The sequence below is a fragment of the Marivita sp. genome (genome assembly GCF_048006345.1).
Taxonomy (GTDB): domain Bacteria; phylum Pseudomonadota; class Alphaproteobacteria; order Rhodobacterales; family Rhodobacteraceae; genus Marivita.
Genome location: NZ_CP180351.1, coordinates 2,933,153 through 2,988,887, shown reverse-complemented (window position 1 = coordinate 2,988,887; position 55,735 = coordinate 2,933,153). Strand labels below are relative to the sequence as shown.

Genomic DNA, 55,735 nt, shown 5'->3' with positions numbered 1-55,735 from the left:
CCGGTGCGTGTCTTCCAGCCGATCCAGCCGCGCTTCAAGCCGGTCCATCGCGATACCGCGCAGGTCCACGATATTGCCGCCCATGGCACGTTCATTCGCGGCGATCAGAGCCCGCATCAGGTCCTGATCTTCGAGAATCACGTCAGGGCGCGACATGATGGTTTCGCGCAAGTCGTCGTCGATACGGGGGCTGCTCATACCAACCTCTTGGTGGTGTATTTTGCGGGACACTATCAGCCACACCAAAAAGATGCCCGCATTTTTTCAATCAAATGCGGGCAACTCGGAAAAACTGTGGCAGATGCGCAGGAACGCTTTGCTCAGAGGATCTTGATATTGGCCGCTGCCGCGTCCTTGACGAACTGGTCCAGACCCTTGTCGGTCAGCACATGGTTCGCCATCGCCTTGATCACGGCGGGCGGTGCGGTGGCCACATCGGCGCCGATCTTGGCGCATTCGCTCATGTGGTTTGCGGTGCGGATCGACGCGGCAAGAATGTTGGTCTCAAATCCGTAATTGTCGTAGATCTCGCGGATATCCGCGATCAGGTCCAAACCGTCCATGTTCAGATCGTCCAGACGCCCGATGAACGGCGAGATGAACGTCGCCCCGGCCTTGGCCGCCAGAAGCGCCTGATTGGCCGAGAAACACAGCGTCACGTTGACCATCTTGCCTTCGTCGGTCAGCACCTTGCACGCCTTCAGACCGTCCCAGGTCAGCGGCACCTTTACCGCGATGTTCTCGGCAATCTCGGCCAGCTTGCGGCCTTCCGCGATCATGTCCTCGGCCTTGAGCGCCACCACTTCGGCGGACACCGGACCCGAGACCAGATCGCAGATTTCCTTGGTCACTTCGAGGATATCGCGCCCGGATTTCTTGATCAGGGAAGGGTTGGTGGTCACGCCATCGACCATCCCCAGATCGTTGAGTTCCGCGATCGCGTCTATTTCGGCTGTGTCGACAAAGAATTTCATGGCTGTCGCTCCTGTGATGGGTTGGCCTTTCCTACAGTGGGCTTTACCCCATGACAATGACGACGGAAACCCTGAACTGATGGCGCTAACATCCAGCTATTTCGATGAGGGCGCGCTGATCGGCGTGTTGACCACCCAGCCATTGGACCGGGTGCTGGATTACCGCGCGCCGGAAGGGGGCTGCCATCTGGGCGCTTTCGTCGAGGTGCCGCTTGGCCCACGCAAGGTTCTGGGGGTTGTCTGGGGACCGGGGCAGGGGGATTACGACATCTCCAAGGTGCGGTCGGTGATCCGGGTGCTCGATGCCGCGCCGATGCGCGAAGAACTGATGTCGTTCCTCACCCGCGCAGGCGACTACACGCTCACCCCGATGCCCGCGATGCTTCGGCTGGCCACCCGTGCGCCGGGACTGGGTGACCCGCCGTCGATGCGCAAGATCTACCGTCTGGGCGACTGCGCTCCAGACCGCATGACCGACGCCCGCACCCGCGTACTCGACGTACTGCGCGAGATGGGAGGCCTGTCTCTGACGCTCAAGGAAGTGGCCGAAGCGGCGGGCGTGACCACCTCTGTCGTCAAAGGTCTGGTGAAACAGGGTGCGGTCCGCGAGGAAGACAGCCCGCGCGATATGCCCTTCCCAACGCTCGATCCGACCTACGCAGGCAAGGACTTGACCGCAGATCAGTCCACTGCGTCTGCCACTCTACGCGCCGCCGTCGCCACGCGCAGCTATGGCACAACCCTGCTGAAAGGCGTCACAGGATCAGGCAAGACCGAGGTCTATCTCGAAGCGGTCGCCGAATGTCTGTCCCAAGGCCGTCAGGCTCTGGTTCTCTTGCCCGAAATCGCTCTGACCGCCGAATTCCTCACTCGCGTCGACGCGCGCTTTGGTGCCAAACCAGCCGAATGGCATTCCGGTGTGACGATCACCGAACGCCGCCGCGTCTGGAAGATGACGGCACAGGGCGGTGCGCAACTCGTCGTTGGAGCGCGATCCGCGCTGTTCCTCCCGTTCCGCGATCTGGGCCTGATCGTCGTCGATGAAGAACACGACACGTCCTACAAGCAGGAAGACGGCGTGCTCTATAACGCCCGCGACATGGCTGTGCTGCGCGCGTCGATCTGCGGCGCACAGGTGATCCTCGCCTCCGCCACGCCAAGTCTTGAGAGCTGGGCCAATGCCGACGCAGGCAAGTACACCAAGCTTGAATTGACCTCCCGTTTCGGCGCCGCTGTCATGCCCGACATGCGCGCCATCGACATGCGCAACGAACAACTCCCCAGCTCAAGCTGGATCTCTCCAACCTTGCAACGGGCCGTGCAACAGCGGCTCGACAATGGCGAACAGGCGCTTCTCTTCATCAACCGGCGCGGCTACGCCCCGGTCACCATTTGCCGCGCCTGCGGGCACCAGATCGGCTGCGACCACTGCGATGCCCGCATGGTGGAACACCGCTTCCTCAAACGCCTTGTCTGCCACCAATGTGGCGAGACAAAACCGATGCCCAACACCTGCCCTTCCTGCGAAGCCGAAGACAAACTTGCCGCTGTCGGTCCCGGTGTCGAACGCCTTGCGGAAGAGGCGCAGACGCTCTTCCCTGACGCCCGCCTCGCGGTGTTGTCCTCCGACATGTTCGGCTCCGCCCGTGCTCTCAAGGCCGAGATCGAGACCATCGCCAGCGGGGGCGCGGACCTGATCATCGGCACGCAGCTTGTCGCCAAGGGGCATAACTTCCCGCTGCTCACGCTGGTCGGTGTGATAGACGCCGATCTGGGTCTGCAAGGCTCGGACCTGCGCGCAGCGGAACGCACGTTCCAGCTGATGCGACAGGTGGCTGGACGGGCCGGGCGCGCTGACAAGCCGGGTCAGGCGCTGATGCAGACCTATCAGCCCGAACACCCTGTGATCCGCGCGATCCTGTCCGGGGACGAGCAGGACTTCTGGACTGCCGAAGCCGGCGAACGCCGTGCCGCGGGTGTGCCGCCCTATGGCCGTCTCGCCGGGATCATCCTGTCCTCGACCGACGTGCAAGAGGTGTTCGACCTCGGCAATGCACTGGCCCGAAACGACGGGCCTCTGCGCCGCGTCGGCGCACAGGTCTTTGGCCCAGCCCCAGCCCCCATCGCGCGGGTGCGTGGCCGCCACAGGGTACGACTTCTGGTCAAGGCTCCGAAGGGCACCGCGCTGCAACCCGCGCTGGCGGAATGGATCAAACCCTTCCGCCTCAAGGGAGAGCTGCGCATGGCCATCGACATCGACCCGCAGAGCTTCTACTGAGGTCAGCGCCTGTTTTCAGTCGACTGAAAACCCGGACGCGTCGACGCGTCCGCGCCGCTCAGTCCAGAACGCAGGCATGGATGAGGTTCACCCGCATCAACCTTTGGCCCAATGTCCCGCGTGGGACGGCGATCTGCTCCAGATATTCCGCCTTGCACACCGCATAGTCGCGCGCCGCCCCAACGGCCTCAGCCGCCGAGACTGCCGCAAAACGCACCCCGTCCCCAGACCGCAATTGCACCAAATGGTCGATGTCCGGCGCAATCACCGTCGCGATCTTTGGATACCCTCCGGTTGTCTGGTGATCTGCCAACAGAACCGTCGGCACACCATCCCCCGACACCTGCACGGAGCCGCGCACAATCGGTTCCGACGGGATCGACAAGGCCCCCGCAAGCGGCAATTCGGGTCCTCGCAACCGCATCCCCATCCGATCGTAGGCATCGGTCACCGCAAACTTCTCGGTCAGGAACCGCCGCAGCGCATCATCCGTGAAATGCTGATCCTGTGGCCCGGTCACCACCCGCACGGGTCCCGTTGGAACAAACTCGGGCCGCGCAATATCGCCTGTCCGCTCTTCGCGGACAGCCGCGCCGGTGATCCTCAAGGTTTGTCCAGCCTGCAACGGGCCACCGCCAAAGCCGGACACCGCGTGGGTCGCTGTGCTTTCCAGCCAATGCTCGGCGTTGAGTGTTCCCGCCAAGGCAACATACGCCCAGCTTCCGCTCTTTCCGCCACGAATGGTGATCCTGTCCCCCTTCTCGACGGTCACCACGCACCACGCGCTCTGCTTTCTCCCGCGATGTTCGACCACGAAATCGCCACCCGTGACTGCGAGGGAAACCGCGCCCGAGGTGCAGGTCAAGACCAGACCGCCCAAGGACACCTCGATCCCTGTCGCTCCGGGCGGATTGCCCAACGCCGCGTGCGCCGCATCAAAGGCAAGTCGGTCCATCGGGCCGGAGGCTGACACACCGTATCGCATATGTCCCGGCCGGCCCGCGTCCTGCACCGTAACCAAAGGCCCAGCGAAACTGACCGCGAAAGTCGCATCAGACATGGGCCACCTCCCTCTGCGCACGTTCAAATGTCGCAAGATCAATCCTCTGGAACACAACCCGGTCGCCCACATCAAAGAGGAACGGGCGCGCGAGGTCCCCGGTCAGGATCGGGGTCGGCGACCGCCCAATGATCGACCAGCCGGTCGGCATGGTCAGGGTGGTCACAAGGCATTGCGGCCCCGCGATGATGACGCTTCCCGCAGGCACATCGCGCACCGCCGCCGGTTTGCGCGGGATTTGGATGTCTTGCGGGATGCCAGACAGATAGGCGTAGCCGGGCGAAAACCCGTACATCAGCACGTCATAACATCCTGCCATATGCGCAGCGATCACCGAATCCGGGGTCAACCCGGTCGCCGCCGCAACCGCGTCAAGATCGGGCGCAAAGGGTGCCTCGTAACAGACCTGCACCTGCCGCACCTGCCCGACGCTCTTCTCTGTCATCAGATGTTTCAAGAGGTTGCGCACATGGGCTTCGACCGCGACATGGTCGGTGGCCGTCACATTGAACCGCACCAGCAGGTTCACAAGCGCCGGAACAGTTTCGATCATGCCAACAGGCGGGTTTGCGGCAATCGCCTTGTCGAGCGCCAAGACCCGCGTATGGGCGACCTCGTCATGGGTTTCCGAAAAGCAGACCAGCACAGCATGATCGGCAACAGGTTTGAACCAAGGCTCCATGGTGGACCTCTTTCAGACAGTCAAAAAGTAAGGTTTGCTGTTATTGCAGCGCGTTTGGCAGGAAGAGCGCGATGCTTGGAAACGCGATCAGCAGGAAGGCCATGGCCAGCATGGTCAGGCAATAGGGCAGCGCCCCCAGCATCACCTCGTTCAGACTTCCCGATTTCCGCGCGCCTTGAACCACGTAGAGGTTCAAACCCACGGGCGGTGTGATCAGCGCCATCTCGATCAGCACGATCATCAGGATGCCGAACCAGATCACATCATAGCCCTGCGCGATCACCAGCGGCACGATGATCGGGATCGTCACCACCATCAGAGACAGCGTTTCGATGAAGAACCCGAGCACGATATAAAGCACCACCACCACAAGGATTGTCTTGAGTGGTGTAAGACCCAATCCTGTCATGAACTCGGTCAGCTCGCGGCCCAAGCCCGCCGAAGCCAGCGTGAAGTTGAGGAAAGATGCGCCGATGACGATCAGCATGATCATCGAGGTGATCTTGACCGTTCCCATCAGGCTCTCGGTCAGCATCCCCCAGGACACGCCGCCAAACACCAGTGCAATGACCAGCGCCCCGGCGACACCCACGGCAGCCGCCTCGGTTGGGGTGGCCCAGCCGCGATAGATCGAGCCGACGATCAGGCCGAACAGGATCAGGATCGGGATCAGGTCGATCAACGCCCGCAGCATCTGCGGAAACGGAAAGGTGCGGCGCACACCGCCAAGGTTTGGACGGATCAGGCAGATCACCGCAGTGACCGCCATGAACGCCACCGCCAGAGCCAGACCGGGGATCAGCCCGGCCAGAAACAGTTGCGGGATCGAGGATTGGGTCAGGAACCCGTAGACGATCAGGTTGATCGACGGCGGGATCATGATGCCCAATGTCCCACCCGCTGCAATCGCGCCGGAAAAGAGCTTGGGATCGTAGCCGAGCTTTTCGGCCTGCGGCATCGCCACCGTGGCGACTGTTGCTGCCGTGGCCACTGACGACCCCGACGTGGCCGAAAACATGGTCGCCGTGGCAATATTGGCGTGCACCAGCCCACCCGGCAGCCACGACACCCAGCGATCCAGCGCCGCGTAAGTGCGTGTCGCGACACCGCTGCGGACAAGGATCTCGCCCAGCAGCACAAAGAACGGAATGGCGATCAGCGTGGCCGAGTTCGAGGCCGACCACACCATGTTCCCCAGACCCCGGGTCAGTGGAAAGCTGGAAAAGAACGTGTCGATCCCGAAGCCCAAAAGGAACAGCACGATCCCCACGGGTATGGACAGCGACAACAGGCCCAGAAGACCGACAGAGACATAAAAGATCATTGCAGGCTGTCCTGTTCCGCGAAGGCCCCGACAAAGCTCTCGGTCTCTTCATGGCGGCGTTTGATCAGCAGGCTGAGCGCCGCCAGCGTGACCAGCGTCGACATGAGCGCAAACCACACCCACCCGGCGAACCACGGGGCCTGCACCCAGGCCAAGGGTGTCTCAAGTGGCGTATTGGCGCGTGAACCGTTTACTAAAGACCGCTCCAGTACTGGCCATGACTTGATCGCGATGGTGATGATCACCCCCGACATGACGACCATCGAAAACACATCGAACAGCGCCCGCACAAACGACCCCGCGCGACTGCGCAGCAGGTCAATACGGACATGCCCCAGCTCCAAAAGCGTAAAGGACATGCCCCAAGAGGTCGCGAGCGCCATGGCGTAGCCCGCGATCTCTTCGGTGCCGCCAAGCGACGTGCCGATCTGGCGCATGATGATGTCAAGCAGGACAAACCCCGCACAGATCAGCAGCCCCAGACCCACCACAAGGGCAACGCCACGGTTGATCCGTCGCAATCTGTCGATCATCTCAAGTTCCATATCCGGCACGCCTCCTGACGGCTTCAACGCAAGATCAGTTGATCGTCACACCGACAACTTTGCCAACGCTGTCGTTCCAACGCGCGGCCCAGTCACCGCCAGCGCGTTCGGCCCATTCGGGCAGCACTTCGCTTGTCAGGATATCCCGCGCCCGCTCGAAATCGGCATCGCTGACTTCGAGCAGTGTCATCGACCGCGCGTCACCCGACGGGCAATCGCCATTGCCGGTCAGGCAGGCGATGTCGTTGACAAGCGCATCCTGCGCACTGGCCCATGCCGGGTCTTCGAAACCGGATTTGATCTCGCTTTCGATCAGCGCTTTCTGATCGTCGGACAGGCTGTTCCACTTGTCCATGTTGATCGCGGTCACAACCGAATCCCAGCCGCCCAGCGGGATCGGCAGCAGATGTGTGGACACTTCCCACCAGCCCGCGCTGTATCCCGACCCGGCACCGGTGACGGCACAATCAACCACGCCATTCTGCAACGCGCCCGGCACTTCCGCGAAGGACACGTTCACGCCCTCGGCCCCAAGCGCCTCAAGCAGCTTGGCGGTCATCCGGCCCGAGGCACGCACTTTCAGACCTTCCAGATCGGCAAGGTTGGAAATCTCGTGATTGCAGAACACGACCTGCGGCGGGTAGGGCGCAATTGCCAGCACATGGCTGTTGAAGCGCGCTTTGTAGATGTCTTCGACCATCGGGCGCGCCGCATCAACCATGGCACGGGCCTCGTCGGCGGTCAGCGCGATCAGCGGCACATCCAGCCCTTCCAGTTCGGGCGCGTCGGCCACCGCATAATCCGCCACGGTCATCGCCACGTCATAGACCCCCTGACCAAGAAGCGGGTAGATGTCGCCCAGTCCAAGGCTCATCTGGTTGTGCGTGGTCAACTCCACGGTCAGATCACCGCCAGACGCCGCAGGCAGCGTTTCGCTCCAGAACGGGGCTTCGTACTGGTTGTGCAGCGGCAGGCTGGACCAGCTTCCGACAACGGACAGGGTTTCGGCAAAGACGGGCGTGGCACACACGGTGCTTGCCATCAACAGAGCGAGCGATTTTTTCATTGGAAAGGTCTCCTTGTTGGATCGGTTTTATGTGTTTTTCAGGATCGGTGTTTCGGCGTCTTCGGCCACATCTGCGATCAACATGTGTCCCGGTGAATGCGTGATGCAGAGCGGCAGACCTGCCGCCAGTAGAACGTTTTGCGGGGTCACGCCGCAGGCCCAGTAGACCGGCACCTCGCCATCATGGATCTCGACCGCGTCCCCCCAATCGGGCTGCGACAGGTCGTCGATGCCGATATGCGCAGGATCGCCATTGGCAATCGGCGCGCCATGCGCCTGTGGATACCGAGCACAGATCGTGCGGGTCTGCTCGACCTGATGTTCGGGGATCGGACGCATCGTTACCACCATCTGGCCGCCAAACGGACCGGCGGGAACAAGGTTGATGCTGGTTCTGAACATCGGCACGTTGCGTCCGCTCTCAATGTGGCGCACCGGGATGTCATTGCGCATCAGCGCGTTCTCGAACGTAAACGAACAGCCAAGCGCGACGGTCACAAGGTCGTCGGCCCAAACATCGCTGATGTCGGTGACTTCCTCGCTGAAGGCTCCATCGCGGAACACCCTGTACTTGGACACATCGGTGCGGATGTCGATGTCATGGCCCAAGGTGCGCAGCATCGGATCACCGGTGTCGCCGACACCCACAACCGGGCAGGGCTTGGGATTGCGCTGGCAAAAGCGAAGGAAATCCAGCGCATAGCGTTCCGGCAATATGGCAAGGTTGCATTGCAGATAACCCGCGGCCAGACCTGCCGTGTGCCCGTCATATGACCCGCGTCGGATCGCGGTGCGCACCTCTGCTGGGGATGCACCGATCAGGCTGGAATGCGATACACGCTCTTTTGCCATCAGCGGCTCCTTCCTGTGAATGCCAAAGCATCACACGGTGCTTCGCTTCCGCGCAAATTATCATTTTATATCAATCGCGATAAAAATTCTTGATCTACTTGGGGTGGGTCTTGTCCCACGCCATCGCCACCTCGCGGGCAAATTCCGCACTTCTTTCAACAAGAAAGCTGCGCGGCTCCGACAGGTAAGACGCGGTAAAGGCCAAGGGCTGAGGGTGGAACCCTGGATCGAATTCGACGATCTGCCCGGACTTCAGAAAATCATCCGCAAGTGCCCGCGGGTAGGGACCAACAGCGATTCCCGCCGCAATCATCTTGAGACTCGCGGATAACGACGCCGAGGTGTAAATCCGCAGCTTCGGTCCAACGCGACGCGATAGCTCCGACATCAATTCCCGGTAAGGCCGTGTCTTGCTCGCATAGGAAATGACCGGGATCTTGCTCAGATCGGTCTGCGGGTTCGCCGTTGACCGATACCAATGCAGATCAAAGGTTGGGAGCGGCACATTCTCAACCGAGAACTCGGAGATCGGTCCCATCAGCAGCGCCAGATCAAGGCTCCGTTCCAGCAGCGCGGACCGCAGGTTCAACGAGATGTCGACGGTCAGATCGACGTTCACGCGGGGGTAATGCTCGCTGAAGGTCTTGAGGAATTCCGGCAACCACGCCTGCGCGATGGTCTCGGACGCCCCGACGCGGAACAGCCCTTCGGTCTCAGACGGATTGGCGACCCGCTGTTTGATCTCTTCCTCCACGAACAGCATCTGTTCTGCATAGGACAGCAACAGCGTGCCATGCTTGGTCAGGATCAGATCACCGGGGCCGCGTTCGAACAGCGGAACCTTGAGTTCCTGTTCGAGATTGGAGATGCGCGTCGATACGGCAGGCTGGGACAAATGCAACTTGTCGGCGGCTTTGCGAAAGCCGCCAAGTCGCGCCACCCAAAGGAAAGTTCGGATCTGATCGAAGGTCATGGTCTTTCATAGAATTTATCAGTCCGGCCACAAAACGATAAATTGATTGGTGGTTTCGGTTTGGGACTTGCCAGGAATCCGAAATCCGCAAATTCGTCAAAGGTTAACAAAGGGTTAATAGGGCCGTTCTGGCCCCAATGTTTCGCGCGCGAAACAATAGGTCATAAAGGATGTCGTTCTGCCCTGCGACCATCGCCCCACAGGGTGGCCATATTTCGTGCCATGCCTTGTATGCCCCTCACCTGCATTCTACATGGGCCGGTATGAAGCGCTTTATTCCATTTGTGAAATCCGACCCCACAGTCGCGGTTGTTCGGATGCAAGGTACGATTGCTGCGGGGTCACGTGGGACCCTGAGCGACGCAAGCCTTCGGACTCTTCTTGAAAAGGCATTCCGCAAGGGCAAGCCTGCTGCGGTCGCGATTGAAATCAATTCGCCCGGCGGATCGCCTGTGCAAAGCTCTCTGATCGGCGCGCGCATTCGCCGTCTGGCCGACGAAACCGAAACCCCGGTTTATGCCTTTGTCGAAGATGTCGCTGCCTCGGGCGGCTACTGGATCGCAAGTGCTGCAGATGAAATCTACGCCGATCCGGCCTCCATCCTTGGCTCCATCGGTGTCATCTCTGCCGGGTTCGGTGCGCATGTGTTCCTGCAACGGCAGGGTATTGAGCGCCGCGTTTATACGGCGGGCAAATCCAAATCCATGCTCGACCCGTTCCGCCCCGAAAGTGAAGAAGACGTTGCGCGCCTGAACAAGCTGCTGGGCCAGTTGCACGAAACCTTCATCAATCAGGTAAAGACCGGCCGGGGTGCGAAACTCGCGGACAACCCGGACCTATTCACGGGCGAGATTTGGGTCGGGCAGGGCGCTGTCGATGTCGGACTGGCGGATCACATCGGACATCTTGTTCCGGCGATGAAAGAGCGTTTCGGCGAAAAGGTGAAATTCCGTCGTTACGAACAACGCCGACCCTTCCTCAGCCGTTTCGGCGCGAAACTCACCGACGACGCGCTTAGCGTCATTGAAGAGCGCGCCGAGTTCGCGCGGTACGGGCTCTGACGTGATCAGCAAGATCGTTCTACTGTTCCTCGTTTTCATCGCCGTGCTGGCCATGTTCGGCAAGCTGCGCATCCCCGGCGCGAAACGTCTGGCCAGCGCCAAATGCCGCAAATGCGGACGTTATCGCATCGGCAAAGGTCCGTGCCCCTGTACCGGAAAGGCAAGCTGACATGGCGATGATCTGGGGGGGGGTCGTCATCGGTCTGGTGATCCTGCTGTTGGCAGGCGACGCGCTGGTCAAGGGTGCGGTCAACCTGTCATTGCGCATCGGTATCCCCGCGCTGATCGTCAGCCTGACCGTCGTTGCCTTTGGCACCTCCGCGCCCGAACTGCTCATCTCGATCAAGGCGGCAATGGAAAACGTGCCGGGTATCGCGCTGGGCAATGTGGTGGGCTCGAATACTGCCAACGTCCTGTTGGTTCTGGGTATCCCTGCCTTGCTGGCGGTGATGCACACCAGCGAATGCGACACGCGCAAAAGCTATGTGATCATGCTGGCCTCGTCCGTGCTGTTCATTGCTCTGGCGTTCCGCGGTGTATTCGACTGGATTGCCGGGATTGTCCTTCTGGTCGTCCTCGCGGTGATCCTGGGTGACTCCATGCGCGAGGCGCTGGCCCACAGACGCGCCGGTCAAAAAGCGGACGATGAAGAAGAACCCGAAGGCGCTGACCCGGACATGCCGTGGTGGAAGATCATCCTCTACTTGGCCCTTGGTCTCGTGGGGCTTCCCTTGGGCGCAGACCTGCTTGTCGACAGCGCGGTCGAGATCGCGACGATCTTTGGTGTCAGTGACACGGTGATTGGTCTGACCCTGGTCGCCTTGGGCACCTCGCTGCCAGAGTTGGCAACCACCGTCATGGCGGCGCTGCGGCGTCAGGCGGATGTGGCGCTGGGCAACGTGATCGGGTCGAACATGTTCAACCTTCTGGCCATCATCGGTGTCGCCTCCCTTATCGCCCCGATCCCGGTCGATCCCGAATTCCTGCGCTTCGACCTCTGGGTCATGCTGGGCGCGTCGGTCCTGATCTTCCCGCTGGTGTTCCTTGCCAAAGACCTGACGCGCCTCTGGGGTGTGGTCTTGTCGGCGCTCTATCTGGGCTACATTGCGCTTGTCATCATGTAAGCGCAAAGGGCAGACCTCATGAGCAAGGCATTGATCACAGGAGCAGGAAAACGGCTGGGGCGCGCGATGGCGCTCTACCTTGCGGATCGCGGCTTTGATGTTGCCGTGCACTACGCCAGCTCTGCCGATGAAGCTGAAGAGGTGGCAGAATTGATCCGCGCCAAGGGGCAGCAGGCCTGCACCGTACAAGCCGATCTGTTGAACGAGGACGAGACACAAGCTCTGACCGACGCCGCGATTGCGGGCATCGGCGGGCCGTTGACAGTTCTCATCAACAACGCTTCGATCTTCGAATATGACAATATCGAAACGGCAACCCGCGACAGCTGGGACCGGCATCTGGAAAGCAATCTGCGCGCACCCTTCGTGCTGACCCAGCATTTCGCAGCGCAACTGCCCACCCCCGAGATCGACGACATGAACGAACCGGTCGCACCCGGTCTGGTCATCAACATGATCGACCAGCGGGTGCGCAAGCTGACGCCAGAATTCATGACCTACACGATTGCCAAGATGGGGCTGTGGGCCTTCACCCAGACCGCTGCGCAGGCCCTCGCGCCCGCCTGCCGCGTCAATGCGATCGGTCCCGGCCCAACCTTGCGGGGCGGTCGCCAGAGCGAGGCGCATTTCGCCAAGCAGCGTGCCGCAACGGTGCTGCAACGTGGTTCGAATACGTCCGACATTACAGGCGCCTTGGGCTACTTTCTCGACGCGCCGGGGGTCACGGGACAGCTGTTGTGTGTCGACGGCGGACAGCATCTGGGATGGCAGACACCGGATGTGATCGGGGTCGAATGATGCCCGCGGAAAACAAGTTTTGCACCGTTCGCGTTGACGTTACGAAAGCGTTACGAAAGTGTTAATGTTTTCAGTAACTTGATCTAAAGATAATTAAAAATCTTTTAATTTCAATAACTTGAAAAATTGCCTAAAAATTGGGCATTTCAGGGAGGGTGCCGAAAAACAAGGGAAAATCCTTAACATTCAAATCTTCTCCGCAGACTTATCCACAGAAACCGTGGATGCCTTAAAGGTTGCATCGTGGGGTGCAATGGGGCAGCGAAACCTTAAGAATCGCGCGAACTGCGCAACCGTAAACTCGGGCTGACATGACCAAGGAAATCGAAGCTGACAAAGTGACCGGATATGCCTGTATTCAGAGCTATCTCAAGACGCTGGACTCCAGTCCGGGTGTCTACAGAATGCTCGATGCTCAGGCGCGTGTTCTCTATGTCGGCAAGGCGCGGAACCTGCGCGCGCGGGTCTCGAATTACTCGCGACCGTCACCGCAGCACTCGGGCCGCATCGCGCGGATGATTTCGGAAACCGCGTCGATGATGTTCCTGACGACGCGGACCGAGACCGAAGCGCTGTTGCTGGAACAGAACCTCATCAAGCAGCTCAAGCCGCGCTACAACGTACTTTTGCGGGACGACAAATCGTTTCCGAACATCCATGTCACGGATCATGCCTTTCCGATGATCCACAAGCATCGCGGCGCCAAGAAAGACAAAGGCGCCTATTACGGCCCCTTCGCCAGTGCGGGCGCGGTGAACCGGACATTGAACCAGTTGCAGCGCGTGTTCCTGCTGCGCAATTGCTCAGATGCCATGTTCGACAGCCGGACACGGCCCTGCCTGCAATATCAGATCAAGCGCTGCTCCGGGCCTTGCGTCGGAAAGATCTCGGAGGCCGACTACGCCGAAAGCGTCCGCGACGCCGAACGGTTCCTGTCGGGAAAGTCAACGCATGTGCAGGAAACGCTGGCCAAGCAAATGGCGCAGGCGTCGGAAGAGATGGAGTTCGAACGCGCCGCCGCGTTGCGGGATCGCATCCGGGCGTTGACGCAGGTTCAGACGGCGCAAGGGATCAACCCGCGCGGTGTGACCGAGGCGGATGTGATCGCGCTGCATCTGGAAAAGGGACAGGCTTGCGTTCAGGTCTTCTTCATCCGGGCGAACCAGAACTGGGGCAACCGGGATTTCTATCCGCGGGTCGGCCCGGACGTGGAAGAGGCCGAGGTGCTAGAGGCCTTCATCGGTCAATTCTACGACACCAAGGAACCTGCGCGGCTGTTGCTGCTGTCACATCCGATCGAAAACGAAGACCTGATGACCGAGGCTTTGACGGGCAAGCTGGGGCGCAAGGTCGAGATCGCGGTTCCACGTCGGGGCGAAAAGTCGGAACTGGTGGATGGCGCGCTGCGCAATGCAAAGGAATCGTTGGCCCGACGGATGGCGGAAACCGCGACGCAGACCAAGCTGCTGCGCGGTTTGGCCGAAGCCTTTGGACTTGAAGCGCCACCGCAGCGGATCGAAGTCTACGACAACAGCCATATTCAGGGAACCAATGCCGTTGGTGCCATGATCGTTGCAGGGCCGGACGGGTTCATCAAGAACCAGTACCGCAAGTTCAACATCAAGGGGGACGAACTGACCCCTGGTGACGATTTCGGCATGATGAAAGAGGTGCTGACCCGGCGGTTCAAACGGTTGCTCAAGGATGATCCCGAGCGTGACAAGGGGTTGTGGCCGGATCTGCTTTTGATCGACGGCGGCGCGGGGCAGGTGTCAGCCGTGCGCGAAATCATGACCGAATACGGTGTCGATGATGTGCCGATGGTCGGTGTGGCCAAAGGTGTGGACCGGGATGCGGGCAAGGAAGAGTTCCACCGCTCGGGCACACGCCCCTTTGCGCTGCGCCACAATGATCCTGTCTTGTACTTTGTCCAACGCCTGCGCGACGAGGCGCACCGCTTCGCCATCGGCACGCACCGGGCGAAACGGGCAAAGTCCCAGATGGCGAACCCGTTGGACGAGATTTCGGGTGTCGGAGGTGCACGTAAACGCGCGCTCTTGGCGCATTTCGGATCAGCCAAGGCAGTCAGCCGGGCGAACCTTGCGGATTTGAAAGCGGTGGAGGGCGTCAGCGAGGCGCTGGCGGAACGCATCTACGCGTTCTTTCACGAAAAAGGATAGGTGGCTTTATTGAGTGCGGCACACGCACGCAGGGTGCTTTGGCCTTGACGGGCCTGCGAGATGATTGCAGCGGAGGTATTATTGAAACAGAGAAGATCAGACGCTGAGTTGGCTTAGTGTCTGTCGCACCGCGTCGGAGAGTTGGGTAGGGCGCCCCTCATCTCCAACATGGACTTGCGTGAAGAAGCCTTCCGCCCCAGCGATGTCACTGTCATTGCCGAAGAGTGCGACCTCGTAACGGAAGGACGAGGTGCCGATATGGGCGATGCGGATGCCAGCGGTCAGGATATCGGGAAAGCCGAGTTCCGCGTGGTAGCGGCAGCCGCTTTCGACGACGAGGAATTTCGTGGCGTTCGGTCCCCGGATCTCGATCCCCTGTTCCATCTGCCAAAGGCTGACGGCAGTGTCGAACAGCGCGTAATAGGTGGCGTTGTTCAGGTGACCGTATTCGTCATTGTCCTGCCAGCGGGTGGGCAGGGTGCGGAAGGCGCGATACTCGGCGCGGGTTCCGGGCGGCGTTCTGGGCATCAGCCGGACCGCAACAGCCTGAACGCGGCGGACGCGCCCCACCCGGCGGCGATGGCAATGGCCAGCGACAACAGTCCGTATACCAGCGGCTGCTGGCGCGAGAGGTTGAACAGCCAGCGTTCCAGACCAACCTTGCGCACGTCGATGCTGGTTTCGTATTTCGACACCACCTTGCCACCTCGTGTAAGGAACACGCGGGTCTTGTATTCGCCTTCGGTCAGGTTCGCGGGCATGTGGATCGCCGCATTGAACAGGGTCGATTCCCGCAGGTCCACCGCGCCTTCGGCCAGAACATAGAGACCGTTGTCCATGCGGATGCGCACAAGCGCGTCGATGAATTCCTGCGGGTTGGCCACCTGCGACCAAGCCCCGATGGACCGGATTCGGCGCGGGATCGACACGTTATGGCGCAGATCGTCCGCTTCGTTCAGCACCTCGCCCCAGGGCGCGGAAGTGGCAATCGCGTAAAAGCTTGGCGCGGCGGACACATCCATGGCATCGGTGTTCACCCAAATGCCTGCAACGCGGTCTTTGCGACGGACCGTGATGGGTTCCTGCGGCCCGGCGATGGTGACGATCACCTGCAACGGCTGGTCCTGCGGGATCGGCGCTTCGCGCTTGATGCCGCCGTAGATGATGATTTCGGACCCGTCGAAATTGGTCGAGATCGATACTTCGTCCTGGCTGAGACCCAGCACCACTTCTTCGGCCCGCAAGGGTGCAGCGAGGAGCAGGAGGATCAGGAGCAGCCCGCGCATCAGTGACCTCCCGCCGTTCCGATCGAGAACAACTCGGACGGTTGGATCAGAAGATCGAGCGCCAGCTTGCCGCAGACGGCAAGGACCATGATGGCAAGCAGGATGCGCAATTGCTCCGCCTTGAGCTTGGCCCCGATCACTGTTCCGATCTGCGCGCCCACAACGCCGCCTATCAGCAGCAAGACGGCAAGCACAATGTCTACCGTGTAGTTGGTGGTGGCGTGCAGCAGCGTGGTAAAGCCGGTGACGAAAATGATCTGGAAAAGAGACGTGCCAACGACAACCTTGGTCGGCATGCCAAGCAGGTAGATCATGGCAGGCACCATGATGAAGCCGCCACCAACGCCCATGATCGCGGCAAGGATGCCAACAAGCACACCGACGATGATCGGAGGGATCACCGAGATATAAAGACCCGAGGTGCGAAACCGCATCTTGAAGGGCAGACCGTGAATCCAGTTATGCTTCTTGCGCTTGGGTGCCACGCCGGCGCGCGTCTTGCGGATCGCGTTCAGGCTTTCGACGAACATCAGCGAGCCGATGACGCCAAGGAACAAAACGTAACAGAGTTTGACCAGCAGATCGACCTGACCGAGGCTCTTGAGGTAGTTGAAGAGCCAGACACCCAAACCGGCACCGAGGAGACCGCCGACCAAAAGGACAGTCCCCATTTTCAGATCGACCGTCTTGCGCCTGAGATGTGCGAGAACACCCGAGAAAGACGACGCGACGATCTGGTTCGCCTCGGTCGCGACGGCGACAGCGGGTGGAATGCCGATGAAGAACAGAAGGGGCGTCATCAGAAAGCCACCACCGACGCCAAACATGCCAGACAGAACACCAACGATCCCGCCCAAGCCAAGCAATAGAAACGCATTGACCGAGATTTCGGCGATGGGGAGGTATATCTGCATAGTCTTCTGTAGCCTCATGGGCTTGGCGCTTTCAAGCGCCGAAGGAGAGCGCCATTGGTTGTAGCGCGGTCGTGTCTGATCCCGGGCACAGTACGCCCGATATGGCGCCGCACAGGCGATTGGAGCGGGACATCCCATGCTGCCGGACCAGTGGTTGATCATTTTACGATCACCTCCGTGACCGAGTAGATGTCAGCGGGTGGAATTGCGAGATCAATGGCCAGCTTGGCGCACACCAAAAGGACGAGACCGGCCAGCAGGATCCGCAATTGTTCGGCTTTCAGGCGCAATCCGATCATCGCGCCGAACTGCGCGCCCACAACGCCACCGATCAGAAGCAGGACCGCCAGCAGAATATCGACTGTGTAGTTCGTCGTGGCATGCAGCAAGGTGGTGAACGCGGTTACGAAGATGATCTGGTAAAGCGATGTGCCCACCACCACTTTTGTGGGCATGCTGAGTAGATAGATCATTGCGGGCACCATGATGAATCCGCCGCCCACGCCCATGATCGCCGAAAGCACGCCAACCAGCAGCCCGACCAGCAGTGGTGGAATGACAGAGATGTAGATGCCGGACACCCGGAACCGCATCTTGAGCGGCAGGCCATGCACCCAGTTGTGTTTGCGCCGTTTCGGCGCAACCCCTCGCTTGGCTCGGCGCAGCGCCTGCAGGCCTTCGACGAACATCAGGCTGCCCACTGCGCCGAGGAAGACGACGTAGCACAGGTTCACCATCAGGTCGACTTGGCCCAGCGTCTTGAGGAAATTGAAAACATAGACCCCAAGCGCAGAGCCCATGAGGCCCCCTGCCAGCAGGATGCTCCCCATTCGGAAGTCGACGTTGCGGCGTCGGATATGTGGCAAAAGCGCAGAGACCGAGGAGCCGACGATCTGGTTGGCCGACGTCGCCACAGCCACCGCTGGTGGGATACCCACGAAAAACAGCAGGGGCGTGATCAGAAAGCCGCCCCCGACGCCGAACATGCCCGACAGCAGGCCCACCAGTCCTCCCAATCCAAGAAGCAGGAAAGCGTTGACCGAGACTTCTGCGATGGGCAGGTAAATTTGCATGGTCGTCCTTAGTCGCAAGCGACGGCGCGTTTCAAGCGATGCGGTGCCGCAGGTGCAAAAAGGACTTATGATTGTAATTTAACTGGACTCAGGCGAAGCCGGGTGATGCGTCAACGCATCACCCGTTTCCGTTGACGGAAACGCTCGCTTAATCCGACTGTCAGCGTTCCTTGACGTAGGGCTCGCCACCGGCGCGCGGCGGGATCGCCTTGCCGACGAACCCGGCGAGGATCACCACGGTCAGGATATAGGGCAGGGCATCCATGAACTGCACTGGCACGATAAAGGCCCCAAGGTCGATGTTCTGATACCGCAGCGCTACGGCCTGAAGTAGTCCGAAGAGCAGGCAGGCATAAAGCGCATACCAGGGCCGCCACTTGGCAAAAATCAACGCGGCCAACGCGATGAATCCGCGCCCGGCGGTCATGTCCTTGACGAAACCAGCCTGCAACGCCGTGGCAAGGTAGGCGCCCGCAATGCCGCAGAGCACGCCGCAGATACCCACAGCGACATAGCGCAGGCCGACGACTGAGATGCCCGCAGTATCGACGGCCTCGGGCGCTTCACCCACGGCGCGCAGACGCAGGCCGAAGCGTGTCCTGTAAAGCAGCCACCATGTGAGGGGCACCATGGCGAAGGCGACATAGACAAGAATCGAGTGGCCTGAAATCAGCTCGGCATAGATCGGTCCAATAAGCGGAATCCCCGCGACCGCCTCCACTCCGGGAAGGGTGATTGCCTCGAACCGTCCCGCGCCGATCAGCGACGGGGTTCGGCCACCCTGGCTGAACCAGTCCTGTGCGATCAGGACCGTGAGACCCGCCGCGAGAAAGTTGATCGCAACGCCCGAGATCAGCTGGTTTCCCCGGAAGGTGATCGATGCCAGCCCGTGCAGGACCGACAGCGCCAGTGACGCAAGAATGCCTGCGCCAAGCCCCATCCACACGTCTCCGGTGATCGCGGCAATCGCGGCGGAGAAGAACGCGGCGGCGAGCATCTTGCCCTCTAGACCGATGTCAAAGATGCCGGCGCGTTCGCTGAAGAGGCCCGCAAGGCAGGCCAGCAGCAACGGTGTGGCCAGACGGACAGTGCTGTCGAGCACCTGAAGAAGTGTCACGAAATCCATCAGGCTTTCCTCCGGGAGGCGAGGAAGAGTTTTTCAAGCGGCATCCGCACCATGTTGTCGAGCGCGCCGGTAAAGAGGATCACCAGAGCCTGAATCACCACGATCAGTTCGCGTGGAATGTTGGTCCAGAGCGCCAGTTCTGCGCCTCCTTGGTAGAGAAAGCCGAACAGCAGCGCCGCCAACAGTACACCCAACGGATGCGAGCGGCCCATCAGCGCGACGGCGATACCGATGAACCCGGCACCTTCGGTCGCGTTCATGACAAGGCGTTCCGCCTCACCCATGGTGGTGTTGAGCGCCATCATGCCCGCCAGACCACCCGAGATCAGCATGGCCACCACGGTGATCTTGACCGGGCTGATGCCAGCGTATTTCGCCGCTGATTCCGACTGGCCAAAGGCGCGGATTTCGTAACCCAGCTTGGTGCGCCAGATCAGCAGCCAGACCACGAGGCACATCGCTATGGCCAGAAAGAAGGTCACGTTTGCCGGTGCGCCGCGGAACATGGCGGTTTCGGCGGTTGAGAACATGTCCTGGAAAGTGGGCAGTTTCGTCGCTTCGGGGAAGCGGGCGGTTGCCGGGTCCATTGCGCCTTGCGGACGCAGGATGTTGACAAGGACGTAATTCAGCAGGGCGGCGGCGATGAAGTTGAACATGATCGTGGTGATCACGATATGGCTGCCGCGCTTGGCTTGCAGATAGGCTGGGATCAGCGCCCAGAGTGCGCCGAAGATGGCGGCTGACACGGTTGCGCCCACAAGTGCCACGTACCAGTTCGGCCATGGGATATAGAGGCAGGCGAGCGCCACACCCAAACCGCCGATCATCGCCTGACCTTCGCCACCGATGTTGAACAGCCGCGCATGGAAGGCGACAGCGACGGCAAGGCCGGTGAAGATGAAGTTGGTCGCGTAGTAGAGCGTATATCCCCAGCCAGAAGACCGCATCAGTGCGCCGTCGACCATCAACTTGAACGCGGCAACCGGGTCTTCGCCGATGCCGATGATCACCAGAGCCGACAGGATTGCGGCAAGGATGAGCGAGATCAGGGGGACAAGGACCGCGTCGGCCCAGCCGGGCATCTTATCCATTTTTGTCGCTCTCCTCGGGGTCTTTCTTGGTGTCGGCAGTCTTGGGCCTTTCCGGCGTCGACTGGTGGATCGTCGCGCTGAAACCGCCAATGCTGATCGAGTCCGTTTTAGCGGGCGGCGTTTCGACATCGATTGGATCGGTGCTGACCGAAATCGACTCTTCTTCCTGTGCGGTGGGCGGAGGGCTGTCAGGGTCCGGCGCAGCAACGTTCTCGGTCACCATCGCATCCTCGCTGGCCTTGGACTCGGTGGTGAGTTCTGTCGCTGGCTCTTCGGCCGGAGCCTCGGACGTGACTGTCTCGGTTTCTACCGGCGCATCATCCTGCGCGTCTGTGTCCGCTTCGGGCGCATCTCCTTCTGCGGCCACTTGCACCTCTTCCTCGGTCATCGCCATCGGTGATGCAGGCATGGTGGCATGCGCCGTGTCGGTGATCCCGGCCATCAGGAGGCCCAGTTCCTGTTCGTTGGTCTCTGACGGGATGCGTTCGCCCATGATCTGGCCGTCGAACATCACCGCGATACGGTCGGAGAGCGAGAAGATCTCGTCGAGTTCGACCGACACCAACAGGATCGCCTTGCCCTCGTCGCGCAGGCGGATGATCTGTTGGTGGATGAATTCTATCGCGCCAATATCGACGCCGCGGGTCGGCTGGCCGACAAGCAGGATGTCCGGGTTGCGCTCAATCTCGCGCGCCAGAACGATTTTCTGCTGGTTGCCGCCCGAGAAATTGCGCGCCGCGAGTTTTGGGTTCGGCGGGCGCACGTCAAAGCGCTCCATCTTGGCGGCAGCTTCGGCCTTGATCGCGGCATTGTCCATCAGCGGGCCGCTTTGGATCTTTGGGTCACGGTGGTAGCCGAATACGGTGTTTTCCCACGCCGCGAAGGACATGATCAGCCCCTCACGGTGCCGGTCTTCGGGCACATGGGCGATGCCCCGCGCGCGGCGCGATTGGCCGTCGGAGTGTGCGCCGCTCAGGTCGATCTGTTGTCCGTTTACCCGGATCGTGCCGGTCGCGTTGGCATAGCCCCCCAACACCTCGAGCAGTTCGGACTGGCCGTTGCCCGCCACCCCGGCGATGCCAAGGATTTCGCCCGCCCGCACATTGAGCGAGATGCCCTTAAGCCGTTCGACGCCCTTGTCGTCGGTGAGGCGCAGGTTTTCGACTTCGAGGATCGGCTTGCCCGGTTCGGCGGGTTTCTTGTCGACCTGTAGCAGCACCTTGCGTCCGACCATCATCTCGGCGAGCCGTTCCGGGCTGGTTTCCGAGGTCTTGACCGTCGCCGTCATCTCGCCACGGCGCATCACCGACACGGTGTCCGTGGCTTCCATGATTTCGCGCAGCTTGTGGGTGATCAGGATGATCGTCTTGCCCTCTTTGCGCAGGTTGTCGAGAATGCGGAAAAGGTGGTCGGCCTCGGCGGGCGTCAGAACGCCGGTCGGTTCGTCGAGGATGAGGATGTCGGCCTGACGGTAGAGCGCCTTGAGGATCTCGACGCGCTGCTGGTGGCCGACACTGAGGTTCTCGATGATCGCGTCAGGGTCGACGTTCAGTTCGTATTCTTCGGCCAGTTGCTTCAACACGCCGCGCGCCTTGTTCAGCGAGGGGCGGAGCAAAGGGCCATCCTCGGCGCCGAGGATCACGTTCTCCAGAACTGTGAAATTCTGCACCAGCTTGAAGTGCTGGAACACCATGCCGATGCCCGCCTTGATCGCGGCCTGGCTGTCGGGAATCTGGGTTTCCTTGCCATTGATGAAAATCTGGCCGGAATCAGCTTTGTAAAAGCCGTAGAGGATCGACATCAGGGTCGATTTGCCAGCGCCGTTTTCACCGATGATACCGTAAATCGTGCCGGGTTTCACGCTGATCGAGATGTTCTTGTTGGCCTGAACCGGGCCGAATGCCTTGGAAATGCCCTTGAGCTGGATGGCAGGCGGGACCGACGCGAGCAGCGGGTCCGTTTCGGGGGCGGCAACAGCGGTATTCATGGACTATCCCTGCATCAGTCTTCGGGTCTGTCGCCCGATACATGGCGGAGCGGCCGTGACCGGCCGCTCCGTACATCTACGCGTGATCTGAACGGATCAGAAGCTCAGCGCGGGGCAGCTGTCGTCGGACATGTAGTCGTGCACAGCAAGCTCACCGCTGGCGATCTTGGCGGATGCTTCGTCAACAGCGGCCTTCATTTCGGCGCTGACGAGCGCTTCGTTGTGCTCGTCCAGAGCGTAACCGATGCCGCCATTGGCGATGCCCATGACGTTGATGCCGGTTTCCAGATCGGTGCCCGACTTCATCGCGTCATACACCGCATTGTCCACGCGCTTCATCATGGAGGTCAGGACCTGACCCGGGTGCAGGTAGTTCTGGTTGCTGTCCACACCGATCGACAGGATGTTTTCGTCAGCAGCGGTCTGGAGCACACCCACGCCTGTGCCGCCAGCAGCGGCATAGACCACGTCAGCGCCCTGGCTGATCTGCGCCTTGGTCAGTTCGGAGCCTTTCACCGGGTCGTTCCAGGCTGCGGGCGTGGTGCCGGTCATGTTGGCGACAACGGTGGCATCCGGGTTCACGGACTTGACACCTTGCGCATAGCCGCATGCGAACTTGCGGATCAGCGGAATGTCCATGCCGCCGATAAAGCCGACTGTGCCGGATTTCGATGCCATCGCGGCCATCATGCCGACAAGGTACGAGCCTTCATGTTCATTGAACACGACCGAGCGCACGTTGGGCTGATCGACAACCATGTCGATGATCGCGAACTTGGTGTCAGGGTAATCGGGGGCCACTTCGGAGAGCACGTTGCCGAAAGCAAAACCGGTCATGACGATCGGGTTGTTGCCGTTCTCGGCAAAGCGGCGCAGCGCCTGTTCGCGCTGGGCTTCGGACTGAAGCTCGATCTCGCGGAAGGTCTCGCCGGATTCCTCGGCCCAACGCACAGCGCCGTTGAAGGCGGCTTCGTTGAACGATTTGTCAAACTTGCCGCCCAGATCGAAGATCAGCGCAGGTTCAGCAACAGCCGCGCCAGCGGTCATAGCCAGTGCGGCGGCGGCACCGTAAAGTTTGGTCATAAGGGTCATTTGCAGCTCCCAGGTGTTGGACTTCGACGGCTTGATTGCGTCGATTGGTTAGATCGGGTGATCAGAGTCAATTAAGGCTGTACGCGAAAGATAGTTCAACCGCTTTTTGTGCCAGAGCCTTGTGACGTTGGCGCAGGATCGCCTTGACCTTGCGCAATGGCCAGCGAAAGCAGCGCAGCGTCATCTTTTGTTCCGTCACGCAGCGTATAATAGCCGCGCCTCGTGCCGACGGGTGCGAATCCCCTTGCGGCGTAAAACGCCTTCGCTGGGTGGTTTCGCTCTGCGACCTCCAGAAAGATGCGGGTGATCCCAAGTTGCGTTGCCTTAAGGATGAGATCTGAAAGGAGCGTCGATGCCACGCCTTGGCGCTGTCGCGCGGGATCTGTCGCAATCGCAAGGATTTCGGCTTCATCGGCAACCAGTTGCGCGATCAGAAAGCCGTGATCGTGCGCGAGTAGGTGGCTGTACGGGCTGTCGAGAGTCGTCGCGATGTCTTGCGCGGACCACGGCCGCATCTGGACATAGGCCCGGTCCATCAGCGCAGCCAAGTCGTCGGGTGTCACGACAGGATCACCGGGGCCGTATCGCGGGCAGGCGCTGCGTCGGCGGGTTTGATATAAAGTGGTTTCGGTCGATCCGCCGTCGCGGCATCGCGAAGCGCCGCAACTTCGGCCAGTGCGGCGATCAGCCGGTGTGGATCGTCAGACTGCACCGCATCGGGTGCGTCGCAGCTTGCGACAAGCGCCGCAGCTTTTCCGGGCTGCTGCGCATAGAGCGTGTCGCGCGGCGCTGCCACGGCGACTGTTTTGTCTGGGTGCAGGTGATGCAGCGCGTCCAGTGTCGAGACACCGATGGCTGGAATGCCGAGACCCAAGGCAAGGCCGCGGGCCGCGGCGACGGAAATGCGGATGCCGGTGAAATTGCCGGGGCCGATGCCGACGCCGATGCGGGTCAGGTCGGACCATCTCTTGCCCTTGCGAGCAAGGAAGTCTTCGAGCATCGGCATCAGGTGTTCGGCCTGACCACGGGCCATCTCGTCCACATGGGTCGCCACAACACGCCCGTCGCAAAACAAAGCGGCTGCGCAATGCGCAGCCGATGTGTCGAAGGCCAGAAGTGTCGTGTCAGACGGCAACCGGGCGCACCTCGGTCACTTCCGGAATGTAGTGGCGAAGCAGGTTCTCGATTCCCATCTTGAGCGTCAGGGTCGAAGACGGGCAACCAGCGCAGGCACCTTGCATGTGCAGGTAGACCACACCCCGGTCAAAGCCGTGGAACGTGATGTCGCCACCATCCTGTGCCACGGCGGGACGCACGCGGCTGTCCAGCAATTCCTTGATCTGGCCCACAATCTCGCCATCTTCGCCGGAATGCTCCGCATGGCCCGACGGCGCTTGCGCGTCACCTGCCATCACCGGATCGCCGGACTGGAAATGCTCCATGATCGCGCCCAGAAGCGCTGGCTTCAGGTGGTCCCAATCGGTGCCATCGTCCTTGGTGACGGTGACGAAGTCATGCCCGAAGAACACGCCTTTCACGCCAGAGACTGCGAACAGCCGCGTTGCCAGAGGCGAAACCGACGCGCCTTCGGCTGTCGGAAAATCGGCGGTGCCCATGTCGAGCACGGTCTGGCCGGGCAGGAACTTGAGCGTGGCGGGGTTCGGCGTGGATTCAGTCTGAATAAACATGGCGGCGCCTCCTGATGGGTGCGTCATATATGCGGTGCCGAAGGTTCATCGTCAAGGATTAGAACCGTTCTAAGTTTTGCCGAACTCAGGCTGTGAACTCTAGCGAATGGGAAGCAGGGTGACACTGAAGTCACCCGACACGGGCATCGGCGCGGAAAGGTCGATGGTCCGTCCGAAATCGCCACTTTGCCCCAGTGTTCCTGTGAACGTCCCGGTGACGCGCAGCAGGTCGCCGTCGAGGGAGCTGTCAGTCACCATGACCGTCAGACCACCGCTGTCGCCCCGCCCATACCAGCGTTCGAAATCTGTATCCCCGGTTCTGCGCAGCAACGACATTTCCGGCAGTTGCGCGCTATTCCGCAACAGGTCGAAAGCCAGTCTGAGGGATTGGAACCGCTCCCAGGTTTCCAGATCGGAGGGCCGCGAGAAAATGCTGACCCTTATGAAGCCTTGTGTACCAGTCCAATCGCTATGGCCCGCGCTCAGCGGCAGTTCCAGAGTTTGATCCGCCAGAGTGAGCGTGATCAGCCCGTCTTCCTTGGCGGTCGCTATGGATGCCGCAAACAGGCTGGAGCCAAAGCAGAGCGCAACCAAATTGCGTCGAAAGCAGAAACTCGAAAAAGCAGTCACTTTACCCTCCTACGTCTTGTCGCGGACACGGTGTTTGGCCATGTCACCACCTGACGCAAAGGGATGTGTCAGGTGATCGCTTCGAGCCGTTCCTTGGACAGTTCGCCCGGCACGATCGTAATCGGGATCGGCAGGCTGCCCGCGTTTTTGGTCAGCGCGGTCACCAGCGGGCCGGGGCCTTTTTTGCCGGTGTTGGCGCCCAGCACCAAAACGCCGATTTCCGGATCAGCCTGCACTTGGGCGATGATCTCGGTCACGGCTTCGCCTTCACGGATGACCAGTTCTGGGTCGACCCCTTGCTTGTCGCGCATCCATTTCGCGAAGACCTCGAAATGCGCGTGAATGCGCTCGCGCGCCTCTTCCCGCATCACTTCGCCCACACCGATCCAGTGATTGAACTCGTCCGCCGGGATGATCGACAGAATCTCGACCCCGCCACCCGTATTGGCCGCCCGCATCGCTGCAAAGCGCATCGCATTCAGGCATTCGCGGCTGTCATCCAGCACAACAAGAAACTTACGCATAGATGTTCTCCCGCAGGGGATCATGACGCAGGAGACCTGCCCGCGCAATAGATGTTGCTTTTGACGTTGCGGTTTACGCGGGTTGCGCAGAGTGCGCCCAGTCCCAATACATCTCGCGCACCCGGCGCGTGACGGGGCCAACCTGGTACGACGTGTCTTCGAAGCCGACCACAGGGGTAACCTTGTTCATATTGCCCGACAGGAACACTTCGTCCGCCGCCTCGAAATCGGCGAAGCTCAGGACGGTTTCGTGCACTTTCGTGCCATCCGCGCGCAGATTGGTCATGTGCCGCGACCGGGTGATCCCGGCAAGGAAGGTGCCGTTTGCGATAGGCGTGAACACCTCTCCGTCCTTTACCATGAACACGTTGGCGGTGGCGCTTTCGGCGACATTGCCCATGGCGTCCGTCACAAGCGCGTTCTGGAACCCGCGCGACCGCACCTCGGCCAGCATCCGCGCGTTATTGGGATAAAGACAGCCCGCCTTGGCGTTCACCACCGAGCTTTCCAAGACAGGGCGGCGGAATTGCGTTTTGCCCAGCGTGACACTGGCAGTTTCAGGCGCCATCGGGATTTCCTCGAGGCAGATGGCAAAGCCGGTCTTGCCCGGCTGCGGGACAATCGCGGTCATGTCGCCATCAATCGCCCAGTACATCGGGCGGATATAGACGGCCGTGTCCTTGGGATAGGCGCGCAGGCCGTCCCAAACGATCTGCACCATGTCTTCGGCGCTGACTGTCGGCGTCACCATCAGGGCCTCGGCCGAACGGTTGACGCGTTGGCAATGGGCCAGAAGATCGGGGGCGACACCATTCACGTAACGTGCGCCATCGAACACGCCGCTGCCCAGCCAAGCGCCATGGTCGGCGGCATTCATCACGGCAACATCGCCATTGTGCCAGGTGCCGTTGAAATAGGTGTGGATGTTCTTGCCGGTTGCCATGGCGACCTCCCTCTTTTGAAGCGCACGTTAGGTGCGCGGCAGAGGAAGGTCCAGACCGGGCGAGCAGCTCGGTGAGTCAGGCCACTTCGAGCAGCAGCGCCTCTAGGTCGAGCGGCGTATTGACCATGTCGAGTTGGCCGCTCGCATCCCGTGGCCACTCGCCCTCGGGCCGATCGCGGTAAATCTCGATCCCGTTGCCATCCGGGTCACTGAAATAGATCGCTTCGCTTACGCCATGATCGGCAGCACCTTCGATCTCGACGCCCGCATCCAGTACGGATTTGAACGCTTGTGCCAAGGCAGCCCGATCTGGATAGAGAAAGGCGACATGGAACAGACCCGCGCTGCGCCTTGGGGCGGGGGGACCGTTCTTGCTGAACCACGTGTTCAGCCCGATATGGTGATGGTAACCACCTGCTGACAGAAATGCCGCCTGATCGCCGTAGCTTTGGGTCACGTCGAGGCCCATTACGTCGCGATAGAAGGCGATGGAGCGGTTCAGATCTGTGACTTTGAGGTGAACATGCCCGATGGACATGCCGGGATGCGCTTTGGTCATGGTCTTTCCTTTCGACCCTTTAGACCAATTTACATCTGCGCGCCTCTGCAGGGAAGAGTGAAAGGCGCGCAAGATCTGTGCGTGAATGCAGGGACTAAGACACCATCCCGACGATGTCATAGGTTTTCTTAAGGATCGGTGCTGCAATCGCGCGTGCGCGGTCGGACCCCTTGCTCAGGATCGCGTCGATCTCATCAGGTTCCTGCATGAGCCGCGCCATCTCGGTCGAGATCGGGGACAGCTTTGCGACGGCCAGATCCGACAGCATCGGTTTGAACTCCGAGAACGGCTTGCCGCCCACATCGCGCAGCACGGCCTCGACCGACTGGTCCGCCAGCCCGGCGTAGATGTTGACGAGGTTGCGTGCTTCGGGACGGCCTTCCAGCCCTTCGACTTCGGAAGGCAGCGCATCGGGGTCTGTCTTGGCCTTGCGGATCTTCTGCGCGATCGCATCGGCATCGTCGGTCAGGTTGATCCGGCTCGCATCCGACGGGTCAGATTTGGACATCTTCTTGGACCCGTCGCGCAGGCTCATCACGCGCGTTGCCGCACCTTCGATCACGGGTTCGGTGACCGGAAAGAAGTCCACGCCGTAATCGTGGTTGAACTTGATCGCGATGTCGCGGGTCAGTTCCAGATGCTGTTTCTGGTCCTCGCCCACCGGCACATGGGTCGCGTGATAGACAAGGATGTCCGCGGCCATCAGCGCCGGATAGGCAAAGAGGCCGAGGGACGCATTTTGCGTGTTCTTGCCTGCCTTATCCTTCCACTGGGTCATCCGCTGCATCCAGCCCATGCGGGCGATGCAGTTGAAAATCCACGCCAATTGCGCATGCTCTGCGACCTGGCTCTGGTTGAAGAGGATGGATTTCGCCGGATCAAGGCCCGAGGCGATATAACCTGCCGTCAACTCGCGGGTCTGGCGGCGCAGCACGTCGGGTTCGAACAGGGTAGCCGTGATCGCATGTAGATCGACGATGCAATAAATCGTCTCGTAATCCTCGTCCTGCTTTTCGACGAAGCGCTTGATCGCGCCGAGATAATTGCCCAGCGTCAGCCCTCCTGAGGGCTGAATCCCCGAGAAAATGCGGGGTGTGAACGCGGGAGAGGTTTGGACCCCCTCGGACATGGCAAAACTCCATCTGGCAAAACTGGTGCTGGTGCCTTACCCATGACCCCAAGTGCCGTCAAGCAAGGGCCCACGCCGTGACCCATCCGCATAATGAACCGCCGTTGAACCCGTTGCCGCCCGTGGTGATCGCGCTGTTCCTTGTCATCGTGGGGCTTGAGGTGGTTTTCACTCTCGGTGCGCGGGGTCTGATCGGTGGGCCGGGGGCCGTGGGGTGGCGTCTTGGCACGTTGGAACGCTTTGCCTTTTCTGCCGAAATTTTTGACTGGATGCGCGAGTCGGGGCGCTGGCCGATTGAGCATGTGATGCGGTTCGTCTCGTATCCGTTTGTGCATGCCAGCTTTACCCATGCGCTGTTTGCCGGAGTGATGCTGCTGGCGCTTGGCAAGATGGTGGGCGAGGCAATGGGCAGCTTTGCCGTGGTGCTGATCTTCTTTGTTTCTGCCGCAGGCGGTGCGCTGGTCTATGCGCTTGCCGTGGGAAGCTCGATGCCGTTGATCGGCGCGTTTCCTGCCGTTTATGGCCTGATCGGCGGGTTCACCTATCTGCTTTGGCTGCGACTGGGTCAGTTGGGTGAAAAGCAAATCCGGGCCTTTACGTTGATCGGCTTCCTTTTGGCCATCCAATTGATTTTCGGACTGCTTTTCGGCGCGAATTACGAATGGGTCGCGGATTTGGCAGGCTTTGCCATCGGGTTCGCGCTGTCCACTATTCTGGTGCCCGGCGGATTGGCGAAACTGGTCGACCGGTTGCGTCAGCGCAGCTAGCGGCGGCGGAACGCGTCGCGGAATTCACGCAGAGAAAAGGCTCCGATGGCCTGTCCGATCAGCGCGTAGCTGACCATTCCAAGGCCGATCAGGATCGTCAGCGCAATGAACCGAATGCCCGCCATGGCAAGGAACGGGCCCAGCAAAACCGTACCGCCCCAGAGCACCGCGCCCATGGCTCCTGATGCAATGCAGACCCGCCAGATGCGTCGACGGAAGCGGTCATCGAAGCGGGCGACATCCCCCAACTTGCGACCACCTTGCGCCAGCATCCAGACCATCACCCACCCGGCAAGCGTGGTGGCAATGGCGGGCGCGATCCAACCAATGAGTGGCGCCAGTCCGATGGCGACGCCTGCGTTCACGATCATCGCCCACACCGCAAAGCGGAAAGGCGACTTGGTGTCTTCGCGCGCAAAGAACAGTGGCTGCAGAACTTTCTGCAAAACAAAGGCCGGAAGCCCCAAACCGTAGATCGCGACCGCGACCGCGATGGCGGCGGAATCGTCCGCGCCGGTGGCACCACGTTCGAACAGGACCGAGACCAGAGGCAAAGGGATCACAACGAGGGCCACCGCTGCCGGGATCGTGAGGGCCAGCGACAGCTCGCCAGCCCGCGAGAAGGCATGTTTGGCACCGCTGTCGTCCTGCGCGCCGAGCCGTCGGGAGAGGTCGGGCAGAAGCACGATCCCCACGGCAATCCCAACCACGCCGAGGGGCAATTGATACAGACGATCTGCGGCATAGAGCCAGCCAACCGCATTGTCGAAATGCGAGGCAACCTGTTGACCGACAAGCAGATTGATCTGCATCACCCCCCCGGCAAGGGCGGCGGGAATGGCGACGACGACCAGCCGCTTCATCTCGGGTGTCCAGCGGGGCCGGGTGGGGCGGAGGCGGATGCCCGCGCGATCGGTTGCGACCCAGACAAGGGCGAGTTGGGCGATGCCCGCAACTGGCACGGTCCAGACAAGCCAGCGGATCACTTCGCCCCCGGTGTAGGCGGCCCAAACCATTGATGCGCATACGAAAATATTCAGAAATACAGGCGCGGCGGCGGCCGCGGCAAAGCGGCCCGTGGCGTTCAGGACGCCGGAGAACAGCGCGGTCAGGGACATCAACAGGATGTAGGGAAAGACGATCCGGCCATAGTCGACGGTCAGTTCAAACCGGGCATCGCCGACGAACCCCCCCGCGGTCAGCCAGACCAGAGCGGGCATGAAGATCATCGCGACGGCGCTCAGGATCAGGAGCACGAAGGCCAGGCCGGACAAGGCTTGAGTGGCAAATCCGATGGGGTCGTCATCGACCTCTAACCGCTTGGAAAACATCGGAACGAAGGAGGCGTTGAACGCCCCTTCGGCGAAGAAGCGGCGGAACATGTTGGGCAGGCGGAACGCGGCGACGAAGGCGTCCATGACCGGGCCGGGGCCGATGAAAGCGAGGATCATGACCTCGCGCAGCACGCCGAGAATACGGCTCATCAATGTCCAGAAACCGACGGTGAGAACTCCGGAAATGAGGCGGATGGGTTTCATGCGGGCTCCTTGCGCGTGACGACCGGGGTAGAGCAGAAATCATCCGGCGAAAAGAGCCTGTTGTACGGTTCGGGGGCATGAACCGTACGCTTCAAGCCCCGTTTTGTGCCTGTTTCCGGGGTTTTGAGCGGGATTTGGCGGGGGATCGATCCAAGCGTAAGGATCGTGGGTTTGAACCGCACAATTCATCCGTACGGTTTGCTAATTTTGCGGACATCTTCCGCAACGCCCCCTGCGCTTACGATTTGTCAACGCTTTCGAGTCAGCATGGCCTGATCCGCAAAGATGGGATTCGGCCGTGTATTTCTACAACCTCTCTCCGATCGAGGACATCAACACCGACTGGCTGCGCCGCCATTTACGGCTCGTGCTGGAGGAGGTGAACCATGGGGTACGCTATGCCATCCTGCGGCGCGGTCGACCTGTGGCGGGGCTTGTGCCCGTATCCGAAGCACGGGCCCTGTTCGAAGCGACGCGGGCTGACAGGAAGTATCGCGACATTCAGCAGGATATGAACAGGCGCGACGAAGATCGTCTCAGGCAGGCCGTTGCAGATGCAGGCCCGGCGGAACAGCGGTATTATCGAGAGCGTTATGGCAGGGTTTGATCCTGCGTGGACATTCCGCCGGATTGCCGCGCTTTTGGTTGGGGCAATCCGGTTTGTTCATCGTGTCACATGTGGGTTCGCGACGCGCTCAGACGATGTCGGCAAACGGGTTGCTGATCACCCCAACAACCGGCATCAGCAGATCGGTGCTGCTCGCTTCGGCTTCGACCAACGCCGCATCCGAAAGCGCCTGCGCAGCGGCAAGACTTTCGGCGCTGCCGTCGAACGCGTCCATCACGGAGTTTGCAGCGGTCAGGTTGTTTTGGCCCTGGATCACCGCGAAGTAGAGCCCCAGATCGGTTTTGGCGTCGATATAGGCGACATCAGCGGGCGACCCTGTCGCGGCGCGTGCCCCTTCCAGAAGATCAAGGATGAACCCGCTCTCGGTGACATTGCCCGAGGCCAATTGACCGGTCCAGAAATCGAACCCAGCCTGATCCGGGTTTCTGCCCAACACGTTGTTGTAGACGGCGGTGACGAAATCGCCATCGCTGACCCCGGAATAGAGCGCGACGGTTTCCGGCTGAGTGAAGAAGAGATCGGCAATCGCCTCGAAGGAAAAGCCGTTTTTCTGGAAAGCCGTTGCCCAGAAGGACAGACCCAGCGCATCCGCAGCGCGGTCGAAATAGGCGATGTAGAGTTCGGTCAGGGTGGTGAGATTGGCAGCGGAGATCAGGCCGATCCCATCATGCTTGTCGAGGTCCAGTTGCACGCCGCCTTCGGTGACGATGGTTTCCACCCGCAACAGCGCAGTGTCCCCGCGGGTATCGGTGCGATCACTGGCGGTTGTGACGCTGCCGTTGAAGGTCAGCGTCATGTCGCCCTGCGCTACAGAGTCGAAGCGGACCGTGTCACGCCCATCGCCGCCGTCAATGCTGTCTGCGCCGTTCAGGTCGGCGATGAAGAGGTCATCCCCTTCGTAGAGCCGGACAAGCTGTGCCCCCGGTCCGTCTGTGACCATGTCGCCACGATCGGTGGCGAAGAGAACGGTCAGGTCAGGGAGTGCGGTGAAATTGATTGTTTCGGCAGACCCGAAGCCGTCATTGGCGACGACCCCCGTGGCGAAATCCAGATCAAGCCCGGCGGTCGCATCGCTGAAAAGGAAATCCAGGATTGGAAGTCCGTCGCCTGGATCAATGTTGTAGACATCTGCCCCGGGACCCCCGATGAGGGCCACGACCTGGCCGGCGGTCAGGCGAACGGTGTAGGTATCGGCGTCGCTGGTCCCTTCAAGCCCAAGGTAATGTCCAAGCGCGCCAGCGACATTCTGCAGAGTGTCGGTGAACCCGGTCGAGGTGATCGTTCCGGTGTTGGTCACGCCGTCGATGTCGAAGGTCACCGGGGTGTCGATCACGTCGTAATCAAGGATGAAGCCGGGCCCATCGGTGCCATCAGGCACGTCAAAGGCGATGGTGTCATTACCGGGGCTGCCGATGATGCGGTCGCCATCACTGTTGCTTGCGCCGGTGCTGATGACGTCATTGCCCGCCCCGCCCTGGACGTCATCGTCGAAGGGCGATCCGGTAAAGATGATCGGTTTGGTGATCAGGGGCAGAAAATCGGCCCAGGTCACTTCCTGATTGAAACCGCCCTGTCCACCGCTGACATCGACGACGATCTGCGCGGAACTGTTGAAGAGTTCCGCGACGCCGGAATAGTCCGACCGGGTGTCGATGTCGATCAGGGCATCCTGGAACGCCTGCGCCGACCAGCTGATATTGCTGATCGTGGCTTGTTCGATGTTCAAACCGTTGAACACCATAGACGTGATCACGCCGGACAGGAAATTGCCCTGGGCATCCGCGCTGAACCCTATGCCTTGCAGCACCACGTTCACATTCGCCTGCGTGAACACCGTATGGGTCAACACCGCTTCGGTCGGCGAAATGGATGTGAGCGCAATGCTGAGCGCCCCTGTCCCATCAAGGAAAGACTGTCGCAGAAAATTGGAGTTGTTGCCGGTATAGGTGAATTGCATGCGGCTTTCCTCAGACTGGATGTGGTGACCTATTCCTTGGCCCGCGCCGCGCCTTCCGAAATCGCCGTGCGCAGTTTGGTCTCAAGGGATTTCTGTTTGCTTTCCGAATGGAATTTGAGGCCGAACATGTCCTTGACGTAGAACGTGTCGACCACCTGTTCTCCATAGGTCGCGATGACGGCAGAGGCGATGTAGACATTGGCGTTGGCCAGAGTGCGGGTCAGGTCGAATAGAAGTCCGGGGCGGTCGCGGGTGTCGACCTCGATGATCGTGTAAATCTCGGATCCTTCGTTGTCGAAGGTAATCGAGGTCGGCACGTTGAAGGCGCGTTCGCGCTTCTTCATCTTGTCGCGCGGCTTGATTGCCTCGCGCGCGACGATGTCGCCGCGCAGGGTCTTGGCGATCATGTCGCGCAGGCGGGGAATGCGGGCGTCTTCGTAGGGTGACCCGTCGCTGTCCTGAATCCAGAACGCGGCCGTGGCAAAGCCATCCTTGGAGGTGAAGGTGCGCGCGTCGACCACGTTGGCCCCGACCAGCGCCACTGCACCGGCGAGGCGCGAGAAGATCCCGGGGTGATCCGAGAGGGCAAAGCAGACGCGGGTCGCGTCGCGGTCTTCGTCGGGATGGATGTCAATGCGGATCTCGTTGTCGCCGATGTCGCGCAGAAGATTGGCGAAGACCTTGTGAGCGGTGACGTGCAGACCCTGCCAATAGGGCGGATAGTGGCGCGCGGTCTCGATTCGCAGGTCCTTGGCGTCCCAGCCCTGAAGCGCGTCGCGCAGGGCCTTCTTGGCCTCGGTGCCGCGGTTTTCGCGGTTGAGTGCTTCCATCCCGTCTTCAAGCGCGCGGCGGGTCTGGCGGTAGAGCGCGCGGATGAGCACTGCCTTCCAGTTGTTCCAGGTGCCGGGGCCCACGCCGCGGATGTCGCAGACGGTGAGCACACAAAGCAGGTCGAGCCGTTCGCGGGTCTGCACCGCCTTGGCGAAATCGCGCACGGTGCGCGGATCGGCGATGTCGCGCTTTTGCGCCATGTCGGACATCAAGAGATGATAGCGCACCAGCCATTCGACGGTGGCGCATTCCTGTTTGTTGAGGCCAAGGCGGGGTGCCACCTTGCGGGCGATCTTGGCCCCCAGAACCGAGTGGTCTTCGTCGCGGCCCTTGCCGATGTCGTGTAGGAGCAGCGCAACGTAGAGCACCTTGCGGTTGATGCCGTGTTTGAGGATGGAGCTGGCGACGGGCAGGTCTTCCTCGAGATGACCGTTTTCGATCTCGCTCAGGTGCCAGATGCATTGGATCGTGTGTTCGTCCACCGTGTAATGGTGGTACATGTTGAACTGCATCATCGCCACGATCGGCTCAAACTCGGGGATGAAGGCCGACAGCACGCCGAGTTCGTTCATGCGGCGCAGGGCGCGTTCGGGGTTGCCGTGTTTGAGCAGCAGGTCGATGAAGATGCGCTGGGCCTCTTTGTCTTCGCGCATGTCCTTGTCGATGAGGTGCAGATTGGCGCTGATCAGGCGCATGGCATTGGCGTGGATCAGCAGGCCGGTGCGCAGCGCTTCCTCGAAAATACGCAGGAGGTTCATCTTGTCGGCAAGAAAGGCGGCATCGTCGGTGATGGCGAGGCGATTGTTCACCACCTCGTAACCGTCGCGCGTCTTGGGGACACGCTTGAAGAGCCGCAACAAGAGGGGTGGGTCTTTTTGCTGCGAGGCTTCGAGCGAGGTGAGGAAGATGCGGGTCAGGTCGCCGACGGAGGTGGCGTGGCGGAAGAAATCCTGCATAAAGATCTCGACCCCGCGGCGGCCGCCCTTGTCGGTATATCCCATCCGGTCGGCAACCTCGACCTGCATGTCGAAGGTGAGTTGTTCCGTGGCGCGGCCCGAGGCGAGGTGCAGATGGCAGCGCACGGCCCAGAGGAAATTCTCGGCCTTGACGAAGGTGGCGAATTCTTCAGCCCGGAACACGCCTGCACGGACCAGTTTGCCGAGATCGTCAGTGTGATGGATGTACTTGGCGATCCAGAACAGCGATTGCAGATCGCGCAAGCCCCCTTTGCCCTCTTTCACGTTGGGTTCGACCATGTAGCGCTGGCCCTGCTTGACGTGGCGCGCGTCGCGCTCGGCGAGTTTTGCCTCGACGAATTCGACCTCGGTGCCTTTGAAGAGCGTGTTCCAGAGCTTGGTGTCGAGCTCGGCCGCGAGCGGTTCGTATCCGACGAGAAATCGGTGTTCGAGCATGGCGGTGCGGATCGTGAAATCATCGGCACCCAGCCGCAGGCAGTCTTTGACGGTGCGGGACGAATGGCCGACCTTCAGCTTGAGATCCCACAGGATGTAAAGCATGGATTCGATCACGCTCTCGGCCCATGCGGTGATCTTGTAGGGCGTCAGGAAGAGCAGATCGACATCCGAAAACGGCGCCATCTCGCCACGTCCATAGCCCCCGACCGCCAGAACTGTCAGGCGCTCGCCTTCGGTCGGATTGGGGTTGCGGTGGACGCGTTCGGTGACGATCTCGAATGTCAGTTTGACGAGTTGATCGGTGAGCCAGGTGTAGCCCGTGGTGACCGGCAAGGCATTGCGCGGGTTGGCGTCCAGGCGGGCGGCGACGGCCGCGCGGCCGGTCTTCTGCGCGTCCTTGAGAACCGCGACAACCGCGCTGCGGACGTCGCGTTCATCATAGCTGTCGCCGACTGCGGCCCACATCGCATCACGAAGGGACGGCACGTCGAGGATGTCGGAGAAATCATCGGAGGCGGCTGGCGCCTCCGATGGGTTGGTCAGGCTCAGGGATTTAGAAGCCTGCGCCGCCGAAGCCGGATGGGGCTGGGTCAAGGATGGTCACCTGGTTGTTGCGCACGGTCGCGACCGCAAGACCGCGTTCATTGGTTCCGTCCGGGCGCAGGCGGAAGACACCATTTGCCCCCTGGAAACCCGAGTTCTGTGTCAGTGCCCGTGCCGAAAGTGCATCGGAGCGGCCCTGCCGGACGAGCGCGCCGATTGCCGCGATTCCGTCAAAGGCCAAGCCGGCGAGAGGGTGCGGGTCGGCGCCGAACTGCGCCCGATAGCGGCTGTCGAAAGCGTTCTTGGCTGCGGTGTCGGGGAGTGTGAAGTAGCCACCCTGCGCGCCCGGCATCGACAGGATTTGCGTGGGAACATCCCAGCGCGCGAGACCCATATACTGGGTTGTCTCCGGGTTGAGCCCGGCTTCAGGCAGCATTTGCAGCAGCGTGGGCAGCGCCCCCGCCGCGTTCGACGTCAGGAACAGCGAATCTGCACCGGTGGAGCTGACGGCTGACTGGATACGCGGCACGGCTGATGTCACGCCTTCCTGCGAGAAGGGGAATGATTCGATGGCGGCGACGCGGACACCGTTCTGGGTGGCGGCGGCCTGAATCGCGGCTTTGCCGAATTCGCCTTCCACGTTTTGCGGATGAACGATCACCACCGAATTGCGGCCCTGTCGGGACGCATATCCCAAAAGCCGGTTCGCCGTATTGCGGAAGGTCGGCCCCAGAACAAAGACGTTGCCGCCAGCAATCGACGGGTTGTTCGAGAAGCTGAGCACGTTGACGCCATTGTCGGCCACGGCAACACCTGCAGCGTTTGCCGCTTCGCCAAAGAGCGGGCCGAGAATGATTTGTGCGCCTTCGGCGACGGCGGTTTCGGCCTGAACGGCGGCGCGCTGTGCATCGCCCGCAGTGTCATAGACCCGCAGGTCGATCTGCACACCGTCAAGCGAGGCCACGGCAAGGCGCGCGGCGTTTTCGAGGCTGGCCGCAACAGCACCTGCGCCGCTGTCGCTGCGCGGGATCAGCAGGGCAACGGGGATCGGCGCATTGGTGTTGACGTTTGGCCCGGAGCCACCGCTCGGGGCGGTCATCATCGCAGGATCACAGGCCGCCAGCCCCATGAGCGCGGCAACCGCCATTGCTTTGCGCAACAGCTTGCGGGGGGTGGACAAAACAGCCAACATAAAACGCACTCCCTTTGCGCACCGAACAGGATTTGGGCGCGCGACATCGATTGGGGCCGATAATAGACAACGACAAAGGCGGGTCCAGACATGAATTGGCAGACACGCGAGATCGCGCCGGGCCTGTACCTTGTGGCGACCCCACTGGGCAATGCGCGCGACATCACGTTGCGGGCGCTCGACCTGCTGGCAGGGGCGGATGTGCTTGCGGCGGAGGACACACGGTCGCTGCGGCGGTTGATGGAGATCCACGGGGTTGCGTTGGGGGACCGGCCTCTGGTGGCCTATCACGATCACAACGGGGACCGGGCGCGGCCAAGGCTGATGGCGGCGCTGGAGGCGGGGCAGTCGGTTGTCTATGCGTCCGAGGCGGGCACGCCGTTGATCTCGGATCCGGGATTTGACCTGATGCGCGCGGCGTTACAGGCGGGTTTTGCCTGTACAACAGCACCGGGACCGACGGCGGTTGTGGCGGCATTGACCCTGTCGGGACTGCCGTCGGACCGGTTTCTGTTCGCGGGGTTTCTGCCGAATACGTCGGGCAAGCGGAAGACAGCGCTGGCGGAATTCGTCGGCGTGCCCGCGACTTTGATCTTCTACGAATCCCCCAAGCGATTGGGCGCCATGCTGCGGGACGCGGCTGAAGTTCTGGGGCCGGATCGCGACGCGGTTGTGTGCCGGGAGTTAACCAAGAAATTCGAAGAGCGTTGTGCGGGATCACTGGCGGATTTATCCACCAAGTATTCGGAAGAAACCCCAAAGGGCGAAATCGTCGTTCTGATTGATCGCGGTGTGGGGGCTGTGACGGATCAGGCGACACTGGACGAGGCATTGCAGGATGCGCTGACGCGGATGTCTGTCAAGGATGCGGCAACGGAAGTGTCGAAGATGTTCGGTGTGCCACGGCGCGAGGCGTATCAAAGGGCGATGGCGTTAGGGGAACGTTGATTGTTTGGTGGTAGCGTGCAGGGGAAAGGGGATGTGACATGCCATTCGATTTTCTGAACGACCCGGTATCGCCCGACGCAGCATCGCATTCGCAGGATGCGCGCAGGACCAACTATCACGCAGGGCTGAGCGCGGAACAGGCGGTGGCCCGGCATTACGCGGATCGTGGTGCGGTGCTGCGCGAAACACGCTGGCGCGGGCGCTGTGGGGAGATCGACCTGATCCTGTCCGAAGGGGACCGGATTGTATTTGTCGAGGTCAAGAAAAGCCGCACACATGCGATGGCGGTGCAGCGTGTGACGGCCCGGCAACTCGGCCGCATTCTGCGCAGTGCAGAAGATTATCTGGGTCAATGCCCGGCGGGTGCGCTGACCGATGCGCGGCTGGATGTGGCGCTGGTGGATGCGGATGGGGTGATTGACATCATCCCGAATGCCAGCATGGGGCTTTGACGGGCCGATCTTGCACGCCCTTATGGCTTGCGCCATTAGAAGGGGAGAGTTTGCAAGGGGCAGCACATGAAAATCGCGTTTCAGATGGACCCGATCCAGTCGGTCAACATCAATGCCGACAGTTCTTTCCGGTTGGCCGAAGAGGCGCAGGCGCGGGGGCATGAGCTGTTCTTCTACAGCCCGGACAAGCTGGCGTATGACGAGGGGCGGATCCTTGCGGTGGGGCAGTGGTTCACTGTGCAGCGGGTGCAGGGCGACCATGTGTCTCTGGGGCCGGAAGTTCAGGTCGATTTGGCCGATATGGATGTCGTGTGGCTGCGGCAGGACCCGCCGTTTGACATGCATTACATCACGTCGACCCATCTGCTGGACCGGCTGAAGGGCAAGACGCTGGTGGTGAATGACCCGTTCTGGGTGCGCAATTACCCGGAAAAGCTGTTGGTGCTGGATTTCCCGGATCTCACGCCACCGACGATGATCGCGCGGGATCTGAACACGATCAAGGCGTTCAAGGCGCGGTATGGGGATGTCATTCTCAAGCCGCTCTATGGCAATGGCGGCGCCGGGGTGTTCCGGTTGGACGCCAATGACCGCAACCTGTCGTCGCTGCATGAGCTGTTCACCGGGTTTTCGCGGGAGCCGTTGATCGTGCAGAAATTCCTGCCGGATGTGTCGGCGGGAGACAAGCGGGTAATCCTTGTCGATGGGGAAGCGGTTGGGGCGATCAACCGGGTGCCGGCGGCGGGTGAGACGCGGTCGAATATGCATGTTGGCGGGCGCCCCGAGAAGATCGGGCTGACGGAGCGCGATCTGGAGATTTGCGCGCGGATCGGGCCGCTTTTGAAGGAAAAGGGACAGGTGTTCGTGGGGATCGACGTGATCGGGAATTACCTGACCGAAATCAACGTGACCTCGCCCACCGGCATTCAGGAACTGGAACGTTTCGACGGGATCAACGTGGCGGAAAAGATTTGGCAGGCGATCGAGGCCAAGCTTTAAGGGCTTCTCGTCGGGCCTTTCGGCGCGCCTCAAGGGGCGGGATTTGTCGGTGTGATGTGCAGCACGCCTCAGGTTTGGTTCGTCTTGCCTGGTTTGTGATGGTGCGGGTCTCGGCCGCCTCACGGTGCGCCCTGCGGCAGACGGTAGCTGAGAGCTTCGGCGACGTGGTCGCGGGTGATGGCGTCCTGTGCGTCGAGATCGGCGATGCTGCGTGCGACGCGCAATACACGGTGATAGCCGCGCGCTGAGAGGCCGAAACGGTCGGCGGCGCTGGTCAGAAGCGCACGTGCCGGGGTGTCGAGGGAGGTGGTCTGGTCGAGCAGGTCGCCTTCGAGATCGGCATTCTGGTGCATGTCGGGGTGGTCTTCGAAGCGGGCTGTCTGAACCGCGCGGGCGGCGGCGACACGGGTGGCCAGTTCGCGGCTGCTGGCGCCGGAGCTGGGCAGGTCGAGATCGCGGAAGGCAACGGGCGGCACGTCCACGCGCAGATCGAAACGATCCATCAAAGGGCCGGAGATGCGGCCCATATAGTCTTCCCCGCAATTGGGCGCACGGGAACAGGCGCGGGCCGGGTCGCTGAGGTAGCCGCATTTGCAGGGGTTTGCGGCGGCGACCAGCATGAAGCGGCAGGGATACTTGATATGGGCATTTGCGCGGGCGACCATGACCTCGCCTGTCTCGATGGGCTGGCGGAGGGTTTCGAGAACCGCCCGGGGGAATTCCGGGAATTCATCCATGAAGAGCACGCCATTGTGGGCGAGGCTGATTTCGCCCGGTTTTGCGGTGCGCCCACCGCCGACGATGGCGGCCATGGACGCGGTGTGGTGCGGTTCGCGGAAGGGGCGGTGACGCGAGATGCCGCCCGCCTCGATCAGGCCTGAGAGCGAATGCACCATTGAGGTTTCCAGCGCTTCGGCTGGGGTGAGCGGCGGCAGGATGCCGGGCAGACGTGCGGCCAGCATGGATTTGCCGGAACCCGGCGTACCCACCATGAGTACGTGATGCCGCCCGGCGGCGGCGATTTCGAGCGCCCGTTTGGCGCGTTCCTGCCCTTTGACATCGCGCATGTCGCGGCTGTCGGGAGCGTGGCTGACTTCGCCGGGATCGCAGGGTGCGAGCGGCGTACGCCCGGTCATGTGCTGGATCACGTCCATCAGCCCTTTGGCCCCGATCACCTGACAGCCGCCGACCCAGGCCGCTTCGGCACCTGACGCGGCGGGGCAGATCAGGGCCCGGTTTTCCTCAGCGGCGGCCATCGCGGCGGGCAATGCGCCAATCACCGGGATCAGGGCACCGTCGAGCGACAGTTCCCCAAGGGCGACAGTGTCGGACACCGCGTCTTTGGGCAGGATTTCAAGCTCGGCCAGCAGGGCCAACGCGATGGGCAGGTCGAAATGCGAGCCTTCCTTGGGGAGGTCCGCAGGAGAGAGGTTCACCGTAATGCGTTTCGAGGGCAGCGCGATATGCAGGGTCGAGAGAGCGCCGCGCACCCGGTCGCGGGATTCCGACACGGCCTTGTCAGGCAGGCCCACCACGGCAAAGGCGGGCATGCCTGGGGTGATGGCGCATTGCACCTCGACCATGCGGGCATCGACGCCTTCGAAGGCGACAGTATAGGCATGTGCAACCATGAGATCCGGTCCTCGCGTGTTGCGAGGTTTGAGCCTTCATGGTTGCCAAATGGTTAACGGGCCTGATCAGGCACGTCCGGGCCAGGGTTTTGTGTCGAAGGGTTTGGCGTACCAAGGCAGCGTTTCGCCGATACGCAGCCCCATGTCGCGCCATTCGCGGAACCACGGATCAGAGAGATGTGTGTCGACATAGCGCTGGGCGACGTCCGAGAGGGTGACATCGTAACCCGCGAACCGAGCGGCAACCGGGGCAAAGGCGATGTCGACGATGGAGTATTCCCCGAGCAGCCAAGGACCCTTGTCGGCGTAGAGCTTGCGGGCGTGGGACCACACCGTTTCGATGCGGGCGATGTCGGCGCGGGTCGCGTCAGACAGGGGCACATTGCGGTAGGCGGTGCGCAGGTTCATCGGGCATTCACCCCGCAGGGCGCTGTAACCCGAGTGCATTTCGGCGGCGAGCGCCCGGCCAAGGCCACGGGCCGCCGGATCGGAGGGCCAGAGCCCGGCGTCAGGGTGGCGACTGTGCAGTTCTTCGGCCATGGCAAGCGAATCCCAGATCACCGTGCCTTCGGGGGTGCGCATTGCGGGAACGGTGCGTGCGGGCGCGATCTCGGTGAGCTGGTCGGCGACTTCGGCCTTGTGGAAATCCACCAGATGCGTGGCCGGTGCAATGCCGAGTTTTCGGAACAGAAGCCAGCCGCGCAGAGACCAACTGGAATAGGCGTAGTCGCCGATGAAAAGCTCGTAAGTCATGCAGGGGTCACTCCGTTTGCCCGTTTCTCGCGCATGTCTAGCGCGGCCCGACGGACATTCCCAATTTCGAATTGTGCGCGGCCTCATCACAGGCGCGAATAAGTGGCAAACGCGTTTACCCGATGTTGAAACTTTTTTTCATAAATCTTTGATCCATGTCCCGGACGCATCCGTAGACAGTACAGAGATAAGATCAGGGGGCACCAATGGCACTGGACTCGTTTAACGACCAAACCCTGTCGCGCCGCGCGATGAAAGCAGAACTGCTGGACGCGGAGACGGAACTCAAGCTTGCTTATGCGTGGCGCGATCAGCGCGATGAGGTTGCGCTTCATCGTCTGATCACAGCCTATATGCGGTTGGCGATTTCGATGGCGTCGAAGTTCAAGCGCTATGGCGCGCCGATGAACGACCTGATCCAGGAAGCCGGTTTGGGCCTCATGAAGGCTGCGGACAAGTTCGACCCCGACCGGGGCGTCCGCTTTTCGACCTACGCGGTCTGGTGGATCAAGGCGTCGATCCAGGACTACGTGATGCGCAACTGGTCGATCGTGCGTACCGGCTCCACGTCGTCGCAGAAGTCGTTGTTCTTCAACATGCGCCGTGTTCAGGCGCGGCTGGAGCGTGAGGCCGCGGCTGAGGGCAAGGTGCTCGAAGGGCACGAGCTGCGCCGGATGATCGCCGAAGAGATCGGCGTACCGCTGCATGATGTCGAGATGATGGAGGGCCGGCTGTCCGGGTCCGATTATTCGCTGAACGCGACGCAATCGACCGAGGATGAGGGCCGCGAGTGGATCGACGCGCTGGAAGACGAGAGCGCGCAGGCGGATGAGCGGGTCGAAGAGGATATGGACCTCGCACAACTGCGCCAGTGGCTGATCATGGCGATGAACCAGTTGAACGAGCGAGAGCGGTTCATCGTGCGTGAACGCAAGCTTCGGGAAGATGCGCGGACGCTGGAGAGCCTTGGCAACGAGCTGGGTCTGTCCAAAGAGCGGGTGCGCCAGTTGGAAGCGGCGGCATTTGCGAAAATTCGCAAGTCGCTTGAAGCGCAGAGCCCAGAGGTGCATCACTTCCTTTCATGAAGTATGCGATAATATCCCTCATGTTCGCCCCCACGGCCTTGGTCGCTGGGGGCGTTTTTGAATCTGCGGACGTGGTGTTCCTGGGGGAGTTGCATGACAACCCGGCACATCATCTGCGGCAGGCGGAGTACGTGGCCGAGTTGTCGCCGACCGCGTTGGTGTTCGAGATGCTGACGCAGGCGCAGGCGGATCTGGTGACGCCGGAGTTGGTGGCAGACGAGGTGGCGTTGGAGGCCGCTTTGGGCTGGAACGCCAGCGGCTGGCCGGATTTTTCGATGTATTACCCGATCTTTGCGGCGGCCCCCGAGGCTGCGTATTTCGGTGCGGCGGTGCCAAGGGACGTGGCACGGGCGGCGATGGCCGAGGGAATGGAATCGGCGTTTCGTGGGGATGCGGACGCATATGGTTTGACGGCGGTTTTGCCGGAGGGGCAGCAGGCCGAGCGCGAGGCGTTGCAACTGGCGGCGCATTGCGATGCGATGCCTGCCGAGATGTTGCCGGTGATGGTGGACATTCAACGGCTGCGCGATGCGGAGCTGGCCTATTCGGCGGTTCAGGCGTTCGAAGCGCATGGCGGGCAGGTGGTGGTGATCACCGGCAACGGGCATGCGCGGATGGACTGGGGCGCGCCGGTCTACCTGATGGCGGCGGCACCGGGCTTGAGGGTGATGTCTTTGGGACAGGGGGAGGAGGACGTGCCGCCCTCGGGTCTTTTCGACGTGGTCGAAAGCGCGCCAGAGGTGGATCGGGGCGATCCCTGCGCTGCGTTCCGCTGATTGAGTTTTGCCCGGCAGCCCCGTAACAAGGTGCGGGACCCTGTCAGGACTGTGCCTTATGTTGAGCGGCAAACGTATTCTTCTGATCATCGGCGGCGGGATCGCGGCGTATAAATGCCTCGACCTGATCCGGCGCTTGCGCGAACGCGGTGCGGCGGTGACGCCGGTCATGACGCGGGCTGCGGCGGAGTTTGTCACGCCTTTGTCAGTCTCGGCGCTTGCGGGAGAGAAGGTCTATACCGAGCTTTTCGATCTGACGGATGAGGCCGAGATGGGGCATATCCAGTTGTCCCGCGTGGCCGATCTGGTGCTCGTGGCCCCGGCGACGGCGGATCTGATGGCGAAGATGGCGCAGGGGATGGCGGCGGATCTGGCGACAACGCTGCTATTGGCGACCGACACGCCGGTGATGATCGCACCCGCGATGAATGTGCGGATGTGGGAGCATCCCGCGACGCAGCGCAATCTGTCGGTCTTGAAGCGTGACGGGGTTTCCGTTGTCGGGCCGAACGACGGCGACATGGCGTGCGGCGAATATGGGCCGGGGCGCATGGCAGAGCCGTTGGAGATTGTCGATGCGGTTGTGGGCACGCTGGCGGATGGGCCTTTGCGGGGCAAGCGGATTGTCGTGACATCCGGGCCGACGCATGAGCCGATTGATCCGGTGCGCTATATCGCGAACCGGTCGTCGGGCGCGCAGGGCACGGCGATTGCGGAGGCGCTGCGGGCCTTGGGGGCGGAGGTGGTCTTTGTCACCGGGCCCGCGGATGTGCCGCCGCCGGATGGCGTTGAAGTGGTGCGTGTGGAAACCGCGCGCGAGATGCGGGCGGGCGTGCTGGCTGCTCTTCCAGCCGATGCGGCTGTCTTCGCGGCGGCGGTGGCCGATTGGCGTGTGGTTGGCGCGTCGGACAGCAAGATCAAGAAGGTGGCGGGCGCGCTGCCGGTGCTGGAATTTGCAGAGAACCCGGACATTCTGGCCGAAGTGTCTCAGATGTCGGACGGGCGTCCGGGCCTTGTGGTGGGCTTTGCCGCCGAGACCAATGATGTGATCGAGAACGCCACCGCCAAGCGGGCGCGTAAGGGCTGTGACTGGATCGTGGCGAATGACGTGTCGCCAGCGACGGGCATCATGGGGGGGACCGAGAACGCGGTGACTCTGATCTCGGACGCTGGAGCCGAGGCGTGGCCGCGGATGGGCAAGGATGCGGTAGCGCGGCAATTGGCAGCACGGATTGCCGACGCGCTGGTCTGACGGCGCGGTTGGGCCATTTTGCGTATTTGAAAAGAGAAGAAGGGCAAGGCGTGGTCGCGATCAGGCTGACTTGGGACGATGAAGCGGATAGGTCTTTGGAGCTGCCGGACTATGCCAGTGCCGGTGCAGCAGGGGCGGATTTGCGGGCGAATTTCCCGGATCGCAGGTCTGTTGTGCTGGAACCGGGCGCGCGGGCGCTGGTGCCGACGGGGCTGCGCATGGCGATTCCGGAGGGGTACGAGGTGCAGATCAGGCCGCGTTCGGGGCTTGCCTTGAAGCACGGGATCACATTGCCCAACACGCCGGGGACCATCGACAGCGATTATCGCGGGCCTTTGGGGGTGATCGTGATGAATGCCGGGCGGGACGCCTTTGAGATCTCGCATGGCGATAGGATTGCGCAGATGATCGTCGCCCCTGTGCTGCGCGCGGAGTTCGAATTGGTGGAGACCCTCGACGACACGGCGCGGGGTGCTGGTGGTTTTGGATCGACCGGGGTGTCGGAATGATTGTCGTCTTTGCCATGGCAGCGGCCCTTTGGGGTCTGGGCGCGCTGATGAAGATGCCGCGTACGGCGCGGCTCTACATGATCGGCCTGCTTTATGTGGGCGTCCTGTTCATCCAGATCGCTTTGCCGGTGGGCCATCCGCTGCGGATGGCGACAGGTGAGAGTGCGGCGCTGTGGATTCTTCTGGGTGTGTTTGCCGCGATTGCCGTTCTTTACGGGCGGGTCGTCAAAGGGTTGAAGACCCGCGCGCTGGTCAAGGAACAAGGGGAGGCGGCGCCTGTGCAGCGGTCTGCCAGTTTCTCGGCCTCGGAGTTGGAGCGCTATGCGCGTCATATCGTGCTGCGCGAGATCGGCGGGCCGGGGCAGAAGGCACTGCGCGATGCCAAGGTACTTGTGATTGGCGCTGGCGGGCTGGGTGCGCCTGCGTTGCAATACCTGGCGGCGGCGGGCGTGGGCACCATCGGGGTGATCGACGATGATGTGGTTGAGAACGCCAATTTGCAACGGCAGGTGATCCACCGGGATGCGGATATCGGGATGCCCAAGGTGTTTTCTGCGCAGGCCGCGATGGTGGCGCAGAACCCCTATGTTGAGGTGCGCCCCTATCATCGGCGACTGACCGAGGATGTGGCCGAAAAGCTGGTGTCGGAGTATGATCTGGTGCTAGACGGCACGGACAATTTCGAGACGCGATATCTGGCGAACCGGGCGGCGGTTGCCATGGGCAAGCCGTTGATTTCAGGGGCGTTGTCGCAATGGGAAGGGCAGATCTCGGTCTTTGATCCAGCGTCGGGTGCCCCGTGTTACCAGTGTGTTTTTCCCGAAGCGCCTGCGGCGGGACTGGCGCCGTCCTGCGCCGAGGCTGGCGTGATCGGACCCTTGCCCGGTGTGATCGGGTCGATGATGGCCGTGGAGGCGATCAAGCTGATCACCGGGGCGGGGCAGGCGCTCAAGGGCGAGATACTGATCTACGACGCGCTTTGGGGCGAGACGCGGAAAATCGGGCTGAAGCCGCGGGGCGATTGTCCGGTGTGCGGCCATGGTGCAAAGGCGGCTGCGGCGCGCTGAACGGCGCTTTCCCTGTACATGGCCCATTGTTGTTGCCGTCAGGCGGCCCTAGGTTTTGATGAAACCGAATAGGAGCCTTCGATGACCAACCCGTTGCTTGAGACCTGGGACACAGAGTTTGGCCTGCCGCCGTTTGACCTGATCGAGGATGCGCATTTCGCGCCTGCGATCGAGGCTGCGATGGCGGAAGGGCTGGCCGAGGTCGAGGCGCTTGCGACCAACGCGGAGGCGCCGACCTTCGAGAATACGGTCGAAGGGTTGATGAAGACGGGCGCGACGTTGGACCGGGTTCTTGGGGTGTTCTACAACCTTGCCGGGGCCGACAGCACCGACATGCGTGAAGAGATCATGCGGGAGTTTTCGCCCAAGCTCGCTGCGCATTCGGCGGCGATCTATGGCAATCAGGCGCTGTTTGCGCGGATCGAACAGGTGTGGCTGGCGCGGGATGCGCTGGACCTGACGCCCGAGCAGGCGCGTGTGCTGATGCTGACCCATAGGGGTTTCGTGCGCGCCGGTGCTGCGCTGACCGGGGATGAGGCGGCGCGGATGAAGGAGATCAAGGGGCGGTTGGCGACCTTGGGCACGCAGTTCGGGCAGAACCTGCTGGCGGATGAGCGCGACTGGCAGCGGGCCTTGTCCGAGGACGAGTTGGAGGGATTGCCTGCGTTTGTGGTGAGCGCGGTGCGCGCGGCAGGCAAGGAGCGGGGCGCGGAAGGCCCGGTATTGACGCTGTCGCGGTCGGTGATTGTGCCGTTCTTGCAGTTCTGTCCGAACCGGTCGTTGCGGGAAGAGGCATGGCGCGCCTGGGTGGCGCGCGGCGAGAATGGCGGCAAGACGGACAACCGTGGGGTTGCGGCCGAGATTTTGCAGTTGCGGGCCGAGCGGGCGAAGTTGCTCGGGTATGACGATTTCGCGTCCTACAAGCTTGAGACCGAGATGGCGAAAACGCCTGAGGCTGTTCGCGGTTTGTTAATGGATGTGTGGGAGCCTGCGAAGGCGCGGGCTTTGGCGGATGCCGCGCTGCTGGAAGAGAGGATGGTGGCCGATGGTGTGAACGGTCCGTTGCAGGCGTGGGATTGGCGGTATTATTCCGAGGCACGGCGGCGCGAGGAATTTGCGCTGAACGAGGCGGAGTTGAAGCCCTATTTCCAATTGGAAAACATGATTCAAGCGTCCTTTGCCTGTGCGAACCGGTTGTTCGGGCTGGAGTTCCGGCCTTTGGATGTGGCGCTCTACCACCCCGATGCACGGGCGTGGGAGGTGACGCGGAAGGGGCAGCATGTTGCGGTGTTCATCGGCGATTACTTTGCACGGGCGTCGAAACGGTCGGGTGCGTGGTGCTCGGCGATGCGGTCTCAGCGCAAGTTCCCGGATGTGCAGGCGCCGATCGTTGTGAATATCTGCAACTTTGCCAAGGGCGATCCGGCGCTGTTGTCATATGATGACGCGCGGACGCTGTTCCACGAGTTCGGTCATGCGTTGCACCAGATGCTGTCGGATGTGACTTATGACATGATCTCGGGCACATCCGTGGCGCGGGACTTTGTCGAGTTGCCGAGCCAGTTGTATGAGCATTGGTTGGAAGTGCCGGAAGTGTTGCAGGAATTCGCGGTGCATGCGGAGACCGGCGAGGCGATGCCGCAGGAGATGCTGGACAAGGTGCTGGCGGCGGCGACCTATGATATGGGGTTCCAGACGGTGGAATACGTGGCCTCGGCGCTGGTTGATCTGGCGTTTCACGAGGGGGAACCGCCTGCCGATCCGATGGCGGAGCAGGCCAAGGTGCTGGCTGGGTTGGGGATGCCCGAGGCCATCGTGATGCGTCATGCCACGCCGCATTTTGCGCATGTGTTCACCGGGGACGGGTATTCGTCAGGCTATTACAGCTACATGTGGTCCGAGGTGATGGATGCGGATGCGTTCGAGGCGTTCGAGGAAGCGGGCGGCGCGTTCGATCCGGCGATGGCGGGCAAGCTTGAACAGTTCATCCTGTCGGCAGGCGGGTCCGAGGAGGCGGATGTGCTTTACATTAAGTTCCGTGGGCGGATGCCGGGGGTTGAAGCGTTGCTGAAGGGGCGCGGGCTGGCGGCGTGAGGCAGGCGACACTCCGACGACGCCGTGTCCAAACGCGTCGACGCGTTTGGGTCAGGTGTCCGAGGCCAGGTTTTCGGTTTCCAGAAACCGTTCGAACGCATCAAGGTTGATGGCTTCGAACTGACCAAAGCTCTGCATCCAGATGCTGGCTTCGCGCAGCGCGTCGGGTTCCAGTTTGCACCACTTCACCCGGCCGCGTTTTTCCTGACTGATCAGGCCCGCGTCTGCCAGGGCCATCAGGTGCTTGGAGATCGCGGCAAGCGACATCTCGAACGGTTCGGCCACGTCGGTGACGGCCATGTCATCTTCGAGCAGCATCGTCAGGATCTGACGGCGCGTCGGGTCTGCCAGAGCTGCAAAGACATTGTCGAGTGTTGGGGCCATGACGCGCAGTAGACGGAGACCGCGTCAAAACTCAACCGAAAAGTTGAATATGCGGAATGGGCCGGAACCGGGGGATCCACGGCTGCGACCGTTTGGTTGGGCTTCTCTGCTCCGAATGAAAGATAATTTTTTTCAATGGGATAGATTGTGCAGAAGTGCGCCAACCAGCGCCTTGACTCAGGCCATGCTGCACCGTAGCACATGGCCAAAGTTCCAACCGAGGTGGAGCGCGTGTCTGAGAGTGATCCAAAGCAGAAGTTGAAAGAGCTGGAAGCGCGGATCGCGGCGGCCAAGGGGGCCAAGGAAGACAAGCCACACCAAGAGGAACACTACAGCCAGGCGCAGCAAGCGTGGCGCATGGTGATCGAGATGGTGTCCGGTCTTGGGATCGGATTTGGCATCGGATACGGGCTTGATGCGGTCTTCGGGACCGCGCCTTGGTTGATGGTGCTGTTTACATTGCTGGGCTTTGCGGCAGGGGTCAACGTGATGATCCGGACTGCCAAGGAGTTGCAGATCAAGCAACTGGCCGATCTGGCCGGAGAGAACGAGAGGGATCGACATGGCGACGGAAGTTGACGGTCACAGCGAAGGCGGGCTGGTGTTCCACCCGATGGACCAGTTCATCGTCAAACCGCTTTTCGGTGACGGCGCAGTGGGCATGTTCACCTTTACCAACGTGGCGCTGTGGCTTTTGCTGGCGGTGGCCTGTGTGATCGCGCTGATGGTGCTGGGCACCTCGAAGCGCGCCACCATCCCGACGCGCACCCAGTCGGTGGCCGAGCTGGCCTACGGGTTCATCTACAAGATGGTCGAGGACGTGACCGGCAAGGATGCGGTGAAGTATTTCCCCTACATCTTCACGCTGTTCATGTTCATCGTCTTCTCGAACTTCCTCGCACTGATCCCGATGTCCTTCTCGCCCACCTCGCATATCGCGATCACAGCGGTTCTGGGTTTCGGCGTTTTCATCGCGGTGACGGTTCTGGGCTTCGTCAAGAACGGTGCGGGCTTCCTTGGGCTCTTCTGGGTCTCGAGCGCGCCTCTGGCGCTGCGTCCGATCCTTGCGGTCATCGAACTGATTTCCTACTTCGTGCGCCCTGTCAGCCACTCCATCCGTCTTGCGGGTAACATCATGGCAGGCCACGCGGTTCTCAAGGTGTTCGCGGGCTTTGCCGCAATCACCGCTGTCGCGCCGCTGTCGATCCTCGGCATTACGGCCATCTATGCACTGGAAGTGCTCGTGGGCTTCATTCAGGCCTACGTGTTCACGATCCTGACCTGCGTGTACCTCAAGGACGCGCTGCACCCGTCACACTAACGAAAGGTGCGTGATCTCGCGCACCCTACGCACCAACGCTAACTTCCAATCGTAAGGAGAATTCACATGGAAGGCGATCTCGCACACATCGGCGCAGGCCTGGCAGCAATCGGTTCCGGCGCAGCCGCAATCGGGGTGGGCAACGTGGCCGGCAACTACCTCGCAGGTGCCCTGCGTAACCCGTCCGCTGCTGCATCGCAGACAGCAACGCTCTTCATCGGTATCGCGTTCGCAGAAGCGCTGGGGATCTTCGCGTTCCTCGTGTCGCTGCTGCTGATGTTCGCCGTCTAAGCTTCGGACTTTTATCCTTACGCGCGGGCGGTGCCGTAATCACGCGGCCCGCCCGATGTAACGACAAGTTCCGACGGAGGACGACATGGCAACCGAAACCACTGGTACAGCCAGCGCATGTGTGGGCCCGGATGGCAGCGCCATCGGCATGCCGCAGCTTTGCGCCGACTGGATGCCGAACCAGATCTTCTGGCTTCTGATCGCGCTGATCGCGATTTACTTTGTCCTGTCCCGCATCGCGCTGCCGCGCATTGCGACGGTTCTGGCGGAACGACAAGGCACGATTACAAACGACCTCGCGGCTGCTGAAGATCTCAAGCAGAAAGCCGTGGAGGCCGAAGAGGCCTATAACAAGGCTCTGGCCGATGCGCGCTCTGAAGCGCAGAAAATCATCGCCCAGAACAAGGCCGACATGCAGGCCGAGTTGGACAAGGCCATTGCCAAGGCCGACGCCGAGATTGCAGCCAAGGCTGCGGAATCCGAAAAAGCGATTTCGGACATCCGTGCATCGGCTGTCGAGAGCGTCGAGGCCGTGGCCAAGGACACGGCGGGCGCCATTGTGGCTGCTGTCGGTGGACAGGCGGATGATGCCGCTGTCGCCGCTGCCGTTGACGCACAGATGAAGGGGTGAGCGACATGAACCGTATCATGACCATTGCCGCCGCAACCCTGATCGCAAGCCCCGCGCTTGCCGCTGGGGACAAGCCCTTCTTCTCGCTGGCGAACACCGATTTCGTGGTGACCATTGGTTTCCTCGTTTTCATCGGCGTGTTGCTGTATTTCAAGGTTCCGACCTTGATCCTTGGCATGCTCGACAAGCGCGCCGAAGGGATCAAGAGCGAGCTGAACGAAGCCAAGGCGCTCCGCGAGGAAGCACAGGCTCTGCTGGCCTCCTACGAGCGCCGTCAGCGCGAAGTGCAGGAGCAGGCGGACCGGATCATCGCGCATGCCAAGGAAGAGGCTGTGCTGGCAGGTGAGCAGGCTCGTGCAGAATTGGAGCGGTCCATCGCGCGTCGGTTGGCCGCTGCCGAGGATCAGATTGCATCCGCTCAGGCCAGTGCCGTCAAGGAAGTGCGGGATCGTGCGATTGCCGTGGCGATCAAGGCCGCCCGTGACGTTGTGGCCAAGCAGATGACCGCCAAGGACGCGGCAAAGAGCATTGACGATGCGATTGCCGAAGTTGGGCAGAAGTTGCACTGATCTTCTCAGCCACCGAAACGAAAAGAGCCCCGGTTGTCCGGGGCTTTTTGTTTTCTCGGGGCGAGTTAACTCTGTTTTGACCAACTGCGCGTATCGCTCTACGGTAAAGAGGAGCGAAGTTGCCATGGTTGATAACGTGACGAATGCCCTGATCCTTGAACATCTGAAGGCGATTCAGTCCAAGATGTCTGTCGTGTCGTCTGACCTTTCCGATGTGAAGACAGATGTACGAAGCATGAAAAGCCATATGGCGGCCTTTCTGCAGGCCGAAGTCGCGCAGGACAATGCGATTGCGTCGATACAAGCTCGGCTTGATCGTATTGAACAACGTCTGAATTTGCAGGACGGTCCTTAGCCCGCCGGCGGCACGCGGGCCCCAAACAACGCCGAGCCGACCCGGATATGGGTGGCGCCAAAGGCGATGGCCTGTTCGAAATCGTCGCTCATGCCCATGGAGAGTTGGTTGAGGCCGTTGCGGTCGGCCAGTTTGCGGAGCAGCGCGAAATGCAGGGATGGGGTCTCGTCCACCGGGGGGATGCACATGAGGCCCCGCACGGGCAGGTCGAGGTCGCGGCATTCCCGCACAAACGCATCGGTGTCGGCAGGTGCGATCCCAGCTTTTTGCGGCTCCTCTCCGGTGTTTACCTGAATGAACAGCGGCGGACAGTGACCCATCTCCTGCGCAAGCCGCGCGAACGTCTGTGCCAGCTTGGGGCGGTCGAGTGTGTGGATCATGTCGAAAAGTTCGAACGCCTGACGGGCCTTGTTACTTTGCAGGGGGCCGATCAGGTGCAGGTCGATGCCGTCATAGGTTTCGCGGAAACCGGGCCACTTGCCGGCCGCTTCCTGCACGCGGTTCTCACCAAAGCTGCGGTGTCCCTCCTTGAGGACAAACTCGACCCGCTCGTTCGGCTGAACCTTGGACACGGCGATCAGCGTGATGTCCGAAAGATCGCGGTCGGCTTCCTTGGCGGCCTTGGCGATGCGCGCGGTGATGTCGGTCAATCCCATGGTGTGTCTCCCCAAGCGTCGATGAAGGGTTGCAGCTCGGTCTCGTAGCGGCGCCATGCGGCGGCAGAGCTTTTGTAGATCGGTTGGCGGACCTGATGCAGACTGAGGGTTTTCACAGTGCCGCCTTTTTCATAGAAATTAAGGCACTGATCCTCCCAGTCGAGACCGGCTGCCGCGATCAGGTGCTTTGATTGCGTTTCGGGGTCTGACACGAGGTCTTCGTAGCGTATTTCCGAAAACCGGTCCGGCAGGGTGTCGCGCCAGTGCGCAATGATCTGGCGGAAGGATTTGATCACCTCGGCGATCGCGGCGAGATCGTTGGCATAGCGGTGTGTGCCAGCGCTGAAGTGGTTCTTGTAGATCGACAAGGCAATGTCGCGAGGGTCACGATGGACCACGATGAACCGGGCATTGGGCAGGGTTGCATGAAGGAGACCGTAAATCAGGTAGGCCATGATCGACTTGTCGGTCAGGTGGGTCTTGGCCGGGTTGGCGAAGGGGTGAATCGCGCTGTTCAGGCGGGTTGCAAAGTCTTTGAGGCGGTCCTGCGGTTCGGTCGCCAAGGGGCGCATTTCGGCACCTGCGCCAAAGAGGTCGTAGGCGGTTCTGAGCGCCGTCGCCATCTCGCCTCCGGCGTGCACCTTGCTGTGACTGGCGATGATCTGCTCGGCCAAGGTTGTCCCAGAGCGCGGCAGGCCTGTGACGAAGATAAGTGACGGGGTGGTGCCGAACGCCCCCGCTACCTGAGCGAGCCCTTTCTGCGCTGCCAGAACGCCGTCGCGTTCGGCGTTGCGCGCATTGGGGTCGTCGGGCCAGAGTTCGGCCTGCGCTTTGTTGGCGATGTTAAGGTGCGGGAACACTTTCGCGGTGGTCTTGGTGTCCTCCATCGCCTTGGCGAGCGCGAAATTGATGTGCATGCGACCCTGTGGCGACAGCTTGGGATGGTTGGCCAAACGCCGCATCGCCCCGATCATCGGATCGTTGGGCTGAATGCGGATTGTTGTGGCGAGCATCCGGTAAAGCTCGGCATCGTAGGGGTGCTTTTTCTGCAGCTTCCGCAGGAGATTCTGGAGTCATCAAAGCGGCCTGCGGTCTGAAGGTACAGCGCTTTTTCCGCCTGGGGCTTGATCGCTTTTGGATCGAGGGCGATCAGCCGATCAAAGAGCGAGAGAACAGTGTCGTGGTGCCCGGCAAGGGAATGCGCTGCAATCGCCTCGGTCAGGATGGCAGGTTCGGAGGGACGCAGTTCAAGCGCGCGGTCGATGGACGAAAGCCGTTTGTCCTGATCGCCAAGCCGTGCCGCCAACCGGGCGCGTTGGAAATGGATTTCGGGAAGATTGGGGGCTTGCAGGGCCAAGCCATCCAACAGGCCAGCCGCCTGTGCAACGTCGCCCTGACGGGCGAGGGCCAGAGCCTTGTCATAGGTGGTTTTGACAGCGTGGAGCGGATTGGTCTGCATCGGAGCCTTCACCTTTTTCGGTTCTAGCTACTTGGGCGCTGCCCAAAAGAAAAGAGCGGGCGCAAGGCCCGCTCTTTCCTTTAGATCAAGCTTTGCAGCTTAGAAGGACATCGCCACACCGAGGGAGAACGTGTCTTCGTAGTCTGCTGCGCCGTCGATGTCGCCACCGCCGTAGCCGAGCTGTGCGACGAGACCGCCACCCAGGTCGTAGTTGACTGCAACGCCGAAGCCGCTGGAGTCTGCGCCGAATGCGTCATCCACGTCGAACTCACCGTAGTTCACGCCGACTGTCAGCGCGTTCATGGTGTAGCCGAGGCCGATTGCCCAATGGCTGCCGTCGTCTGCACCACCGGTGCTGTCGTCGGACATCATGGTGTAGTTCAGGATTGCCTGGAGGCCATTGCCGAATGTGGTTGCTGCGCTCAGGCCGACGCGTGTGTCGTACAGAGCTGCTGCTTCGTCAACTTTCTGGTAACCAAAGCCGAGGCCCAGGGTCAGACCTGCGAGGTCCATGTTGTAGGACACGCCCAGTGCATATGCCAGGTCGAAGTCGGTTGCATTGCGGTCCGGCGACACGGAGATCGAGCCGGTGAAGGCGTCGAAGCTGTAGTCGAGACGGATTTCCTGGCCACCGTAGATTTCGTCCAGGCCGGAGTTGCCGTTGTAGCCCGGG

58 protein-coding genes and 1 pseudogene (2 of these 59 cut by a window edge) are annotated in these 55,735 nt (G+C 61.3%); 23 read left to right on the top strand and 36 right to left on the bottom strand.

The genetic code is table 11. The features are described 5' to 3' along the window. Positions 1-198, bottom strand: the 5' portion of a protein-coding gene (locus tag ACMVPR_RS14680; RefSeq protein WP_292271250.1) for a DUF484 family protein. 507 nt of this gene lie to the left of the window's left edge; only the first 198 of its 705 coding nucleotides appear in the window; it begins with the start codon at positions 196-198; its stop codon lies off the left edge, out of view. Between the two features lie 122 nt (positions 199-320). Continuing rightward, positions 321-974, bottom strand: a complete 654-nt coding sequence (gene fsa, locus ACMVPR_RS14675; protein WP_292271253.1) for a fructose-6-phosphate aldolase — start codon at positions 972-974, stop codon at positions 321-323. A gap of 79 nt (positions 975-1,053) precedes the next feature. Between fsa and ACMVPR_RS14670 the strand changes: the two genes are divergently transcribed. Further along, positions 1,054-3,252: a primosomal protein N' gene (locus ACMVPR_RS14670; protein WP_416883478.1), complete on the top strand. Its 2,199-nt coding sequence runs from the start codon at positions 1,054-1,056 to the stop codon at positions 3,250-3,252. 58 nt (positions 3,253-3,310) lie between these two features. On the opposite strand, the gene ACMVPR_RS14665 is transcribed toward ACMVPR_RS14670, so the two are convergent. From ACMVPR_RS14665 to ACMVPR_RS14635, 7 genes are all read right to left on the bottom strand, one after another. Further along, on the bottom strand, positions 3,311-4,312 hold the full coding sequence (locus tag ACMVPR_RS14665) for a biotin-dependent carboxyltransferase family protein (protein WP_416883477.1): 1,002 nt from the start codon (positions 4,310-4,312) through the stop codon (positions 3,311-3,313). Then, positions 4,305-4,994, bottom strand: coding sequence for a 5-oxoprolinase subunit B family protein (locus tag ACMVPR_RS14660; protein ID WP_416883476.1), 690 nt, complete (start codon positions 4,992-4,994; stop codon positions 4,305-4,307). The genes ACMVPR_RS14665 and ACMVPR_RS14660 overlap by 8 nt, the downstream gene beginning before the upstream one ends. 40 nt (positions 4,995-5,034) lie before the next feature. Further along, positions 5,035-6,318, bottom strand: a complete 1,284-nt coding sequence (locus ACMVPR_RS14655) for a TRAP transporter large permease (protein ID WP_292269773.1) — start codon at positions 6,316-6,318, stop codon at positions 5,035-5,037. Next, a complete protein-coding gene (locus tag ACMVPR_RS14650) occupies positions 6,315-6,863 on the bottom strand; it encodes a TRAP transporter small permease subunit (protein WP_416883475.1) in 549 nt (182 codons plus the stop codon). Before ACMVPR_RS14650 ends, ACMVPR_RS14655 begins: the two co-directional genes overlap by 4 nt. Before the next feature lie 34 nt (positions 6,864-6,897). Further along, positions 6,898-7,929: a TRAP transporter substrate-binding protein gene (locus ACMVPR_RS14645; RefSeq protein WP_416883474.1), complete on the bottom strand. Its 1,032-nt coding sequence runs from the start codon at positions 7,927-7,929 to the stop codon at positions 6,898-6,900. Between the two features lie 27 nt (positions 7,930-7,956). After that, on the bottom strand, positions 7,957-8,781 hold the full coding sequence (locus ACMVPR_RS14640) for a putative hydro-lyase (protein WP_416883473.1): 825 nt from the start codon (positions 8,779-8,781) through the stop codon (positions 7,957-7,959). Positions 8,782-8,875: 94 nt separating this feature from the next. Then, positions 8,876-9,754 (bottom strand): LysR family transcriptional regulator, encoded by an 879-nt coding sequence (locus tag ACMVPR_RS14635; protein WP_300582151.1) that lies wholly within the window; start codon positions 9,752-9,754, stop codon positions 8,876-8,878. A gap of 263 nt (positions 9,755-10,017) precedes the next feature. On the opposite strand from ACMVPR_RS14635, the gene ACMVPR_RS14630 reads away from it, so the two are divergent. The 5 genes from ACMVPR_RS14630 (at position 10,018) to uvrC (ending at position 14,917) form a co-directional block, all read left to right on the top strand. Next, positions 10,018-10,815, top strand: a complete 798-nt coding sequence (locus ACMVPR_RS14630) for a S49 family peptidase (protein WP_416883472.1) — start codon at positions 10,018-10,020, stop codon at positions 10,813-10,815. A gap of 1 nt (position 10,816) precedes the next feature. Next, positions 10,817-10,984, top strand: coding sequence for a hypothetical protein (locus ACMVPR_RS14625; RefSeq protein WP_292269791.1), 168 nt, complete (start codon positions 10,817-10,819; stop codon positions 10,982-10,984). A gap of 7 nt (positions 10,985-10,991) precedes the next feature. Further along, positions 10,992-11,939 carry a calcium/sodium antiporter gene (locus ACMVPR_RS14620; RefSeq protein WP_416884660.1) on the top strand — a complete coding sequence of 316 codons (948 nt, stop codon included), beginning with the start codon at positions 10,992-10,994 and terminating at the stop codon, positions 11,937-11,939. An 18-nt stretch (positions 11,940-11,957) separates the two neighbouring features. Continuing rightward, entirely contained in the window at positions 11,958-12,737 is a 780-nt protein-coding gene (locus tag ACMVPR_RS14615; RefSeq protein ID WP_416883471.1) for an SDR family oxidoreductase, read from the top strand. Between the two features lie 311 nt (positions 12,738-13,048). After that, positions 13,049-14,917, top strand: a complete 1,869-nt coding sequence (uvrC, locus tag ACMVPR_RS14610) for an excinuclease ABC subunit UvrC (RefSeq protein WP_416883470.1) — start codon at positions 13,049-13,051, stop codon at positions 14,915-14,917. 96 nt (positions 14,918-15,013) lie between these two features. On the opposite strand, the gene ACMVPR_RS14605 is transcribed toward uvrC, so the two are convergent. The 16 genes and pseudogenes from ACMVPR_RS14605 to trpS all read right to left on the bottom strand — a co-directional run bounded on the left by ACMVPR_RS14605 (position 15,014) and on the right by trpS (position 28,959). Then, complete coding sequence (locus tag ACMVPR_RS14605; RefSeq protein ID WP_416883469.1) at positions 15,014-15,445, bottom strand: acyl-CoA thioesterase; 432 nt, start codon at positions 15,443-15,445, stop codon at positions 15,014-15,016. After that, entirely contained in the window at positions 15,445-16,203 is a 759-nt protein-coding gene (locus tag ACMVPR_RS14600; protein ID WP_416883468.1) for a TIGR02186 family protein, read from the bottom strand. Before ACMVPR_RS14600 ends, ACMVPR_RS14605 begins: the two co-directional genes overlap by 1 nt. Next, entirely contained in the window at positions 16,203-17,117 is a 915-nt protein-coding gene (locus ACMVPR_RS14595) for a sulfite exporter TauE/SafE family protein (protein WP_416883467.1), read from the bottom strand. Before ACMVPR_RS14595 ends, ACMVPR_RS14600 begins: the two co-directional genes overlap by 1 nt. A 158-nt stretch (positions 17,118-17,275) precedes the next feature. Continuing rightward, positions 17,276-18,190, bottom strand: coding sequence for a sulfite exporter TauE/SafE family protein (locus ACMVPR_RS14590; protein WP_416883466.1), 915 nt, complete (start codon positions 18,188-18,190; stop codon positions 17,276-17,278). A gap of 160 nt (positions 18,191-18,350) precedes the next feature. Next, positions 18,351-19,316, bottom strand: coding sequence for an ABC transporter permease (locus ACMVPR_RS14585; RefSeq protein ID WP_416883465.1), 966 nt, complete (start codon positions 19,314-19,316; stop codon positions 18,351-18,353). Next, positions 19,316-20,407, bottom strand: a complete 1,092-nt coding sequence (locus ACMVPR_RS14580) for an ABC transporter permease (RefSeq protein ID WP_300582175.1) — start codon at positions 20,405-20,407, stop codon at positions 19,316-19,318. The genes ACMVPR_RS14585 and ACMVPR_RS14580 overlap by 1 nt, the downstream gene beginning before the upstream one ends. Before the next feature lie 424 nt (positions 20,408-20,831). Beyond that, positions 20,832-22,394, bottom strand: a pseudogene (locus ACMVPR_RS14575) (ABC transporter ATP-binding protein); the annotation flags it as partial. A gap of 96 nt (positions 22,395-22,490) precedes the next feature. Next, complete coding sequence (locus tag ACMVPR_RS14570; RefSeq protein WP_300582177.1) at positions 22,491-23,486, bottom strand: BMP family lipoprotein; 996 nt, start codon at positions 23,484-23,486, stop codon at positions 22,491-22,493. Between the two features lie 95 nt (positions 23,487-23,581). Continuing rightward, positions 23,582-24,049, bottom strand: a complete 468-nt coding sequence (locus ACMVPR_RS14565; RefSeq protein WP_416883464.1) for a GNAT family N-acetyltransferase — start codon at positions 24,047-24,049, stop codon at positions 23,582-23,584. After that, on the bottom strand, positions 24,046-24,621 hold the full coding sequence (tsaB, locus tag ACMVPR_RS14560) for a tRNA (adenosine(37)-N6)-threonylcarbamoyltransferase complex dimerization subunit type 1 TsaB (protein ID WP_416883463.1): 576 nt from the start codon (positions 24,619-24,621) through the stop codon (positions 24,046-24,048). The genes ACMVPR_RS14565 and tsaB overlap by 4 nt, the downstream gene beginning before the upstream one ends. After that, a complete protein-coding gene (locus ACMVPR_RS14555) occupies positions 24,611-25,174 on the bottom strand; it encodes a NifU family protein (protein ID WP_292266521.1) in 564 nt (187 codons plus the stop codon). Before ACMVPR_RS14555 ends, tsaB begins: the two co-directional genes overlap by 11 nt. A gap of 99 nt (positions 25,175-25,273) precedes the next feature. Then, a complete protein-coding gene (locus ACMVPR_RS14550) occupies positions 25,274-25,804 on the bottom strand; it encodes a hypothetical protein (protein WP_416883462.1) in 531 nt (176 codons plus the stop codon). Positions 25,805-25,872: 68 nt separating this feature from the next. Beyond that, positions 25,873-26,328 carry a universal stress protein gene (locus tag ACMVPR_RS14545; protein ID WP_300582188.1) on the bottom strand — a complete coding sequence of 152 codons (456 nt, stop codon included), beginning with the start codon at positions 26,326-26,328 and terminating at the stop codon, positions 25,873-25,875. 73 nt (positions 26,329-26,401) lie between these two features. Then, a complete protein-coding gene (locus ACMVPR_RS14540) occupies positions 26,402-27,271 on the bottom strand; it encodes a branched-chain amino acid aminotransferase (RefSeq protein ID WP_292266514.1) in 870 nt (289 codons plus the stop codon). 76 nt (positions 27,272-27,347) lie between these two features. Next, positions 27,348-27,830, bottom strand: coding sequence for a VOC family protein (locus ACMVPR_RS14535; RefSeq protein WP_416883461.1), 483 nt, complete (start codon positions 27,828-27,830; stop codon positions 27,348-27,350). Between the two features lie 94 nt (positions 27,831-27,924). Beyond that, complete coding sequence (trpS, locus tag ACMVPR_RS14530; protein WP_416883460.1) at positions 27,925-28,959, bottom strand: tryptophan--tRNA ligase; 1,035 nt, start codon at positions 28,957-28,959, stop codon at positions 27,925-27,927. A gap of 77 nt (positions 28,960-29,036) precedes the next feature. On the opposite strand from trpS, the gene ACMVPR_RS14525 reads away from it, so the two are divergent. Next, positions 29,037-29,726 (top strand): rhomboid family intramembrane serine protease, encoded by a 690-nt coding sequence (locus ACMVPR_RS14525; RefSeq protein ID WP_300582194.1) that lies wholly within the window; start codon positions 29,037-29,039, stop codon positions 29,724-29,726. Here the strand turns inward: ACMVPR_RS14525 and murJ are convergent. Continuing rightward, positions 29,723-31,264 (bottom strand): murein biosynthesis integral membrane protein MurJ, encoded by a 1,542-nt coding sequence (murJ, locus tag ACMVPR_RS14520; protein WP_416883459.1) that lies wholly within the window; start codon positions 31,262-31,264, stop codon positions 29,723-29,725. The genes ACMVPR_RS14525 and murJ overlap by 4 nt on opposite strands. A gap of 298 nt (positions 31,265-31,562) precedes the next feature. On the opposite strand from murJ, the gene ACMVPR_RS14515 reads away from it, so the two are divergent. Next, on the top strand, positions 31,563-31,871 hold the full coding sequence (locus tag ACMVPR_RS14515) for a type II toxin-antitoxin system prevent-host-death family antitoxin (protein ID WP_416883458.1): 309 nt from the start codon (positions 31,563-31,565) through the stop codon (positions 31,869-31,871). Between the two features lie 88 nt (positions 31,872-31,959). On the opposite strand, the gene ACMVPR_RS14510 is transcribed toward ACMVPR_RS14515, so the two are convergent. The 3 genes from ACMVPR_RS14510 to ACMVPR_RS14500 are packed head-to-tail and all read right to left on the bottom strand — an operon-like array spanning position 31,960 to position 37,830. After that, entirely contained in the window at positions 31,960-33,849 is a 1,890-nt protein-coding gene (locus tag ACMVPR_RS14510) for a DUF4214 domain-containing protein (protein WP_416883457.1), read from the bottom strand. Positions 33,850-33,878: 29 nt separating this feature from the next. Continuing rightward, positions 33,879-36,689 carry a [protein-PII] uridylyltransferase gene (locus ACMVPR_RS14505; RefSeq protein WP_416883456.1) on the bottom strand — a complete coding sequence of 937 codons (2,811 nt, stop codon included), beginning with the start codon at positions 36,687-36,689 and terminating at the stop codon, positions 33,879-33,881. Beyond that, positions 36,649-37,830: a penicillin-binding protein activator gene (locus tag ACMVPR_RS14500; RefSeq protein WP_416883455.1), complete on the bottom strand. Its 1,182-nt coding sequence runs from the start codon at positions 37,828-37,830 to the stop codon at positions 36,649-36,651. The genes ACMVPR_RS14505 and ACMVPR_RS14500 overlap by 41 nt, the downstream gene beginning before the upstream one ends. 90 nt (positions 37,831-37,920) lie before the next feature. Between ACMVPR_RS14500 and rsmI the strand changes: the two genes are divergently transcribed. From rsmI to gshB, 3 genes are all read left to right on the top strand, one after another. Continuing rightward, the gene (gene rsmI, locus ACMVPR_RS14495) at positions 37,921-38,778 is read left to right on the top strand and encodes a 16S rRNA (cytidine(1402)-2'-O)-methyltransferase (RefSeq protein WP_416883454.1); all 858 of its coding nucleotides are present in this window, start codon (positions 37,921-37,923) and stop codon (positions 38,776-38,778) included. A gap of 38 nt (positions 38,779-38,816) precedes the next feature. Continuing rightward, positions 38,817-39,230 (top strand): YraN family protein, encoded by a 414-nt coding sequence (locus ACMVPR_RS14490; protein WP_416883453.1) that lies wholly within the window; start codon positions 38,817-38,819, stop codon positions 39,228-39,230. A gap of 66 nt (positions 39,231-39,296) precedes the next feature. Beyond that, the gene (gene gshB, locus ACMVPR_RS14485; protein WP_416883452.1) at positions 39,297-40,229 is read left to right on the top strand and encodes a glutathione synthase; all 933 of its coding nucleotides are present in this window, start codon (positions 39,297-39,299) and stop codon (positions 40,227-40,229) included. Positions 40,230-40,348: 119 nt separating this feature from the next. Here the strand turns inward: gshB and ACMVPR_RS14480 are convergent, their stop codons facing one another. Together ACMVPR_RS14480 and ACMVPR_RS14475 are read right to left on the bottom strand one after the other, a co-directional pair. Next, positions 40,349-41,860 (bottom strand): YifB family Mg chelatase-like AAA ATPase, encoded by a 1,512-nt coding sequence (locus ACMVPR_RS14480; RefSeq protein ID WP_416883451.1) that lies wholly within the window; start codon positions 41,858-41,860, stop codon positions 40,349-40,351. Between the two features lie 66 nt (positions 41,861-41,926). Further along, entirely contained in the window at positions 41,927-42,613 is a 687-nt protein-coding gene (locus ACMVPR_RS14475) for a glutathione S-transferase (RefSeq protein ID WP_416883450.1), read from the bottom strand. A gap of 206 nt (positions 42,614-42,819) precedes the next feature. Between ACMVPR_RS14475 and ACMVPR_RS14470 the strand changes: the two genes are divergently transcribed. The 6 genes from ACMVPR_RS14470 (at position 42,820) to ACMVPR_RS14445 (ending at position 49,396) form a co-directional block, all read left to right on the top strand. Beyond that, positions 42,820-43,698 carry an RNA polymerase factor sigma-32 gene (locus tag ACMVPR_RS14470; RefSeq protein ID WP_416883449.1) on the top strand — a complete coding sequence of 293 codons (879 nt, stop codon included), beginning with the start codon at positions 42,820-42,822 and terminating at the stop codon, positions 43,696-43,698. A 20-nt stretch (positions 43,699-43,718) separates the two neighbouring features. After that, positions 43,719-44,474, top strand: a complete 756-nt coding sequence (locus ACMVPR_RS14465; protein WP_416883448.1) for a ChaN family lipoprotein — start codon at positions 43,719-43,721, stop codon at positions 44,472-44,474. A 58-nt stretch (positions 44,475-44,532) separates the two neighbouring features. Beyond that, entirely contained in the window at positions 44,533-45,726 is a 1,194-nt protein-coding gene (gene coaBC, locus ACMVPR_RS14460; RefSeq protein WP_416883447.1) for a bifunctional phosphopantothenoylcysteine decarboxylase/phosphopantothenate--cysteine ligase CoaBC, read from the top strand. Positions 45,727-45,776: 50 nt separating this feature from the next. Then, positions 45,777-46,235: a dUTP diphosphatase gene (dut, locus tag ACMVPR_RS14455; RefSeq protein ID WP_416883446.1), complete on the top strand. Its 459-nt coding sequence runs from the start codon at positions 45,777-45,779 to the stop codon at positions 46,233-46,235. Continuing rightward, positions 46,232-47,302, top strand: coding sequence for a HesA/MoeB/ThiF family protein (locus ACMVPR_RS14450; RefSeq protein ID WP_416883445.1), 1,071 nt, complete (start codon positions 46,232-46,234; stop codon positions 47,300-47,302). Before dut ends, ACMVPR_RS14450 begins: the two co-directional genes overlap by 4 nt. An 81-nt stretch (positions 47,303-47,383) precedes the next feature. Next, the gene (locus ACMVPR_RS14445; RefSeq protein ID WP_416883444.1) at positions 47,384-49,396 is read left to right on the top strand and encodes a M3 family metallopeptidase; all 2,013 of its coding nucleotides are present in this window, start codon (positions 47,384-47,386) and stop codon (positions 49,394-49,396) included. 51 nt (positions 49,397-49,447) lie between these two features. On the opposite strand, the gene ACMVPR_RS14440 is transcribed toward ACMVPR_RS14445, so the two are convergent. After that, on the bottom strand, positions 49,448-49,780 hold the full coding sequence (locus ACMVPR_RS14440; RefSeq protein ID WP_416883443.1) for an ArsR/SmtB family transcription factor: 333 nt from the start codon (positions 49,778-49,780) through the stop codon (positions 49,448-49,450). A 201-nt stretch (positions 49,781-49,981) separates the two neighbouring features. Between ACMVPR_RS14440 and ACMVPR_RS14435 the strand changes: the two genes are divergently transcribed. From ACMVPR_RS14435 to ACMVPR_RS14410, 6 genes are all read left to right on the top strand, one after another. Further along, the gene (locus tag ACMVPR_RS14435; RefSeq protein ID WP_416883442.1) at positions 49,982-50,359 is read left to right on the top strand and encodes an AtpZ/AtpI family protein; all 378 of its coding nucleotides are present in this window, start codon (positions 49,982-49,984) and stop codon (positions 50,357-50,359) included. Continuing rightward, positions 50,343-51,101, top strand: coding sequence for a F0F1 ATP synthase subunit A (locus tag ACMVPR_RS14430; RefSeq protein WP_300582247.1), 759 nt, complete (start codon positions 50,343-50,345; stop codon positions 51,099-51,101). The genes ACMVPR_RS14435 and ACMVPR_RS14430 overlap by 17 nt, the downstream gene beginning before the upstream one ends. A gap of 66 nt (positions 51,102-51,167) precedes the next feature. Continuing rightward, a complete protein-coding gene (locus ACMVPR_RS14425; RefSeq protein WP_072775827.1) occupies positions 51,168-51,392 on the top strand; it encodes a F0F1 ATP synthase subunit C in 225 nt (74 codons plus the stop codon). Between the two features lie 85 nt (positions 51,393-51,477). Further along, positions 51,478-52,023, top strand: coding sequence for a F0F1 ATP synthase subunit B' (locus ACMVPR_RS14420; RefSeq protein ID WP_300582250.1), 546 nt, complete (start codon positions 51,478-51,480; stop codon positions 52,021-52,023). 5 nt (positions 52,024-52,028) lie between these two features. After that, complete coding sequence (locus ACMVPR_RS14415) at positions 52,029-52,592, top strand: F0F1 ATP synthase subunit B (protein WP_416883441.1); 564 nt, start codon at positions 52,029-52,031, stop codon at positions 52,590-52,592. 124 nt (positions 52,593-52,716) lie between these two features. Then, positions 52,717-52,947: a hypothetical protein gene (locus ACMVPR_RS14410; RefSeq protein ID WP_416883440.1), complete on the top strand. Its 231-nt coding sequence runs from the start codon at positions 52,717-52,719 to the stop codon at positions 52,945-52,947. Here the strand turns inward: ACMVPR_RS14410 and ACMVPR_RS14405 are convergent. The 4 genes from ACMVPR_RS14405 to ACMVPR_RS14390 form a co-directional block, all read right to left on the bottom strand. Continuing rightward, positions 52,944-53,603, bottom strand: coding sequence for a YggS family pyridoxal phosphate-dependent enzyme (locus ACMVPR_RS14405; protein ID WP_416883439.1), 660 nt, complete (start codon positions 53,601-53,603; stop codon positions 52,944-52,946). The genes ACMVPR_RS14410 and ACMVPR_RS14405 overlap by 4 nt on opposite strands. Continuing rightward, positions 53,594-54,616, bottom strand: a complete 1,023-nt coding sequence (locus ACMVPR_RS14400) for a sulfotransferase family protein (RefSeq protein WP_416883438.1) — start codon at positions 54,614-54,616, stop codon at positions 53,594-53,596. The genes ACMVPR_RS14405 and ACMVPR_RS14400 overlap by 10 nt, the downstream gene beginning before the upstream one ends. Then, the gene (locus ACMVPR_RS14395) at positions 54,574-55,062 is read right to left on the bottom strand and encodes a tetratricopeptide repeat protein (RefSeq protein ID WP_416883437.1); all 489 of its coding nucleotides are present in this window, start codon (positions 55,060-55,062) and stop codon (positions 54,574-54,576) included. The genes ACMVPR_RS14400 and ACMVPR_RS14395 overlap by 43 nt, the downstream gene beginning before the upstream one ends. Before the next feature lie 99 nt (positions 55,063-55,161). Beyond that, positions 55,162-55,735, bottom strand: partial view of a porin gene (locus ACMVPR_RS14390; RefSeq protein ID WP_416883436.1) — the 3' portion only. 410 nt of this gene lie beyond the right edge of the window; the window shows 574 of its 984 coding nt (coding positions 411-984); its start codon lies off the right edge, out of view; it ends in the stop codon at positions 55,162-55,164.

Coding starts and splice junctions, on each gene's coding strand:
- ACMVPR_RS14445 (WP_416883444.1), top strand. CDS start 47,384: ATGACCAACCCGTTGCTTGAGACCTGGGACACAGAGTTTGGCCTGCCG.
- ACMVPR_RS14670 (WP_416883478.1), top strand. CDS start 1,054: ATGGCGCTAACATCCAGCTATTTCGATGAGGGCGCGCTGATCGGCGTG.
- ACMVPR_RS14405 (WP_416883439.1), bottom strand. CDS start 53,603: ATGGGATTGACCGACATCACCGCGCGCATCGCCAAGGCCGCCAAGGAA.
- gshB (WP_416883452.1), top strand. CDS start 39,297: ATGAAAATCGCGTTTCAGATGGACCCGATCCAGTCGGTCAACATCAAT.
- ACMVPR_RS14415 (WP_416883441.1), top strand. CDS start 52,029: ATGAACCGTATCATGACCATTGCCGCCGCAACCCTGATCGCAAGCCCC.
- ACMVPR_RS14490 (WP_416883453.1), top strand. CDS start 38,817: ATGCCATTCGATTTTCTGAACGACCCGGTATCGCCCGACGCAGCATCG.
- ACMVPR_RS14635 (WP_300582151.1), bottom strand. CDS start 9,754: ATGACCTTCGATCAGATCCGAACTTTCCTTTGGGTGGCGCGACTTGGC.
- ACMVPR_RS14555 (WP_292266521.1), bottom strand. CDS start 25,174: ATGTTTATTCAGACTGAATCCACGCCGAACCCCGCCACGCTCAAGTTC.
- ACMVPR_RS14645 (WP_416883474.1), bottom strand. CDS start 7,929: ATGAAAAAATCGCTCGCTCTGTTGATGGCAAGCACCGTGTGTGCCACG.
- ACMVPR_RS14535 (WP_416883461.1), bottom strand. CDS start 27,830: ATGACCAAAGCGCATCCCGGCATGTCCATCGGGCATGTTCACCTCAAA.
- fsa (WP_292271253.1), bottom strand. CDS start 974: ATGAAATTCTTTGTCGACACAGCCGAAATAGACGCGATCGCGGAACTC.
- ACMVPR_RS14510 (WP_416883457.1), bottom strand. CDS start 33,849: ATGCAATTCACCTATACCGGCAACAACTCCAATTTTCTGCGACAGTCT.
- ACMVPR_RS14615 (WP_416883471.1), top strand. CDS start 11,958: ATGAGCAAGGCATTGATCACAGGAGCAGGAAAACGGCTGGGGCGCGCG.
- uvrC (WP_416883470.1), top strand. CDS start 13,049: ATGACCAAGGAAATCGAAGCTGACAAAGTGACCGGATATGCCTGTATT.
- ACMVPR_RS14660 (WP_416883476.1), bottom strand. CDS start 4,994: ATGGAGCCTTGGTTCAAACCTGTTGCCGATCATGCTGTGCTGGTCTGC.
- rsmI (WP_416883454.1), top strand. CDS start 37,921: ATGAATTGGCAGACACGCGAGATCGCGCCGGGCCTGTACCTTGTGGCG.
- ACMVPR_RS14600 (WP_416883468.1), bottom strand. CDS start 16,203: ATGCGCGGGCTGCTCCTGATCCTCCTGCTCCTCGCTGCACCCTTGCGG.
- ACMVPR_RS14620 (WP_416884660.1), top strand. CDS start 10,992: ATGATCTGGGGGGGGGTCGTCATCGGTCTGGTGATCCTGCTGTTGGCA.
- ACMVPR_RS14655 (WP_292269773.1), bottom strand. CDS start 6,318: ATGATCTTTTATGTCTCTGTCGGTCTTCTGGGCCTGTTGTCGCTGTCC.
- ACMVPR_RS14450 (WP_416883445.1), top strand. CDS start 46,232: ATGATTGTCGTCTTTGCCATGGCAGCGGCCCTTTGGGGTCTGGGCGCG.
- ACMVPR_RS14500 (WP_416883455.1), bottom strand. CDS start 37,830: ATGTTGGCTGTTTTGTCCACCCCCCGCAAGCTGTTGCGCAAAGCAATG.
- ACMVPR_RS14435 (WP_416883442.1), top strand. CDS start 49,982: ATGGCCAAAGTTCCAACCGAGGTGGAGCGCGTGTCTGAGAGTGATCCA.
- ACMVPR_RS14630 (WP_416883472.1), top strand. CDS start 10,018: ATGAAGCGCTTTATTCCATTTGTGAAATCCGACCCCACAGTCGCGGTT.
- trpS (WP_416883460.1), bottom strand. CDS start 28,959: ATGTCCGAGGGGGTCCAAACCTCTCCCGCGTTCACACCCCGCATTTTC.
- ACMVPR_RS14580 (WP_300582175.1), bottom strand. CDS start 20,407: ATGGATAAGATGCCCGGCTGGGCCGACGCGGTCCTTGTCCCCCTGATC.
- ACMVPR_RS14475 (WP_416883450.1), bottom strand. CDS start 42,613: ATGACTTACGAGCTTTTCATCGGCGACTACGCCTATTCCAGTTGGTCT.
- murJ (WP_416883459.1), bottom strand. CDS start 31,264: ATGAAACCCATCCGCCTCATTTCCGGAGTTCTCACCGTCGGTTTCTGG.
- ACMVPR_RS14430 (WP_300582247.1), top strand. CDS start 50,343: ATGGCGACGGAAGTTGACGGTCACAGCGAAGGCGGGCTGGTGTTCCAC.
- ACMVPR_RS14585 (WP_416883465.1), bottom strand. CDS start 19,316: ATGGATTTCGTGACACTTCTTCAGGTGCTCGACAGCACTGTCCGTCTG.
- ACMVPR_RS14400 (WP_416883438.1), bottom strand. CDS start 54,616: ATGCTCGCCACAACAATCCGCATTCAGCCCAACGATCCGATGATCGGG.
- ACMVPR_RS14410 (WP_416883440.1), top strand. CDS start 52,717: ATGGTTGATAACGTGACGAATGCCCTGATCCTTGAACATCTGAAGGCG.
- ACMVPR_RS14665 (WP_416883477.1), bottom strand. CDS start 4,312: ATGTCTGATGCGACTTTCGCGGTCAGTTTCGCTGGGCCTTTGGTTACG.
- ACMVPR_RS14470 (WP_416883449.1), top strand. CDS start 42,820: ATGGCACTGGACTCGTTTAACGACCAAACCCTGTCGCGCCGCGCGATG.
- ACMVPR_RS14420 (WP_300582250.1), top strand. CDS start 51,478: ATGGCAACCGAAACCACTGGTACAGCCAGCGCATGTGTGGGCCCGGAT.
- ACMVPR_RS14590 (WP_416883466.1), bottom strand. CDS start 18,190: ATGCAAATTTACCTGCCCATCGCAGAAGTCTCGGTCAACGCTTTCCTG.
- ACMVPR_RS14440 (WP_416883443.1), bottom strand. CDS start 49,780: ATGGCCCCAACACTCGACAATGTCTTTGCAGCTCTGGCAGACCCGACG.
- ACMVPR_RS14650 (WP_416883475.1), bottom strand. CDS start 6,863: ATGGAACTTGAGATGATCGACAGATTGCGACGGATCAACCGTGGCGTT.
- ACMVPR_RS14605 (WP_416883469.1), bottom strand. CDS start 15,445: ATGCCCAGAACGCCGCCCGGAACCCGCGCCGAGTATCGCGCCTTCCGC.
- ACMVPR_RS14425 (WP_072775827.1), top strand. CDS start 51,168: ATGGAAGGCGATCTCGCACACATCGGCGCAGGCCTGGCAGCAATCGGT.
- ACMVPR_RS14545 (WP_300582188.1), bottom strand. CDS start 26,328: ATGCGTAAGTTTCTTGTTGTGCTGGATGACAGCCGCGAATGCCTGAAT.
- ACMVPR_RS14595 (WP_416883467.1), bottom strand. CDS start 17,117: ATGCAGATATACCTCCCCATCGCCGAAATCTCGGTCAATGCGTTTCTA.
- ACMVPR_RS14570 (WP_300582177.1), bottom strand. CDS start 23,486: ATGACCCTTATGACCAAACTTTACGGTGCCGCCGCCGCACTGGCTATG.
- ACMVPR_RS14395 (WP_416883437.1), bottom strand. CDS start 55,062: ATGCAGACCAATCCGCTCCACGCTGTCAAAACCACCTATGACAAGGCT.
- coaBC (WP_416883447.1), top strand. CDS start 44,533: ATGTTGAGCGGCAAACGTATTCTTCTGATCATCGGCGGCGGGATCGCG.
- ACMVPR_RS14465 (WP_416883448.1), top strand. CDS start 43,719: ATGTTCGCCCCCACGGCCTTGGTCGCTGGGGGCGTTTTTGAATCTGCG.
- ACMVPR_RS14480 (WP_416883451.1), bottom strand. CDS start 41,860: ATGGTTGCACATGCCTATACTGTCGCCTTCGAAGGCGTCGATGCCCGC.
- ACMVPR_RS14540 (WP_292266514.1), bottom strand. CDS start 27,271: ATGGCAACCGGCAAGAACATCCACACCTATTTCAACGGCACCTGGCAC.
- ACMVPR_RS14640 (WP_416883473.1), bottom strand. CDS start 8,781: ATGGCAAAAGAGCGTGTATCGCATTCCAGCCTGATCGGTGCATCCCCA.